This window comes from Kitasatospora sp. NPDC001547 (assembly GCF_042894165.1).
Classification (GTDB): Bacteria; Actinomycetota; Actinomycetes; order Streptomycetales; family Streptomycetaceae; genus Kitasatospora.
Genome location: NZ_JBIAVL010000005.1, coordinates 1 through 57,671 on the forward strand (window position 1 = coordinate 1; position 57,671 = coordinate 57,671).

Annotated in this window: 47 protein-coding genes and 1 pseudogene (1 of these 48 running past the window's edge); 26 read left to right on the forward strand and 22 right to left on the reverse strand. The window is 73.5% G+C overall.

What is annotated here, in order from left to right; all coding sequences use genetic code 11:
- Positions 1–152: 152 nt before the first annotated feature.
- The 7 genes from trxA to ACFY0X_RS10905 all read right to left on the reverse strand — a co-directional run bounded on the left by trxA (position 153) and on the right by ACFY0X_RS10905 (position 10,769).
- Complete coding sequence (gene trxA, locus ACFY0X_RS10875) at positions 153–479, reverse strand: thioredoxin (RefSeq protein WP_387751947.1); 327 nt, start codon at positions 477–479, stop codon at positions 153–155.
- A gap of 131 nt (positions 480–610) precedes the next feature.
- Complete coding sequence (gene trxB / locus ACFY0X_RS10880; RefSeq protein ID WP_387751949.1) at positions 611–1,576, reverse strand: thioredoxin-disulfide reductase; 966 nt, start codon at positions 1,574–1,576, stop codon at positions 611–613.
- A 173-nt stretch (positions 1,577–1,749) separates the two neighbouring features.
- Positions 1,750–2,706, reverse strand: a complete 957-nt coding sequence (locus tag ACFY0X_RS10885; protein ID WP_387751952.1) for a hypothetical protein — start codon at positions 2,704–2,706, stop codon at positions 1,750–1,752.
- Positions 2,703–3,407, reverse strand: coding sequence for an RNA polymerase sigma factor SigM (sigM, locus tag ACFY0X_RS10890; protein WP_387751955.1), 705 nt, complete (start codon positions 3,405–3,407; stop codon positions 2,703–2,705). Before sigM ends, ACFY0X_RS10885 begins: the two co-directional genes overlap by 4 nt.
- 41 nt (positions 3,408–3,448) lie before the next feature.
- The gene (locus tag ACFY0X_RS10895) at positions 3,449–5,395 is read right to left on the reverse strand and encodes a protein kinase family protein (protein WP_387751958.1); all 1,947 of its coding nucleotides are present in this window, start codon (positions 5,393–5,395) and stop codon (positions 3,449–3,451) included.
- A 303-nt stretch (positions 5,396–5,698) separates the two neighbouring features.
- Entirely contained in the window at positions 5,699–8,173 is a 2,475-nt protein-coding gene (murJ, locus tag ACFY0X_RS10900; protein ID WP_387751961.1) for a murein biosynthesis integral membrane protein MurJ, read from the reverse strand.
- 58 nt (positions 8,174–8,231) lie between these two features.
- The gene (locus tag ACFY0X_RS10905; protein ID WP_387751964.1) at positions 8,232–10,769 is read right to left on the reverse strand and encodes a DUF6049 family protein; all 2,538 of its coding nucleotides are present in this window, start codon (positions 10,767–10,769) and stop codon (positions 8,232–8,234) included.
- Positions 10,770–11,125: 356 nt separating this feature from the next.
- Here ACFY0X_RS10905 and ACFY0X_RS10910 point away from each other — a divergent pair, with 356 nt between their 5' ends.
- A complete protein-coding gene (locus tag ACFY0X_RS10910) occupies positions 11,126–12,550 on the forward strand; it encodes a CCA tRNA nucleotidyltransferase (RefSeq protein WP_387753155.1) in 1,425 nt (474 codons plus the stop codon).
- Between the two features lie 89 nt (positions 12,551–12,639).
- Here the strand turns inward: ACFY0X_RS10910 and ACFY0X_RS10915 are convergent, their stop codons facing one another.
- From ACFY0X_RS10915 to ACFY0X_RS10935, 5 genes are all read right to left on the reverse strand, one after another.
- Positions 12,640–13,692, reverse strand: coding sequence for a hypothetical protein (locus tag ACFY0X_RS10915; RefSeq protein ID WP_387751967.1), 1,053 nt, complete (start codon positions 13,690–13,692; stop codon positions 12,640–12,642).
- Between the two features lie 32 nt (positions 13,693–13,724).
- A complete protein-coding gene (locus tag ACFY0X_RS10920) occupies positions 13,725–14,405 on the reverse strand; it encodes a hypothetical protein (RefSeq protein ID WP_387751970.1) in 681 nt (226 codons plus the stop codon).
- A 109-nt stretch (positions 14,406–14,514) separates the two neighbouring features.
- The gene (locus ACFY0X_RS10925; protein WP_387753158.1) at positions 14,515–15,774 is read right to left on the reverse strand and encodes an MFS transporter; all 1,260 of its coding nucleotides are present in this window, start codon (positions 15,772–15,774) and stop codon (positions 14,515–14,517) included.
- A gap of 182 nt (positions 15,775–15,956) precedes the next feature.
- Complete coding sequence (locus tag ACFY0X_RS10930) at positions 15,957–17,039, reverse strand: inositol-3-phosphate synthase (RefSeq protein ID WP_387751973.1); 1,083 nt, start codon at positions 17,037–17,039, stop codon at positions 15,957–15,959.
- Between the two features lie 126 nt (positions 17,040–17,165).
- Entirely contained in the window at positions 17,166–17,867 is a 702-nt protein-coding gene (locus ACFY0X_RS10935; RefSeq protein WP_387751976.1) for a PadR family transcriptional regulator, read from the reverse strand.
- Between the two features lie 518 nt (positions 17,868–18,385).
- Here ACFY0X_RS10935 and ACFY0X_RS10940 point away from each other — a divergent pair.
- Entirely contained in the window at positions 18,386–20,857 is a 2,472-nt protein-coding gene (locus tag ACFY0X_RS10940; RefSeq protein ID WP_387751978.1) for a transglycosylase domain-containing protein, read from the forward strand.
- Between the two features lie 274 nt (positions 20,858–21,131).
- Complete coding sequence (locus ACFY0X_RS10945) at positions 21,132–22,709, forward strand: glycosyltransferase family 87 protein (RefSeq protein ID WP_387751981.1); 1,578 nt, start codon at positions 21,132–21,134, stop codon at positions 22,707–22,709.
- A 25-nt stretch (positions 22,710–22,734) separates the two neighbouring features.
- Here the strand turns inward: ACFY0X_RS10945 and ACFY0X_RS10950 are convergent, their stop codons facing one another.
- From ACFY0X_RS10950 to ACFY0X_RS10960, 3 genes are all read right to left on the reverse strand, one after another.
- Positions 22,735–23,769, reverse strand: coding sequence for an alanine racemase (locus ACFY0X_RS10950; RefSeq protein ID WP_387751983.1), 1,035 nt, complete (start codon positions 23,767–23,769; stop codon positions 22,735–22,737).
- A gap of 13 nt (positions 23,770–23,782) precedes the next feature.
- On the reverse strand, positions 23,783–24,901 hold the full coding sequence (locus tag ACFY0X_RS10955; protein WP_387751986.1) for a lipid II:glycine glycyltransferase FemX: 1,119 nt from the start codon (positions 24,899–24,901) through the stop codon (positions 23,783–23,785).
- A gap of 263 nt (positions 24,902–25,164) precedes the next feature.
- On the reverse strand, positions 25,165–25,464 hold the full coding sequence (locus tag ACFY0X_RS10960; protein ID WP_387751989.1) for a hypothetical protein: 300 nt from the start codon (positions 25,462–25,464) through the stop codon (positions 25,165–25,167).
- A gap of 322 nt (positions 25,465–25,786) precedes the next feature.
- Here ACFY0X_RS10960 and rpsF point away from each other — a divergent pair, with 322 nt between their 5' ends.
- The 4 genes from rpsF (at position 25,787) to rplI (ending at position 27,559) form a co-directional block, all read left to right on the forward strand.
- Positions 25,787–26,077: a 30S ribosomal protein S6 gene (rpsF, locus tag ACFY0X_RS10965; RefSeq protein WP_188298654.1), complete on the forward strand. Its 291-nt coding sequence runs from the start codon at positions 25,787–25,789 to the stop codon at positions 26,075–26,077.
- Between the two features lie 96 nt (positions 26,078–26,173).
- The gene (locus ACFY0X_RS10970; protein WP_387751991.1) at positions 26,174–26,779 is read left to right on the forward strand and encodes a single-stranded DNA-binding protein; all 606 of its coding nucleotides are present in this window, start codon (positions 26,174–26,176) and stop codon (positions 26,777–26,779) included.
- A gap of 79 nt (positions 26,780–26,858) precedes the next feature.
- Positions 26,859–27,095 (forward strand): 30S ribosomal protein S18, encoded by a 237-nt coding sequence (rpsR, locus tag ACFY0X_RS10975; RefSeq protein WP_030059640.1) that lies wholly within the window; start codon positions 26,859–26,861, stop codon positions 27,093–27,095.
- A 17-nt stretch (positions 27,096–27,112) separates the two neighbouring features.
- A complete protein-coding gene (rplI, locus tag ACFY0X_RS10980) occupies positions 27,113–27,559 on the forward strand; it encodes a 50S ribosomal protein L9 (protein WP_387751994.1) in 447 nt (148 codons plus the stop codon).
- A gap of 153 nt (positions 27,560–27,712) precedes the next feature.
- Here the strand turns inward: rplI and ACFY0X_RS10985 are convergent, their stop codons facing one another.
- Positions 27,713–29,059, reverse strand: coding sequence for an MATE family efflux transporter (locus ACFY0X_RS10985; RefSeq protein ID WP_387751997.1), 1,347 nt, complete (start codon positions 29,057–29,059; stop codon positions 27,713–27,715).
- Between the two features lie 577 nt (positions 29,060–29,636).
- Here ACFY0X_RS10985 and dnaB point away from each other — a divergent pair.
- Complete coding sequence (dnaB, locus tag ACFY0X_RS10990) at positions 29,637–31,112, forward strand: replicative DNA helicase (protein ID WP_387753161.1); 1,476 nt, start codon at positions 29,637–29,639, stop codon at positions 31,110–31,112.
- A gap of 30 nt (positions 31,113–31,142) precedes the next feature.
- Here the strand turns inward: dnaB and manA are convergent, their stop codons facing one another.
- Positions 31,143–32,348, reverse strand: a complete 1,206-nt coding sequence (manA, locus tag ACFY0X_RS10995; protein ID WP_387752000.1) for a mannose-6-phosphate isomerase, class I — start codon at positions 32,346–32,348, stop codon at positions 31,143–31,145.
- Between the two features lie 334 nt (positions 32,349–32,682).
- Here manA and ACFY0X_RS11000 point away from each other — a divergent pair, with 334 nt between their 5' ends.
- Positions 32,683–33,450 (forward strand): polyprenol monophosphomannose synthase, encoded by a 768-nt coding sequence (locus ACFY0X_RS11000; protein WP_387752003.1) that lies wholly within the window; start codon positions 32,683–32,685, stop codon positions 33,448–33,450.
- A 93-nt stretch (positions 33,451–33,543) separates the two neighbouring features.
- Here the strand turns inward: ACFY0X_RS11000 and ACFY0X_RS11005 are convergent, their stop codons facing one another.
- Positions 33,544–33,951: a winged helix-turn-helix transcriptional regulator gene (locus ACFY0X_RS11005; RefSeq protein WP_387752005.1), complete on the reverse strand. Its 408-nt coding sequence runs from the start codon at positions 33,949–33,951 to the stop codon at positions 33,544–33,546.
- A 107-nt stretch (positions 33,952–34,058) separates the two neighbouring features.
- On the opposite strand from ACFY0X_RS11005, the gene ACFY0X_RS11010 reads away from it, so the two are divergent.
- The 10 genes and pseudogenes from ACFY0X_RS11010 to ACFY0X_RS11055 all read left to right on the forward strand — a co-directional run bounded on the left by ACFY0X_RS11010 (position 34,059) and on the right by ACFY0X_RS11055 (position 45,366).
- Positions 34,059–34,706, forward strand: a complete 648-nt coding sequence (locus ACFY0X_RS11010; RefSeq protein ID WP_387752008.1) for an FMN-dependent NADH-azoreductase — start codon at positions 34,059–34,061, stop codon at positions 34,704–34,706.
- A 109-nt stretch (positions 34,707–34,815) separates the two neighbouring features.
- Positions 34,816–35,877: an MBL fold metallo-hydrolase gene (locus ACFY0X_RS11015; protein WP_387752011.1), complete on the forward strand. Its 1,062-nt coding sequence runs from the start codon at positions 34,816–34,818 to the stop codon at positions 35,875–35,877.
- Positions 35,878–35,893: 16 nt separating this feature from the next.
- A pseudogene (locus ACFY0X_RS11020) lies at positions 35,894–36,836 on the forward strand (NTP transferase domain-containing protein).
- On the forward strand, positions 36,833–38,041 hold the full coding sequence (locus ACFY0X_RS11025; RefSeq protein ID WP_387752014.1) for a molybdopterin molybdotransferase MoeA: 1,209 nt from the start codon (positions 36,833–36,835) through the stop codon (positions 38,039–38,041). The pseudogene ACFY0X_RS11020 and the gene ACFY0X_RS11025 overlap by 4 nt, the downstream one beginning before the upstream one ends.
- Positions 38,042–38,046: 5 nt before the next feature.
- Positions 38,047–39,099, forward strand: coding sequence for a potassium channel family protein (locus ACFY0X_RS11030; RefSeq protein WP_387753164.1), 1,053 nt, complete (start codon positions 38,047–38,049; stop codon positions 39,097–39,099).
- 42 nt (positions 39,100–39,141) lie between these two features.
- A complete protein-coding gene (locus tag ACFY0X_RS11035) occupies positions 39,142–40,119 on the forward strand; it encodes an NAD(P)H-quinone oxidoreductase (protein WP_387752017.1) in 978 nt (325 codons plus the stop codon).
- A gap of 175 nt (positions 40,120–40,294) precedes the next feature.
- Positions 40,295–41,023 carry a hypothetical protein gene (locus tag ACFY0X_RS11040; RefSeq protein WP_387752020.1) on the forward strand — a complete coding sequence of 243 codons (729 nt, stop codon included), beginning with the start codon at positions 40,295–40,297 and terminating at the stop codon, positions 41,021–41,023.
- Positions 41,024–41,244: 221 nt separating this feature from the next.
- Positions 41,245–41,859: a bacterial proteasome activator family protein gene (locus tag ACFY0X_RS11045; protein WP_387752023.1), complete on the forward strand. Its 615-nt coding sequence runs from the start codon at positions 41,245–41,247 to the stop codon at positions 41,857–41,859.
- A 311-nt stretch (positions 41,860–42,170) separates the two neighbouring features.
- Positions 42,171–43,571, forward strand: a complete 1,401-nt coding sequence (locus ACFY0X_RS11050) for a protein kinase (RefSeq protein WP_387752026.1) — start codon at positions 42,171–42,173, stop codon at positions 43,569–43,571.
- A 112-nt stretch (positions 43,572–43,683) separates the two neighbouring features.
- Positions 43,684–45,366, forward strand: coding sequence for a protein kinase (locus tag ACFY0X_RS11055; protein WP_387752029.1), 1,683 nt, complete (start codon positions 43,684–43,686; stop codon positions 45,364–45,366).
- 5 nt (positions 45,367–45,371) lie between these two features.
- On the opposite strand, the gene ACFY0X_RS11060 is transcribed toward ACFY0X_RS11055, so the two are convergent.
- Entirely contained in the window at positions 45,372–46,472 is a 1,101-nt protein-coding gene (locus ACFY0X_RS11060) for a phosphotransferase (RefSeq protein ID WP_387752032.1), read from the reverse strand.
- A gap of 64 nt (positions 46,473–46,536) precedes the next feature.
- Positions 46,537–47,196, reverse strand: a complete 660-nt coding sequence (locus ACFY0X_RS11065; RefSeq protein WP_387752035.1) for a response regulator — start codon at positions 47,194–47,196, stop codon at positions 46,537–46,539.
- 426 nt (positions 47,197–47,622) lie between these two features.
- Here ACFY0X_RS11065 and pdhA point away from each other — a divergent pair, with 426 nt between their 5' ends.
- Genes pdhA through ACFY0X_RS11080 form a run of 3 tightly spaced genes read left to right on the forward strand, consistent with a single transcriptional unit; the run spans position 47,623 to position 51,188 of the window.
- The gene (pdhA, locus tag ACFY0X_RS11070) at positions 47,623–48,777 is read left to right on the forward strand and encodes a pyruvate dehydrogenase (acetyl-transferring) E1 component subunit alpha (protein ID WP_387752038.1); all 1,155 of its coding nucleotides are present in this window, start codon (positions 47,623–47,625) and stop codon (positions 48,775–48,777) included.
- Positions 48,777–49,751, forward strand: a complete 975-nt coding sequence (locus ACFY0X_RS11075; RefSeq protein ID WP_387752040.1) for an alpha-ketoacid dehydrogenase subunit beta — start codon at positions 48,777–48,779, stop codon at positions 49,749–49,751. The genes pdhA and ACFY0X_RS11075 overlap by 1 nt, the downstream gene beginning before the upstream one ends.
- Positions 49,752–49,766: 15 nt before the next feature.
- Positions 49,767–51,188 carry a dihydrolipoamide acetyltransferase family protein gene (locus tag ACFY0X_RS11080; protein ID WP_387752042.1) on the forward strand — a complete coding sequence of 474 codons (1,422 nt, stop codon included), beginning with the start codon at positions 49,767–49,769 and terminating at the stop codon, positions 51,186–51,188.
- Between the two features lie 77 nt (positions 51,189–51,265).
- Here the strand turns inward: ACFY0X_RS11080 and ACFY0X_RS11085 are convergent, their stop codons facing one another.
- The gene (locus ACFY0X_RS11085; protein WP_387752045.1) at positions 51,266–52,222 is read right to left on the reverse strand and encodes a hypothetical protein; all 957 of its coding nucleotides are present in this window, start codon (positions 52,220–52,222) and stop codon (positions 51,266–51,268) included.
- A 209-nt stretch (positions 52,223–52,431) separates the two neighbouring features.
- On the opposite strand from ACFY0X_RS11085, the gene ACFY0X_RS11090 reads away from it, so the two are divergent.
- From ACFY0X_RS11090 to ACFY0X_RS11100, 3 genes are all read left to right on the forward strand, one after another.
- Positions 52,432–53,655, forward strand: coding sequence for a benzoate/H(+) symporter BenE family transporter (locus tag ACFY0X_RS11090; RefSeq protein ID WP_387752048.1), 1,224 nt, complete (start codon positions 52,432–52,434; stop codon positions 53,653–53,655).
- Positions 53,656–53,855: 200 nt separating this feature from the next.
- The gene (locus ACFY0X_RS11095; protein ID WP_387752050.1) at positions 53,856–55,052 is read left to right on the forward strand and encodes a M64 family metallopeptidase; all 1,197 of its coding nucleotides are present in this window, start codon (positions 53,856–53,858) and stop codon (positions 55,050–55,052) included.
- Positions 55,053–55,115: 63 nt separating this feature from the next.
- Complete coding sequence (locus tag ACFY0X_RS11100) at positions 55,116–56,477, forward strand: nitrate/nitrite transporter (protein ID WP_387752053.1); 1,362 nt, start codon at positions 55,116–55,118, stop codon at positions 56,475–56,477.
- Between the two features lie 42 nt (positions 56,478–56,519).
- Here ACFY0X_RS11100 and ACFY0X_RS11105 read toward each other — a convergent pair whose 3' ends face one another.
- Positions 56,520–57,341: a maleylpyruvate isomerase family mycothiol-dependent enzyme gene (locus ACFY0X_RS11105; RefSeq protein WP_387752056.1), complete on the reverse strand. Its 822-nt coding sequence runs from the start codon at positions 57,339–57,341 to the stop codon at positions 56,520–56,522.
- A gap of 172 nt (positions 57,342–57,513) precedes the next feature.
- On the opposite strand from ACFY0X_RS11105, the gene ACFY0X_RS11110 reads away from it, so the two are divergent.
- A protein-coding gene (locus ACFY0X_RS11110; RefSeq protein ID WP_387752059.1) for a carbon-nitrogen family hydrolase crosses the window boundary here: on the forward strand, positions 57,514–57,671 show its start. Its footprint extends 640 nt past the window's final position; only the first 158 of its 798 coding nucleotides appear in the window; it begins with the start codon at positions 57,514–57,516; its stop codon lies beyond the right edge, outside the window.

Sequence of the window (57,671 nt, forward strand, 5' to 3'; positions counted from 1 at the left end):
GGGCGTCGGGGGGGGGCCGCTGGCGGGGGTCGGGGGCGGGGGCCCCTGGTCCCCGCCGGCGCGCCCAATAAGGAACCCGCGAAACCCCCCGGGGGGGGGGGCCCCCCCCGGGTGGGGCCCCCCCGCCGCCGTGTGGTCGACGTCCGGAGCGCCTAGATGAACTCGGCCAGCTCGCGCAGCAGCGCGGCCTTCGGACGGGCACCGGTGATGGACTTCACCGGCTCGCCGTCCTTGTAGACGATCAGGGTCGGGATCGAGATGACGTTGTACTGCGCGGCGGTCTGCTGGTTGGCGTCCACGTCGAGCTTGGCGATGGTGATCTTGTCGCCGTGCTCGGCCGCGATGTCCTCCAGGACCGGGGCGACCTGGCGGCACGGGCCGCACCAGGTGGCCCAGAAGTCGACCAGTACGGGCTTCTCGCTCTTCAGGACGTCGTTCTCGAACGTCGCGTCGGTGACGGTGGTGGTGGCGCCGGCCACGGGAACTCCTCGGGATCGGACGGAGGGGGCTGCTGCCAGGAGAACAACGGATGGGCCCGTTCTGTTTCTGCCCGGCCGGGGCGGGGGTGTTTCACGTGGAACACCCCCGCGGGGTGGAGCGGGGAGGGGGCTCAGACCGCGACGGCGGCGGCCTTGGCCTCCAGGTCGTCGAGCGAGGCCAGGTAGCGCTCGGCGTCCAGGGCGGAGGAGCAGCCGGTGCCGGCGGCGGTGATGGCCTGGCGGTAGGTGTGGTCCACGACGTCGCCGGCGCCGAACACGCCGGGGATGTTGGTGCGGGTCGAGGGGGCCTCGACCTTGAGGTAGCCCTCGGCGTCCAGGTCCAGCTGGCCCTTGAAGAGCTCGGTGCGCGGGTCGTGGCCGATCGCGATGAACAGGCCGGTGACGGCCAGCTCGCGGGTCTCGCCGGTGGTGGTGTCGCGCAGGGTGACGCCGCTCAGCTTCGGGTCGCCGTGGATGGCCTCGACCGCGCTGTCCCACTCGAAGCGGATCTTCGGGTCGGCGAAGGCGCGCTCCTGCATCGCCTTGGAGGCGCGCAGGGTGTCCCGGCGGTGGATGATCGTGACGCTCTTGGCGAAGCGGGAGAGGAAGGTCGCCTCCTCCAGGGCGGTGTCGCCGCCGCCGACCACCGCGATGTCCTGGTCGCGGAAGAAGAAGCCGTCGCAGGTGGCGCACCAGGAGACGCCGCGGCCGGAGAGCTTGTCCTCGTTCGGCAGGCCGAGCTTGCGGTGCTGGGAGCCGGTGGTGACGATCACGGCGCGCGCCTTGTGCACGTTGCCCTCGGAGTCGGTGACGGTCTTGATGTCACCGGTGAGGTCGACCGCGACGATGTCGTCGGGGATCAGCTCGGCGCCGAAGCGCTCGGCCTGGGCCCGCATGTTGTCCATCAGCTCGGGGCCCATGATGCCGTCCCGGAAGCCCGGGAAGTTCTCGACCTCGGTGGTGTTCATCAGCGCACCACCGGCGGTGACGGCCCCCTCGAAGACCAGCGGCTTGAGGGAGGCACGGGCCGTGTAGAGCGCTGCCGTGTAGCCGGCGGGGCCGGAACCGATGATGATCACGTTACGGACGTCGCTCACTGCTTCTCCTGGTTCGCATCGCGACCCGCGTTTGCTGCGGGGAGGGCGGTCCTGCTCCGCCGCTCGGGACAACGACTGACCAGTGTCTCGCATTCCCAGGCGGATCAGTACCAGGCGCCCGAACTCCGGAAGCGGCGTGCCGCCGTCGGCGTGGATCGCATGGGAACCGTCGGTCAGTGGCTGGGAACGGCCTGGTGGAGGAGGACCGGACCGCAGCCGGGGGAGCGCAGGTAGACGTCGACGAGACCGGGCCGGCCGGGCAGCGGGTAGACCAGGACGTCGACCGGCGCGCCGTGGTAGCCGCCCCGGTCGGTGGCCAGCGGCGTGCCGGGGGCGGGGGCCGGGCAGTCCGATCCGGTCGGGGAGGGGGACTCGGGCTCCGGCCGGGCGCCGTCGGCGGGCAGGGCGCCCTCGGCCGTGGCGGGCCCGGTGGCCCACAGCCCGGGGGTGTTCTCCGAGCGGGCCAGCAACTGCTGGACCTGGGCCGCGAGCGCGTCCTCGCGGTAGTCGGTGCCGGCGACGGCGGTGTGCGGGGCGCGGGCGTCGTGGCTGTCGGAGGTGGTGGTCGGGGCACCGCCCGCGCTGGCCGTCACGGCGCCGGACCGGTCGTCGGGGTGCTGCAGCAGCAGTCCGCCGAGCCCGAGCGCGGCCAGGGCGGCGGCGGTGCCGAGCAGCAGGGCGAACCCCCGTCGGCGGGCGCGGGCGCGGCCGGGACCGGTCGCGGAGCCGGACCGGCCGGCGGGCCGGGCACCGACGCGGTCGGCGGGGCGGGAGGGGACGGCGGAGGGCGGCGTGGCGGGTGCCGTGGCGGCGGCTGCGGGCCGGGCCGGGGCCTCGGGCCGTCGGTCGGCCGCGGCGGCCTCCTGCGCCCGCTCGGCGGCCTCGGCCAGCGCGGCGTCCAGTCGGGCGGCGACGTCGGCCGGCATCGGCGGCGTCTCGACGTCGCCGAGCAGCGCCTGGACCTCGGCGAGCGCGTCGACCGTCTCCCGGCACTCGGCGCAGCCGTCCAGGTGCCGCCGCAGTACCCCGGCGGTCTCCGGGGAGTCGACCAGCCCCTCGGCGAGGTCGGCCAGGCGCTCGACCGGGGGGTGGTCGTCGGCGGGGTCGGGGAAGGAGGGGTGGGCGTTCATCGGGTGCTCGCGTCTCCTTCCAGGACCGTCCGACCGGTGCTCGTCCCTGTGACGGGGCCGGGGCGCTTCGGGTTCCCCGGGGCGTTCCGGCGTGGCGGGACCGCGCCGGGGGCGGGTGGTGTTTCACGTGGAACACCCGGCTCGCGCAGGTGGCGGACCAGCGGGAGGAGCCGGGCCCGGCCGCGTGCGCAGCGGCTCTTCACGGTGCCCACCGGGACGCCCAGCAGCTCGGCCGCCTCGGCCACCGGGTAGCCCTGCATGTCGACCAGCACCAGCGCGGCCCGCTGCTCGGCGGGCAGTTCGGCGAGCGCGGCGGTCACCTCGCGGTGCAGCTCGGCCCGGACCACCGGGGAGTCGGCCGGCTCGGCGGTGCCGACCAGGGTGTCCAGCCGCTGCGGGTCCTCGTCGAGCGGGGCGGTGCGGCGGGTGGCGGTGCGCCGGGCGCGGTCCAGGCAGGCGTTGACCACGATCCGGTGCAGCCAGGTGGTGACCGCGGAGCGGCCCTGGAAGCCGGCGGCGGCGCGGAAGGCGGAGACCAGGGCGTCCTGGAGGGCGTCGGCGGCCTCCTCGCGGTCGCCCAGGGTGCGCAGGGCGACCGCCCAGAGCCGGTCGCGGTGGCGGTCCACCAGCAGGCCGAAGGCCTCCGGGTCACCCGCGACGTGCCGGGCGAGCAGCGCCGCGTCGTCGTCCGTTCCTGTCACCCCTCGACCCCTCGCCGTCGTGCCGGGTCCGCCGGTGCCGGTCAGCCGGAGACCTTGACCTCCGCGACCTGGCCGACGTAGTGGCCGACGTTATCCTTCGGCAGGGCGGTGAGCCAGATCAAGAGGTAGCGCGTGGTGACCGGGGCGTCGAGGGCGTACTCGACGTTGGTCCCGGTCTGCTTGCCGACCACGGTGAAGCCCTCCGGCCGGGCCTGCGACGGGTTGGCGGCGGCGGCCGCGGTGGGCACCCGCAGTTCCGCGGTGTGCTCGCCGACGAACTGGACGGCCACCGAGGAGACCGTCTGCGACGAGCCGAGGTCGATGATCAGGCCGGTGCCCGACTTGAGGGCGGGCGGCTTGGTACCGAACTGGTCGTTGTACCACTGGGTGTTCCAGGTGGTGCTCGGGTCGTTGTCGACGGCCTTCGCGGCGTTCCCGTCGGACCCCTCGCCCAGCGGGTTGTACGACTGGGCGCCCTTGATCGTGATCGGCGCCGGGTTGTGGGTGCTGGCCTGCGGGCTGGGCGTGCTGCTGCTGCTGACCGACGGGAGCGGTGACGCGGTGGCCGACCCGGTGTGGCGCAGGCTGTCGACGAACTGCCAGGAGGCGACGCCGATGGCGCCCAGGGCGACCGTCCAGGCGGTGGCCTTGACCACCCGGCGCAGCCGCCGCCGGGCGCGCCGGGAGGAGGTCGGGCGGGACGAGGCGGGCAGCGGGGCGACGCTGGTGTCGGCCACCCGGGCCGGGTTGGGCGCGGTGGGCAGCGCGTGGGTGTTGTGCCGGGGCGGGGTCGGGAAGGCGGGCAGCTCCGGCTCGGGCTGGCGGATCCGGGGCATCCGGGCGATCACCCGGACCAGCTCCTCCGGCGTGGTGATCGGCTCGGCGTGGTGCGGCGGCTGGTCGAACAGGGCCCGTGCGGCGAGTTCGGACAGGCCCTTGTGGACGCCGGCGCGGACCTGGTCCGGCGCGGCGTTCTGGAGGCCCTTGGGCAGGCCCTGGAGGTCGTAGCGGTCCTCCGGGTACGGCCAGCGGTGGGTGAGCGCGGCGAACAGCAGTGCGCCGATCGCGCGGGTGTCGGCCCGCTGGGCGTCCTCGGCGTCCTCGGCGGGCAGCCCGCGCAGGGCGGCGTCCACCGCGATGCCGTTGATCCGGTACTGGCCGCTGTCGGTGCGCAGCACGCAGCGCGGGGTGAGCCGCAGGTGGGCCTGGCCGCGCCGGTGGGCGGCCGCGACGGCGTCGGCGACCTGGCGGACCATCTGGTACGCCTCGTGCGGCTCCATCGGGCCGTTCGCCAGCAGCCTGGCCAGGTCGGAGGAGTGCGGCAGCCACTCCCGCACGACGTAGACCAGCTCGCCCTCGTGGACGGCGTCCAGCACCTGGACGAAGCGCGGGTCGCCGAGCAGGGCGGCGGACTTGGCCGCGGCCAGCACCTTGCGGGCCCGCTGGTGGCCGGAGGCCATCAGGTGGACACCGACCGCCCGGCGCAGCTTCTCGTCGACGGCGCGCCAGCTGCTGAAGGTCTCGGTCTGGGAGATGCACTCCTCCAGCCGGTACCGGTGGCCGATCATGTCGCCGCTGCGGCGCTGCGGGGCGGGGAGGGTGCGCGGGAGGGTGGCGGTGTCGCGCGGGTCGACCGTGGGCTGCGGATCGGTGGGGCGGCGCGCGGGGCGGGCGGGTTCGGGGGCGGGCTTCTTCCGGGGGGAGCCGGCGGCCAGCTCGGCGCGGAGCTCCTGGACGGAGAGCGGGGCGGTGATCTCCGAGGTCTCCTCGCCGCCGGCGGACCCCTGGCCCGTGTCCGGGGCGCCGTCCTCCTCCTCGTCCGCCTCGGTGCGCCCGGGGGCGGTGGCGTCCTCGCGGGCGTCCGCGGGGGTGCTCCCGGCGGCGTCCTCCGAGCCCGCGAGCTCGTCGATCGCCGCGGCCAGCGCGGCCTCGTCCGTCGCCGCGTCAGCTGCTGACGTGTCGACGACCGCCTTGGTGCCATCAGCCACCGTGGTCCTGCCTCCCCTTGTGTCGCCCCGGCCTGAGAGAGTCGCTGGAGCCGTAGGGTCGGCGGCCCTGTGCTCCAGGACAATTGTGCCCACTCTTCTCCACCGGGTACGACCGCTGAGGCGTCCGCTCGGTTGCATACGGGTGGAGAGATGTGGTGCAGATCCGACACCGGGTCGCCATCCGGCGGTCGGGCGGACCCGAACCGACCGGTGCTCCAGCACTCGGCCGGACGAGCGGAGGAGCGCCGCGCTCCGGTTGACGCCCGGTCAGGGCGCCCGCTCGTCCGGCCGGTGGTCGGACGGTCAGCGGCCCAGTCGGCCGCGGACCATGCCCAGCATGGAGTTGAGCTCCTCGATCCGCAGGCGCTTCGCGACCAGCACGAAGACCGCCAGCTGGAGGCCGCCGGCCACGACCAGGGCGAGGACGTTCCCCGCCCAGCCGCCGAGCACCTGCTGGACGCCCAGGCTGGCGCCGAGGCCGACCAGGGCGGCCGGGACGCAGGCGGCGGCCAGTCGGCTGTACGTCCGGCCGATCCGCTTGGTGTCCAGCCCGCCGATCCGCTTCTTCAGCTTCGGCATCGCGACCATCACCCCGATGGCGTAGGCCAGGCCGTAGCCGAAGGCGATGCCGGTCACCGTCCACTCGGCGGGCAGCACCAGCCAGCACAGCAGCGCGAAGCCCGCCTGGCAGGCCGCGACCCAGACGGTGTTGGAGAACGGCGTGCGGGTGTCCTCGTAGGCGTAGAAGCCGCGGAGCATCACGTACTGGGCGGAGTACGGGATCAGGCCCAGCGCGAACGCGGAGAGCATCAGACCGATGTTGGTGGCGTCGTTCAGGACGGTGTCGTTGCCGCCGACCGCGTAGATCGACCGGCCGACCACCGGGCCGAGCGACAGGAACAGGAAGGCCGCCGGGACGACCGCCACCGCGGTGGTGCGCAGCCCGTGGGAGATGTCGTCGCGCACCGCGCCGGCGTCCTCGTCGGCCGCCGCCCGGGAGAGCCGGGGGAGCACCGCGCTCATGATCGAGACGGTGATCACGGCCTGCGGCAGCTGCCAGATCAGCAGCGCGTTGGAGAACGCGGCCAGGCCGACGCCGCCGTGGCCGGACGCCGACGCGGCGTCGCCCGCCTTGGTGGACAGCTGGGTGATCACCAGGTAGCCGGCCTGGTTGGCGAGCACGAAGAAGAACGTCCACTTGGCCAGCCGGGCGGCCTTGCCCAGGCCGTGTCCGCGCCAGTCGAAGCGGGGCCGGAAGCGGAACTCGGCGGCCCGCAGGTACGGGATCATCGCCAGCGACTGGACGACCAGCCCGATCAGGGTGCCGAGGCCGAGCAGCCGCACGCCCTCGGGGGAGATGCCCTCCGGGGTGACGTGGGTGGTGCCGAACCCGCCGTAGACCCAGATGTAGGCGGAGAAGGTGAAGATCACCACGATGTTGTTCAGGACCGGGGTCCACATCATCGCGCCGAAGCGGCCGCGGGCGTTGAGGATCTGGCCCATCACCACGTGGATGCCCATGAAGAAGATGGTCGGCAGGCAGTAGCGCGCCATCGCCACCGTGGTCTCGGCGCGCTCCGGGTTGGCCATCATCGGGTGGGCGATCAGCTGCACCAGCACGGGTGCGCCGAGCACGGCCAGGAAGACCACGCCGCCGAGCCCGACCATCACCAGGGTGAGCAGCCGGTTGGCGTACGCGGTGCCGCCGTCCTCGTCGTTCTTCATGCTGCGCACCAGCTGGGGCACGAAGACGGCGTTCAGCGCGCCGCCCCCGATCAGGATGTACAGCAGGGTCGGCAGGGTGTTCGCCGCGTTGTACGAGTCGCCCATCACGCCGACGCCGATGGCCGCGGTGATCACCATGGTCCGGACGAAGCCGGTGCCGCGGGAGACCAGCGTGCCGGCCGCCATGATCGCGCTGGAGTTCAGCAGGCTGGAGACCTTGCCGCCGCCGGCCGACTTGGCCGGCCCGGGCGCCTGCCCGGCCGCCCGCTCCTCGGCGGCGACGTCCGCGAGCGGCTCGACCGCCGGGGGCACCGCGACGGCGGCCACCTGCAGAGTGGCCTCCTCCTCGGAGAGCGGCGGGTCGAACTCGATCGGCGGCACGAAGTGGTGCTGCCCGCCCGGAGCGCCGCCGTGCTGCGGCTGCCCCGGGTAGCCGCCCGCCGCCGGGTACGGCGCGGGGCCGGCCCCAGGGGCGGCCGGCGGGCCCGGCTGGGGGGCCGGGGCGGGCGGCGGGACCGGCGGCTGGGCCGCGGCCTGCGCCGGAGCGCCGCCGAACAGCGCGTCCACCCCCACGTACTCGGTGGTCTCGGTGTCCCAGGCGGAGTGCGCCGGGCCCGGCTCCCACTGCGGCCGGGGCTGCTCGACGCCGCCCCAGTGGCCCCCGGCGGCCTGCGCGGGGGCCTGGCCCTGCGGCCAGGCGGCCGGCGCCGGGGTGTCCCAGCCGGGCTGCACCGGCGGCACCGGCGCGGCGAACTGCTCCGGGAACCGCTCCGGGGCCTGGTACGGGGCCGGCGGCACCGGCGTGGGGTAGCCGCCGCCCTGCGGCGGCAGCTGCGGCGGCACGTCGTACGCGGCGGCCGGCGGCTGGGGCGCGGCGGGCCGAGCGGCCCGCAGACCGTACGGGTCCTGGCCGTCCTGCGGGTGCCCGTACGCGTCCGCCGCGTACGGGTCCTGGGCGTAGGTGTCGGCCACGTACCAGTCGCCGGACGGCGACTCGGCACCCGGCCGGCTCTCACCGCGGCCCGGCGGCCGCTCCTCGCTGCGCCCGGTCATGTCACCTCTTCGCTGTCGTGGGGGGAGACCGGCCCGGCGGTGCTGGGGGTCGGCGGTGTCAAGGACCAACCTTCTCATCACTGGCGGCCCGATCCCGGCCATCCGGGCTGCTGCCGCGCGGTGTCTGCGCGGGACCGCCACCAGCGGTGTCGTCCGTCCCGCCGGTCCCGTCCGGTGCCGGGGCCCCGGCGGGATCCGCGGCGGACTCCTGCGCGGCGCCCCCCTCGGCACCGTCCGCCGCGGGCCGCGGAGCGCTCCCCGCCGCTCCGCCGTCGCCCGCCGCCGGGCCGTCGCCGACCGGCTGGTCGCCGTCCTCGTGCGGCTGCCCGCCGCGGCGCTTGCGCTGGCGCACGAAGCGCAGCGCGGCCAGCAGCAGCAGGAGGCCGGCGCCCGCGAAGACGTACAGCACGCCGTTGGTCACCGAGGTGACCTCCACCCGGAACTTCTGCGGCTCGCCGTACGGCCTGGAGTCGGGGCCGGTGGTCCACAGCTGGGCGGTCATCGCGACCGGCCCGTTGTTGTGCGCCTCGGCGTTGAAGCGGAGGGTCACGCTCTGCGAGGCCGGGAGGACCAGCTCCTCCTCCTTGCTCACCCGCAGCCTGTTCGGCTGGGCCGAGGTGAGCACCAGCTTCAGGTTGGTGACCGTCTGGGTCAGGTCGTTGCGCACGCTGACCTGGAGCAGACCGGTGTTGCCGGCCAGCGTGACCCTGTTCTTCTTCGGCACCTGGACGGCGTTGGTCAGTTCCTTCAGGTACCCCGTGACACCGGCGCGGTAGGCGCTCCCGGCCGGCGGCCGGCTGCGCCACTCGGTGGACAGCGAGCGGACCATCGCGGCGCTGAACGGGCCGCGCACCCGCTGCGGCAGGGTGAGCACCCGCATCAGGGTGTCCAGGTCGTGCTGGATGTCGTCGGTGCGGCTCAGGTCGGCCGCCGGCAGCTCCGAGGCGCGGGACTGGGTCGGGTAGTCGGTGGGCGCCGGGACGGCGGTGTTGGCCTTCGGGTCGGCCGCGGACTGCACCACCGTGTCCAGCTTGACCGAGGAGATCCACTTGCCGTCCGCCGTCTGCAGGGCGCTCGCCAGCGCCTTGGCGTTGGCGGCGCTCAGCTCCCGCGGCGGCAGCACCAGCAGCCCGCGCTGGTTCTGCGGCTGCTCGTGGGTGATCGCGAAGGTCTCGGCGAGGAAGCGCTGGGTGGCCCGGGTCTGCGCCTGGGGGCTGCTCAGGTCCTGGTAGAACAGCGCGGAGACGGTCTCGTCGGCCACCACGGCGCTCTGCCCGTTGCCGATCGGGCGGACCGCGGTCGGGGTGTAGTTGAGCGAGTCCGGCTCCGGCATGCTCCCGCCGTTGACCAGCACCAGCCCGCTGCCCGACTGCTGGGCGAGGGCCGCGATCTGCTGGTCCACGTGGCCCTGGTACGGCCAGGCGACGTCGGAGCGGGTGTCCACGGCGAGCCGGCCCTCGACGGTCAGCCGGCCGGCGGTGGCCGCCTTGCTCAGGGCGGTGGTCATCCCGGCCAGGTCGGAGCCGTTGTGCGCGATCGAGGCGAGGTCCGGGTCGGCGTACGGCAGCGCGACCACCTGGCTGCCCGGCTTGGCGACGGCGGCCCGCAGCTTGTCCAGCCAGGCGACGGCGGCGGGCGAGCCGCCCTGGACCTGGATGGTGTTGTCGTCCTTGGCGGACTTGCCCGACCCCTCGGTGCCCGGCTTCTGCACCCGGTAGGTCTTGGTCATCGCCAGCGCGGCGTCCAGCAGGTCCGGGTCGACCACCCAGGTCAGGCCGTTCAGCTTGGCGCCGGTGTCGACCAGCTCGTACAGCCGGCCGCCCGGGGCGAACTCGGTGGCCAGGCTGTCGTCGCGCAGCACCGGGACCGGCTGGTCGCTGTCGCTGCCGGCGACGGTCTGGGCGGCCAGCACCGGCGGGTGCACCAGCGGCCAGACCGTGGCGACCTTCGTCGGCTGCGCCTCGGCGGCCGGGTTGTACGGCAGGAAGGTCCGGGCGATGCCCAGGGCGCGGTCGCGCGGGTTGTCGGCCGTCCCGCCCCAGGCGTCCACCGCGAGCTCGTACGCGCCGCCGGCGGAGAGCCCGAGGTCGCTGACCGCGACGCTCAGGGTGTACGGCTGGCTCTGCCCCGGGTTCAGCTCGGGCAGGGCGTACTGCGGGCTGTCCAGCTCCACGCCGTCCTTGCTGTCCGGCGTGCCGCGGTCGGCCACGATGGCCAGGTCGTTGCGCCGGTCCAGCGGCTTGTACGGCTTGCGGACGGCCGCGTGGGCGCCCTTGACGGCCGACTTGCCGGCGTTGGTGACCTGCCCGGTGATGGTCACGATGCCGTTCGGGGTGGCCACCTGCGGGCTCAGTGTGTCGATGGTCATCACCACCGGGAACTCGGCCGTGCCGGAGGAGTCGGCGGCCGGGCGGACGTTGCCGCCGGCGGGCAGCGCACCGGCCGGGGCGGCGGTGAGGAGGGTCAGGGCGGCCGCGCATGCGGCGGCCAGGCGCAGGCCCGCGCGGCGCGCCCGATGGCGCCCCCCGGCGGGGCGCTCGGCCCGTCCAGGCTGTCGGTGCGCCCCCAGGCCCGAGTGCCGTGCCGGCTCGCTCACTCGCTTCGCCCTCGCCGTTCTCGATCGTTCGCTGCTGATGCTGTCCGTCCGGCGCGGTCCGCCCGACGCTCTTCGCTTGACCCTCTTGGAACCGTTCGTCCGGCACCGCCGCCGCCGGAGTTCCGCGGGTGGCGGCGGCACGCGGCACCGCATCCCCTGTCCGGTGCCCGAGACCCGTCCACCGGCATGGTAACGATGCGGCCCGCGGTGCAGTGTTGCGGGCTGTGGGGTGAGACGCCCAGAACGCGCGGGCGGTTGACCTGTCGGGGCACGTACCCTTGTGAGCCGTGTCCACTGCCAATGAGCCCACCGCGCGCACCGACCGTTCCAGCACCGCCGTCCAGGTCGTCCCAGGCCTGAGCGAGGCCCAGACGCTCGGCCTCCAAGAGCTGCTGCGGGTGTCACCGGTCGCCGACGAGATCGCCCGTCGGTTCCAGGCGGCCGGCCACCGGCTCGCGCTGGTCGGCGGCTCCGTCCGGGACGCGCTGCTCGGCCGGCTCGGCAACGACCTGGACTTCACCACCGACGCCCGCCCGCAGCAGGTGCTCAAGCTGGTCAAGGGCTGGGCGGACGCGGTCTGGGACGTCGGCATCGCCTTCGGCACGGTCGGCGCCCGCAAGGACACCCCCGAGGGCTCCTTCCTGATCGAGATCACCACCTACCGCTCCGAGGCGTACGACCGCACCTCGCGCAAGCCCGAGGTCAGCTACGGCGACACCATCGAGGAGGACCTGGTCCGCCGGGACTTCACGGTCAACGCGATGGCCGTCGACCTGCCCGGCCGCGGCTTCGTCGACCCGCACCACGGCCTGGACGACCTGGAGGCCCGGGTGCTGCGCACCCCCGCCACCCCCGAGGAGTCCTTCTCCGACGACCCGCTGCGGATGATGCGGGCCGCCCGCTTCGCCGCCCAGCTGGACTTCGACCCGGCGCCCGAGGTGGTCGCCGCGATGACCGCGATGGCCGAGCGGATCACCATCGTCTCCGCCGAGCGGATCCAGGCCGAGCTGAACAAGCTGCTGCTGGCCAAGCACCCGGTGAAGGGCCTGCGGCTGCTGGTCGACACCGGCCTGGGCGGGTACGTGCTGCCCGAGCTGCCCGCGCTGCGGCTGGAGCGGGACGAGCACCACCGGCACAAGGACGTCTACGAGCACTCGCTGACCGTCCTGGAGCAGGCCATCGACCTGGAGCAGGACGGCCCGGACCTCACCCTGCGGCTGGCCGCGCTGCTGCACGACATCGGCAAGCCGCGCACCCGCCGCTTCGAGCCGGACGGCCGGGTCTCCTTCCACCACCACGAGGTGGTCGGCGCCAAGATGACCCGCAAGCGGATGCGCGAGCTCAAGTACTCCAAGGAGCTCACCGAGGACGTCTCGCGCCTGGTCGAGCTGCACCTGCGCTTCCACGGCTACGGCGGCGGCGAGTGGACCGACTCCGCGGTGCGCCGCTACATCACCGACGCCGGGCCGCTGCTGGAGCGGCTGCACAAGCTGACCCGCTCGGACTGCACCACCCGCAACAAGAAGAAGGCGGCCGCGCTCTCCCGCACCTACGACGGTCTGGAGGCGCGGATCGGCGAGCTGAGGGCGCAGGAGGAGCTGGACGCCGTCCGCCCGGCGCTGGACGGCAACCAGATCATGGAGCTGCTCGGCCTCAGGCCCGGCCCGTTGGTCGGCAAGGCGTACAAGCACATGCTCGAACTCCGGCTGGAGCACGGGCCGATGGAGCACGACGAGGCGGTGGCGGCGCTGCGGGCCTGGTGGGCCGGGCAGCAGGGCTGAGCCCGGCTCCGGAGCCCTGGGGAGGGCTCCGGGGACGACGAAGGGGTGGCCCCGGCCGAGCGCCGGGGCCACCCCTCGTCCGTCCCGGGCTACTTGATCTGCTTGAGGCAGAGCACGTAGTCCAGGGCCGGGAAGTTGGGGTGCTTGCTGGTGTACCAGCTGTCCGACTTCGGCTGCTTCTCGCAGGACTTCTCGTCGGAGGTGGCGAGGTACTTGAAGACGATCTTGTACTGCGCCTTGGCGTCGGTGCAGGGCACCACGGTGATCTTCGGGTTGGTGTCCGTGGTCTCGCTGGTGCCGTTCGCGTTGCGCAGGCAGTCGCCGGGGCCGGCCGAGTCCACCTTGGTGTCCGAGTCGGTCGGGGTGGTGACCGGCGGGAGCGTGAGTGTCGGCACCGGCGCCGTGATGGTCGGCGAGGGGATGACCGGCGGCGTGTAGGTCGGCATCGGCAGCGGCGTGGGCGCGAAGGTCAGCACGGTGGGGGCCGGCTTCGGGTCGGCGACCGGGTCGCCCTTCTTCGGGCCGAGCACCCCGGTGGCGGCCAGGGTGAGGGCGACCGCCAGCGAGACCGGCACCAGCAGCATCGCGATGTGCGGCCGGCTGGTCAGCGGGACGCCCGGGTCGAGCTGCGGGCCGTGGCTGCCCGGGACGGGCGGCACCAGCCGCTTGAACCTGTTGTGCGGGACGAGGTTCAGCAGCAGCGTGATGGGCGTCAACAGCCAGGACACCGGGCTCCACCAGCCCTGGACCAGCGTCCGGGCCGACATGTCGCGCACCGTCGCCGTGCCGCAGGTGCGGCAGAACGGGCCGGTCATCCGCAGCATCCGGTACATGACGATCATGCCCTGGTGGCCGCGGACGGTGGCGTCCACCGCCGGGTACCCGCCGCAGAACCGGCAGGTGGTGCCGTCCGGCGGGGGCGTCGGGTACCCGTAGCCGTAGCCGCCGGGCGCGGGCTGGGCGCCGTACGGCTGCGCGGGCGCGGGCTGGGCGGCGTACGGCTGTGCGGGCGGCGGGGCGCTCGGGTAGCCGTACCCGGGGGGCGGCGGGGGCGGAGCGCCGTAGGAGCCGCCGGAGGCGTACGGGTTGCCGTCGCCCGGGGGAGGGCCGTACGGCATCTGGGGCGGAGGCGGAGCGGACAAGGAGGTCCCCCGGGAAGGAGAGGCGGAAGAGGTCAGGACTTCTTCACCGGCGGGACGCCGGTGGTGGTGGGCGCCAGCGGGCCGAGGCAGAGCACGTACCGCTTCTTGTTCCAGCGGCGGCCGCTCTTGCCCGAGACCACGCTCGTGGTCTGCGGCGTCTGCTTGCAGCGGGTCGTGTCCGTGGTGCCCTCGAACTTCGCGAGCACCCGGTAATTCGCCTTGCTGTCAGTGCACTTGACGATGTCGATGTCGCGGGAGCCGCTCGCCCGCACACAGTCGCCGGGCTTGGCGCTGCTGACGCTCGGCCCGGCCACGAAGTAGCCGACCGCCAGCGCCACGCAGCCGCCGACCACCCCGACGATCCGCAGCTTGGACCGCAGGCCGCGCTTCTTGGCGGCCGGCGCGGGCGGCATCGCCGGGGCCGGCTGCGGCTGGCCGTACGGCCCGGGCGGCGGCTGCTGCCCGTACGGCCCGGGGGCCGGCTGGCCGTAGCCCTGCTGTCCGTACGGCTGCTGCCCGTACTGCTGCGGGCCAGGCGGCTGCTGGCCGTAGCCGGGCGGCGGGCCGTAGCCGGGCGGGGCCTGCGGCGCGGGCTGCCCGTAGGCCGGCGGCGGGCCGTACGGCGCGGCCGGCGGCGGGACGGGCGCCCCGTACGGCGGCGCCGCGGGCGGGCCCATCGGTGCGGATCCGTACGGATTGGGTGGTGTGCTCATCAGTTCGTCCCCCGAGGCAGAGTTCTGTCGTTCCGACAGGTTCGAGTACCTTAGCGAGTCGCTCGGACGCCCTGAGCCCCGAGCCCCCGGGGTCTCCCGGGCGGCCTGGTCACCGGGGGAGCGGGCTCCGGCGGGCGGCGCCCAGGTAGAGGACCGCCGTCAGGGCGTACACCCCGGCGACCCCGAGCACCACCGCGACCGAGCGGCCGGACAGCGGCAGCACCAGCGCCGTGACCAGGGCGGCGGCCACGAAGGCGACGTTGAACAGCACGTCGTAGATGGCGAACACCCGGCCGCGGTACTCGTCCTCGACCGACTCCTGCACCACCGTGTCGGCGCAGATCTTGGTGCCCTGGGTGACCACCCCGAGCAGCAGGGCGGCGATCAGGCAGGGCACCAGGGCGAAGCTCAGGCCCAGCGCCGGGACGAACACCACCGGGGCGACCAGGCAGGCCGTCATCCACCCGGCCAGGCCGAGCCGGCGGGTGCACCAGGGGCTGACCAGCGCGGCGACGAAGAACCCGGCGGCGGACAGCCCGACCGCCTGGCCGAGGGTGACCAGCCCGGCCGCGCTGTCGGCCGGGTCGTTGAAGGTGTACCGGGCGAGCATCACCACGACCACGATCAGCACGCCGTAGCAGAACCGGGCCGCGGTGACGGCGGCCAGCGCGTGCACGGCCGGCCGGCAGTCCCGGACCAGGTGGCGCACCGCGGCGCCGAGTTCGAGGGCGGCCCGGACCAGCGCCTGGCCGAGCCCGGGGCGGTCCTCGTGCTGCTCGGGGCCGAGCAGGTCGCGGTCCATCCGCCGGGCGGCCAGCGCGGCCGACAGGTAGAGCAGCGCGGCCACCGTGACCAGGGCGGCGTCGGCCCTCGGTCCGGGGGCCATCAGCTGGTGCAGCAGGAAGCCGATGCCCCCGCCCGAGGCGGCGGCGACCGTCCCGAGGGTGGGGGAGAGGGCGTTGGCGGTGACCAGCCGGTCCTGCTCCACCACCCGGGGCAGCGCGGCGGACAGGCCGGCCAGGATGAACCGGTTGAGCGCGGTGACCAGCAGGGCGGAGGCGAAGAACAGCCAGGTCGGCGCCTCCACCAGCAGCAGCACCCCGGTGCCCAGGCCCAGCCCGAACCGGGCCAGGTTGCCGAAGTAGAGCACCTGGCGGCGGCGCCAGCGGTCCAGCAGCACACCGGCGAACGGGCCGATCACCGAGAACGGCAGCAGCATCACGGCCAGCACCGAGGCGATGTCGGCGGGGGAGGACTGCTTCTCGGGGGAGAAGACCACGTACGCGGCCAGCGAGACCTGGAAGACGCCGTCCGAGAGCTGGGAGAGCACCCGGGCGGTCAGCAGCCGCCGGAAGTCGCGGCCCTTCATCAGGTCGAGGACCGTGGCGCGGTGCGCGGACTGGTGGGTGCTGCCGTTCTCGGTGATCGCCACCCGCCCAGGGTGCCACGGAACCGGCCGCCGTTTCACGTGAAACATTGGCTGCGGGAACGTGAAGGGCCCACGATCCGCAGACCGTGGGCCCTTCCTACGCGCTACGAGCGGTCAGCTGCTCAGCGCTCGACCTCGCCGCGGATGAACTTCTCGACGTTCTCGCGGGCCTCGTCGTCGAAGTACTGCACCGGCGGGGACTTCATGAAGTACGAGGAGGCCGACAGGATCGGGCCACCGATGCCGCGGTCCTTGGCGATCTTCGCGGCGCGGACGGCGTCGATGATGACACCGGCGGAGTTCGGGGAGTCCCAGACCTCCAGCTTGTACTCCAGGTTCAGCGGGACGTCGCCGAAGGCCCTGCCCTCGAGGCGGACGTAGGCCCACTTGCGGTCGTCCAGCCAGGCCACGTAGTCCGAGGGGCCGATGTGGACGTTCTTGGAGCCCAGCTCGCGGTCGCGGATCTGCGAGGTGACGGCCTGGGTCTTGGAGATCTTCTTGGACTCCAGGCGCTCGCGCTCGAGCATGTTCTTGAAGTCCATGTTGCCGCCGACGTTCAGCTGCATGGTGCGCTCGAGGATGACACCGCGGTCCTCGAACAGCTTGGCCATCACGCGGTGCGTGATGGTCGCGCCGACCTGGGACTTGATGTCGTCACCGACGATCGGCACGCCGGCCTCGGTGAACTTGTCCGCCCACTCCTTGGTGCCCGCGATGAACACCGGCAGGGCGTTCACGAAGGCGACCTTGGCGTCGATGGCGCACTGGGCGTAGAACTTGGCCGCGTCCTCGGAACCGACGGGCAGGTAGCAGACCAGGACGTCGACCTGCTGGTCCTTGAGGACCTGGACGACGTCGACCGGGGCGTCGTCCGACTCCTCGATGGTCTCCAGGTAGTACTTGCCCAGGCCGTCGAGGGTGTGGCCGCGCTGGACGGTCACGCCGGTCGGCGGCACGTCGCAGATCTTGATGGTGTTGTTCTCGCTGTTGCCGATGGCGTCGGCCAGGTCGAAGCCGACCTTCTTGGCGTCGACGTCGAAGGCGGCGACGAACTCCACGTCACGGACGTGGTAGTCACCGAACTGGACGTGCATCAGGCCGGGGACCTTGCCGGCCGGGTCGGCGTCCTTGTAGTACTCGACACCCTGCACCAGCGACGCGGCGCAGTTGCCCACGCCCACGATGGCTACGCGAACCGAACCCATTCCGGTTGCTCCCTGTGATCTCATGAGGACCGCCGGGGTCGGCGGAACTCGTCCTGCTTCTTCGATGACTGCATGTGCGGGCGCGAGGCGCCCAGTCCTGCCGCGCGGCACAGGGCTGGCGCGGTGTCAGCGCTCCTGGTCGGAGCGCCCCGGGCGGTCGTACGGTTGCCCGGACGGGTCGGGGGACCCGGTCTCCTGGCCACGGCCGTCCGAAGTCCTGCGGGGGCCGGCGGCGGTGCTGCCGCCGGCGTCGGGGCCGGTCCGCCCGGTGCGGTTGGACCGCTCGGTCTCGATCAGCTCGTTGAGCCAGCGGACCTCGCGCTCCACCGACTCCAGTCCGTGCCGCTGCAGTTCGACGGTGTAGTCGTCGAACCGCTCGCGGGCGCGGGCCAGTGAGTTGCGCATCCGCTCCAGCCGCTCCTCCAGCCGGCTGCGGCGGCCCTCCAGGACGCGCATCCGCACGGCCCGGTCGGTCTGGCCGAAGAAGGCGAAGTGCACGCCGAAGTGCTCGTCCTCCCAGGCGTCCGGGCCGGAGTCGGCGAGCAGCTCCTCGAAGCGCTGCTTCCCCTCGGCGGAGAGCCGGTAGACGATCTTGGACCGCTTGCCGTTGAGCGCGGTGGCCGGGACGTACTCGACGTCCGGGTTGTCCTCGACCAGGAAGCCCTGGGCGACCAGGCTCTTCAGACACGGGTAGAGCGTCCCGTAGGAGAGCGCCCGGAACGTCCCGAGCAGGATGTTCAGCCGCTTGCGCAGCTCGTAACCGTGCATCGGGGCGTCGTGGAGCAGTCCGAGGACGGCGAACTCCAGCACTCCTGAGCGTCTGCCCACTGCCGTCGTCCTCCTCCCGCTCGGTGTCCGACCGGCCGCTGCATCCGGCGGTATTCCGCTTCGATGTATCGGCTCGATATATCGAGAACAGTAAACCCGACCCCCGGAACCGGCAAGGGGGGCACGCGTGAATGTGATCACAAGCCGACGCGCGGGTGGGGTTGGCAACGGGCGTGTAATGATCTGTCGGCGTTTTGTGGGTAGTTGCAACTGATGTCCGATTAGTTGGGTTTCCGTGCTGCGTACGCTGTCGCGTGTGCACGAGGACCACCTCCGGGATCAGGGCGGTTTGCGGGCATCGGACGTGAACCCTGCCTTCAGGCTGGAAACGCCTGGCGAGGAGTGGCTGGAAGATGAGCGAGCGACGGCGAAGGACGCCCAACCCGGGCGGTGAGGGGCAGCAGCCCCCGGGAGGCGGCGGCCGTCGGGGCGACGGGCCGGGGCCCGACGAGCTGCGCTCGGAAGGTGTCGGCCGACGCCGCCCGCCGGGGGTCAGGGAGACCGCACAACAGCCCCGGATGACCCGTGCGGAGATGCGCAAGGCCGCCCAGAAGAAGGGCAAGGGGGGCGGTCGGCGCGGTGCCGCCACGGCCTCCGCCTCCGCCGCGGCCGCCGGCCCCGGCAAGAAGCGCTTCATCGACTACCCGCGGTTCGGCAAGACCGGCGTGCGGCGCTGGCTGCCGTCCTGGCGGCAGTGGCTGAGCGGCTTCGTGCTGGTCTTCGGCTCCTTCGTGGGCCTGGTGTTCTACCTGTACCAGACCACCGAGGTCCCCGAGCTGAACCAGCTGGTGAACAACCAGAACACGATCTACTACTGGGCCGACAACACGGAGATGACCCGCAAGGGCCAGACCAACCGGCAGATCGTCGAGCTCAAGGACATCAGCCCCAACCTCCAGAACGCCGTCATCGCCGCGGAGAACAAGAGTTTCCGCACCGACAAGGGCATCGACCCCAAGGGCATGCTCCGCGCCGTCTACAACATGGCGAAGGGCGGTGAGACACAGGGCGCCTCGACGATCACCCAGCAGTACGTGAAGAACGCCTACCTGAGCCAGGAGCAGACCCTCAGCCGCAAGGTGAAGGAGTTCTTCATCACGCTGAAGATCAACCAGGACAAGGAGAAGGACGAGATCCTGACGGGCTACCTGAACACCAGCTGGTTCGGCCGCGGTGCGAACGGTGCCCAGGCGGCCGCCCAGGCGTACTACGGGGTGGACGCCAAGGACCTGAACGTCTGCCAGAGCGCCATGCTGGCCGGCCTGCTCAAGGGCGCGACGTACTACGACCCCACCAACCCGAACAACAAGGAACGGGCCCTGGGCCGGTGGAACTGGATCCTGGACCAGATGGTGGACACCAAGGCCATCACCCCGGACGAGCGCGCCAAGTGCACCGCCTTCCCGGACCCGGTCCCGCAGAAGCCCAGCTCCAACATGAACGGTGAGATCAGCTACCTGGTCGACACCGCCAACAAGTACGTGATGGCCACCGACAAGACGATCACCCAGCAGATGATCGACCGGGGCGGCCTGAAGATCTTCACCACCTTCGAGAAGGACAAGGTCGACGCCCTGAAGAAGGCCGTCGACGACGTCAAGGCGGAGAACCTCAACCCGCAGAAGCGGCCGGACAACGACACCAACATCCAGTTCGGCTCCGCCAGCATCCGCCCCGGCGACGGCGCCATCGTCGCCCTCTACGGCGGTGACGGCGTGGAGAACGGCCACTTCGACAACAACGCCGACGCCACCGGCGTCCAGGTCGGCTCGACCTTCAAGCCCTTCGTGCTGGCCACCGCGATGCAGGTCGGCGTGCAGACCGCGAAGGACGACAAGGGCAAGCCGAAGCGGATCAACGCCGACAGCCGCTACCTGGCCGACGACATGTCCGAGATCCGCAAGCCGGACGGCTCGCTGGTGATCGGCGACGACGGCAAGCCGTACCGGCAGAAGAACGAGGACTCCGGCAAGCGCGGCTACGTCTCGCTGCGGCAGTCCATGCAGTACTCGTACAACGTGCCCTTCGTCCAGCTCAACCAGGACGTCGGCGGCCAGAACGTGGCCGACATCGCGGTGCAGATGGGCATCAAGAGGGAGAGCCTCGCCGACCCGAAGACGGCGACCTTCCCGCTCGGCACCTCCACCATCAGCCCGATCCGGATGGCCACCGCCTACGGCACCCTGGCGGCCAGCGGCAAGGAGGCCGAGCCCTACTCGGTCACCAAGGTCGAGGTGAGCGGCGTGGAGCGCCCGGGCTTCGGCAAGAAGGAGGCCAAGGTCGCGCTGGAGCCGGCCGTCGCCGACAACGTCACCGACGTGCTGGTGAACGTGGCGGTGAACGGTACCGGCAAGAAGACGAAGGACCTGGGCCGCCCGGTGGCCGGCAAGACCGGTACCACCGACCAGAACAAGTCGGCCTGGTGGGTCGGCTACACCCCGCAGCTGGTGACCAGCGTCGCGATGTGGCGCGAGGACCCGGCCAAGCACGAGCGGCAGTCGCTCAACGGCACCGGCGGCAAGGAGTCCATCCACGGTGGCGACATCCCCACCGACGTCTTCACCCGGTACATGAAGGCCGCGCTGGCCAACGAGAAGAAGATGGACTTCCCGACCCCGCAGCCGGTCGGCACCGAGGTGGACTCCTCCGGCGCGCCCTCCACGGCCAGCCCGACGGCGGTCCCGACCGCGACCGACACCCCGACGGCCCCGGCGCAGACCCAGACGCAGGCGCCGCAGGCGCCGGTGCAGCCGCAGCCCACCCAGACCTGCGTGCCCGGCGTGGACTGCCCCGGTGACCAGCCGACCAGCACGCCGACCAAGAACCCGCGCCCGTCCAACAGCTGCCTGCCGGTGTTCGGCTGCCCGACACAGCCGCCGGGGCCGACGGACAGCGCGTCGCCCGGCGGTGGCGGCAAGCCGGGTGGCGGTGGCGGCAAGCCGTCGCCGACCAGCACCGGTGGTCTGCAGGGCGGGGCGACCACGCCGTAGCCCGCAGCCCGCGGCCCGGCCCGGCGGAACCCGGAACGGCGGTGGCGGTCCTCCTCGGAGGGCCGCCACCGCCGTTCTCGTGCCAGGAGGGCCGCCACCGCCGTTCCGGTCCGGGGAACGCCACCACCGTTCCCGCCCGGCCCGCCGCGGCCCCGTCACGGCCGCTCCGGGCGGCCGTTTCGCCGTGATCGGCGAGCCCGGCCGCCGTGCGGGGGCACGGACCGTTGCGGGGTCCTCCTCGTCCCGGCGGGATCGGTGCGGCAGGATGTCCGGCATGACGTCGAGCGATCGTGACGAAACCGCCGGCCCGGTCGGGGCCGGCGCCGCCGCAGGGCCCCTCCCGGCAGCCGTCGCCACGGCCGCGCCGCCGGCCAACACCGTGGTCGTCCCGGCCGACGAGGACCCGGTGGCGGCGGCCGGCAGCGAGGTGATCGGCGGGCCCCCGGGCCGCCGGGCGCTGCTCGGCGTCTCCTGGTGGATCCCGGCGCGCTTCCTGGCGCTCGCGGTGATCGTGGTGTCGGTGCTCGGCATGGTGCAGAAGCTGCCCTGCTACGAGCAGGCCTGGTTCCAGCCGGGCTCCCCGCAGTACGTCCACGCCTGTTACAGCGACGTCCCGCACCTGTTCTCCGGACGCGGCTTCGCGGCCGGGCTGCACCCGTACGTGGACCGCATCCCGGGTTCTTCGGGGGACCTCCAGTACCTGGAGTACCCGGTGCTGACCGGCCTGTTCATGCAGGTCGCGGCCTGGCTGACGCCCGGCGGCGGGGACCAGCAGAGCCAGGAGCAGTGGTTCTGGGCGATCAACGCCGGGATGCTGATGGCCTGCGCGGTGGTCGCCGTGGTGGCGCTCTCGCGCACCCACCGGCGCCGCCCGTGGGACGCGCTGCTGTTCGCGCTCGCCCCCGTCCTGCTGCTCAACGGCACCGTCAACTGGGACCTGCTCGCGGTCGCCCTGGCCGCCGTGGCGATGGCCTGGTGGTCCGGCGCCCGGCCCGGCTGGGCCGGTGTGTTCATCGGCCTGGCCACCGCGGCCAAGCTCTATCCGCTCCTGCTGATCGGCCCGCTGCTGGTGCTCTGCTGGCGGGCCGGCAGGTGGCGCGACTTCCGGGTGATGCTGGGCGGCGCGGTCGGCTCCTGGCTGCTGGTCAACCTGCCGATCATGCTGGCCAACTGGCGGGGCTGGTCGACCTTCTACGTGTTCAGCAAGCACCGCGGCGAGGACTACGGCTCGTTCTGGCTGATCCTGATGCAGCGCCGCGGCGCCGGGCTGGCCGACCTCGACGTCTACATCGGCGTGCTGATGGTGCTGGGCTGCCTGGCCGTGGCGTGGCTCGGCCTCTCGGCCCCGCGCCGGCCGCGCCTCGCCCAGCTGGCCTTCCTGGTGGTCGCGCTGTTCGTGCTGGTCAACAAGGTGTACTCGCCCCAGTACGCGCTCTGGCTGCTGCCGCTCGCGGTACTGGCCCGGCCGCGCTGGCGGGACTTCCTGGTCTGGCAGGCCTGCGAGGTGCTCTACACCCTGGGCATCTGGTCCCACCTGGGCCTGGTCACCGGCTCCAAGCAGCAGGGGCTCGGCGAGGGCTGGTACCACTTCGCGATCGGGCTGCACCTGCTGGGCACGCTCTACCTGGTCGCCCTGGTGGTCCGGGACGTCCTCCACCCGGACCGCGACCCGGTCCGCTGGGACGGCAGCGACGACCCCTCCGGCGGGGTGCTGGACCACGCCCCGGACGTGTTCGTGCTGGGGACCGCCCGCCGGCTGCGCGAGGAGGAGAGCTACGCCGCGTACGCGCCGGCCGGCCCCGAGCAGTGGCTGGACGAGCCCGATCTGCCGGAGCCGGCCGAGAAGCCGTAGGGCCGCGAGCCGAGCGCCGGAACGCTCAGCGGTCCACCACGCGGTCGAAGTGCGTGGTGGTGTGCCGGACCTGGAGACCGAGCTCCTCGCCGATCGCCGGGGGCTTGGTCTCCCCGTCCAGGAACAGCAGCGAGACCTGCATGTGCGGCGGCTCGGCGAACCACAGCTGCTTGCCGGCCCAGTGGAACGGCGACTTGGTCTTGTTGACGGTCGCCAGGCCGGCCCGGGCGATGCCCTTGGCCCGCGCCCCCATGCTCGCCACGTACTTCGGCGCCTCCAGGCCGATGCCGTGCGCGGTGCCGCCGGCGACCACCAGGATGTGGCCGTCGGAGGGCGCCGGGTGCTGGCGGTAGCCGTAGCGGTCGCCCTTCTGCAGCGGGGTGACGTCCAGGACGGTGGCCCGGACCTCCAGCGCGGCGTGGTCGCCCAGCCAGAGCCGGGTGCCGATCCGGGCCCGGAAGACCGTCCGCGGGTAGCGCTGGGCCAGCTGGTCCATGCCGGCCGCGCCGAGGTGGCTGACGAACACGGTGTGCACCGGGATGCCGGCGGCCTGGGCGGTGTCCACCCAGTACGCGACCTCCTCGACCGGGCTGGAGCCGTCCGGCCGGTCCATCGGCAGGTGCAGCGCCAGGCCCTCGAAGCTGACGCCCTCCAGCTCGGCGGCGGCGGCGCGCAGGTCCGCCGCGCTCACGCCGTGCCGGCGCATGGTGGTCATGCACTCCAGCACCACCCGGGTGCCGTGCAGCGCGCGCAGCGCGTCCACGCCGGCCACCGTCCGGATCACCCGGGCGTGCGGCAGCGGGAGCACCTCCTCGCCGACCCGGTAGGGGGTGAGCACCAGCAGCTCGCCGCCGTACCACTCGGCGGCGTCGGCCGCCTCGTACGCGGTACCGACGGCGAGCACCCCGGTGCCCAGCAGCGTCGCCTCCTCGGCCAGCCGGTGGTTGCCCAGGCCGTAGCCGTTCCCCTTGGCGACCGGCACCAGGCCGGGGAACTCGGCGAGGACGGAGCGCTGGTGGGTGCGCCAGCGTTCGGTGTCGAGGTAGAGCGACAGCGTCATCGGGTCAGCCTCCTCAGCGGCGGGACATGTAGAGGTCGAGGGCCTTGTGCAGCAGCTTGTTGAGCGGGAAGTCCCACTCGCCGAGGTACTCGGCCGCCTGGCCACCGGTGCCGACCTTGAACTGGATCAGCCCGAACAGGTGGTCGTCCTCGTCCAGGGTGTCACTGATGCCGCGCAGGTCGTACACCCCGCCGCCGAGGGCGTAGGAGTCGCGCATCATCCGCCACTGGATGGCGTTGGACGGCTTGACCTCGCGCTTGTGGTTGGCCGAGGCGCCGTAGGAGTACCAGACGTGCTCGCCGACCACCAGCATCGTGGTGGCGGCCAGCGGCTCGCCCTCGTGGTAGGCGATGTAGAGCCGCATGCGGTTCGGGTCCTCGGCGACGAGGGCCTTCCACATCCGCTGGAAGTAGGCCAGCGGGCGCGGGGTGAACTTGTCGCGCTCGGCGGTGACCAGGTAGAGCTGGTGGAAGATCGGCAGCTCGTCGTAGCCGCCCTGGATCACCTCGACGCCGCTCTTCTCGGCCTTCTTGATGTTGCGGCGCCAGAGCTGGTTGAAGCCCTTCTGGATGTCGTCCAGCGAGCGGTTGGCCAGCGGAACCTGGAAGACGTAGCGGGGCTGGACGTCACCGAAGCCGGCGCCGCCGTCCTCGCCCTGGAGCCAGCCGGCCTTGCGCAGCCGGTCGGCCACCTCGAAGGCGCGGGCCTCGTACCAGTCGGCCTCGACGTCGCGCAGCCGCTTGGCCTGCTTGGCGGCGATGGCCTCCTTGATGGTGGGGGCGTTCCAGCGGCGGATGACCACCGGCGGGCCCATCTTCACCGAGAACGCGCCCTGCGACTTGAGGTGCGCCAGCATCGGGGAGAGCCAGCGGTCGAGGTCGCGGTCGAACCAGTCGATGACCGGGCCCTCGGGCAGGTAGGCGAGGTAGCGCTTGAGCTTGGGCAGCTGGCGGTAGAGGACCAGGCCGGCGCCGACGAGCTGGTTGGCGTCGTCGAACCAGCCGATCGACTCCGACCGCCACTCGGCCTTCACGTCGCCCCACGACGGCACCTGCATGTGGCTGGCCGAGGCGCGGCTCCTGATGAAGGCGAGGTGCTCCTCGCGGGTGATCGTCCTCAGGCGCAGGCTCATTGCTCGGTGCTCCTCGTCGGTCGGGCTGCGGTGGCCCCAGGTTCTCGGGCTGACCCTATCGTCCGGGGCCCGGGCGCCCGTCGCGGCGGGCACGGCGGCGCCCCCGTCGGGTACCTGTCTCCTCCTGCAGATACGCGACGGGGGCGGCGAGGGTTCCGGGCGGCCCCTGTGGGCTCGGTCCCAGCGGGCCGGCGGGAGCCGGTCGGGGGTCGGCGCGGGCGGTGGTGGGGCGGTCGGGGACGGTGCGGACGACCGGGGGCGGGTCAGCCCCAGAGGCCGCCGCGGGCGATGCCGAGGTAGAAGCCGAGCGCGGCCGCGCCGAGCGTGACCATCAGGACGAAGCGCTCGGCGGTGGTGACCGACACGAACATGCCCCACAGGCCCGTGACGATGCCGAACAGGCCGGTCCACGAGGTCAGCAGGTGCAGGTTGTGGAAGAACGAGGTGGTGAAGGCGATCACGCCCAGGAGGGCGGTGATGCCCACCAGGGTGTTCTCGCGGGGGTGCGGGTGGCCGTCGGTGTTCAGCGTGAGGGCGGGCATGCGGTGGACGGACTGGGCCATGGGTCCCACCTCCTGGCGTGGAGACGAACGGGCAGGGATCCCGTTCCGTCCAGATTGCGGTGCTTGGGTCGCTCTCACAACCCCTATGCGTTTTGTTCGGCCGTCCGGGTGCAGGTAGGCTGTGCCGTCTGCACTGGTGTAGTTGTGCCCCCTCTGTGTCCTCTTCCGGATGACGTCCCGCCTTCGGGCGGAGCGGGGGCCGACTGTCCGACCCGGCCGTTACGGTGGGCCGGAGTCGTCACCGCACCGGTGCCGACGCTACGCACAACCCTCCTGCCACGGAGAGACCGTGGCCGCTGAGTCCAAAGGAGGTGGGTTACTCATGCGTCACTACGAGCTGATGGTCATCCTCGACCCCTCGGTCGAGGAGCGCGCTGTCTCCCCCCTGATCGAGAGCTTCCTCGCTGTCGTCCGCAACGCCGGCGGCAAGGTGGAGAAGGTCGACACCTGGGGTCGTCGCCGTCTGGCTTACGAGATCAACAAGCAGTCCGAGGGCATCTACTCGGTCATCGACCTCAAGGCCACGCCTGAGGTCGTCAAGGAGCTCGACCGCCAGCTGGGCCTGAGCGAGTCGGTTCTGCGGACCAAGGTCCTGCGCCCGGACACCCACTGAGCCACCTCTGAGGCCTTCGGGTCTCGGGTAGCTCGCGTCCGTTGTTTCACGTGAAACAGCGGTGAACGGACATCTTCCCGAGAGGTCATCACCACCATGGCAGGCGAGACCGTCATCACCCTCGTCGGCAATCTCGTCGACGACCCCGAGCTGCGCTTCACCCCGTCGGGTGCGGCGGTCGCGAAGTTCCGCATCGCGTCCACCCCCCGCACCTTCGACCGTCAGACGAACGAGTGGAAGGACGGCGAGAGCCTCTTCCTCACGTGCAACGTCTGGCGGCAGCCGGCGGAGAACGTGGCCGAGTCGCTGCAGCGCGGCATGCGCGTCATCGTGCAGGGCCGACTGCGCCAGCGGTCTTACGAGACCAAGGAAGGCGAGAAGCGGACGGTCTTCGAGGTCGAGGTCGACGAGGTCGGCCCGAGCCTGCGCTCGGCGACCGCCAAGGTCACCCGGGCCAACCGGTCCGGCGGCCCCGGTGGCGGGTTCGGCGGCCAGCAGGGCGGCGGCCAGGGCGGTGCCGGCTGGGGCGGCGGCGGTGGCGGCCAGCAGGGCGGCGGCAACTGGGGTGGAAACTCCGGTGGCGGCCAGTCCGGCCCCTCCGACGACCCCTGGGCCTCCAGCGCCCCGTCCGGTGGAAACCAGGGCGGCGGCTGGGGTGCCCCGTCCGGTGGCAGCGGCTACTCGGAAGAGCCCCCGTTCTAAGAGCTGACAGATTTCGTGCGGCCCGGCGGCCGGCGTCTCCGGACGCCCGCCGGGCCGTGAACCCCAAATGGAGCACACAATGGCGAAGCCGCCTGCTCGCAAGCCGAAGAAGAAGGTTTGCGTCTTCTGCAAGGACAAGGTCAACTACGTTGACTACAAGGACACGAACCTGCTGCGGAAGTACATCTCCGACCGCGGCAAGATCCGTGCCCGTCGGGTGACCGGCAACTGCACCCAGCACCAGCGCGACGTCGCCACGGCCGTGAAGAACAGCCGTGAGATGGCGCTGCTGCCCTACACCAGCACCGCGCGCTAAGAGAGGGTGACCAAGTAATGAAGATCATCCTCACGCACGAGGTGCCGGGTCTCGGCTCCGCCGGCGAGGTCGTCGAGGTCAAGGACGGCTACGCCCGCAACTACCTGGTCCCGCGTGGCTACGCCATCCGCTGGACCAAGGGCGGTCAGAAGGACGTCGACGCCATCCGTCGCGCCCGCAAGATCCACGAGATCCAGACCCTCGAGGCCGCCAACGAGGTCAAGGGTCAGCTCGAGGGCGTCCAGGTCAAGCTGGCCGTCCGCTCGGGCGAGGCCGGCCGTCTGTTCGGCTCGGTGACCCAGGCCGACGTCGTCGAGGCCATCAAGGCCGCCGGCGGCCCGGCGGTGGACAAGCGCGCCGTCGCGATCGCCTCGCCGATCAAGACCGTGGGCTCCCACAAGGTCTCGGTCAAGCTGCACTCGGACGTCGTGGCCAAGCTCGACGTCGCCGTCGTGGCTGCCTGAGTTCCGTAGCACGGCCCGAGGGCCGGACTCCTCCGGGAGTCCGGCCCTCGGTCTTTTCCGCGCCGGGCGTTCCCGCGCCGGGCGTTGTCTGATCGGCGCGTCCCGAGCCGGCGACCTCCGGGCCGGTCCCTTCCGGACCGGCCCGGAAACGTTTCAGCCGCGCACCGCTCCGGTGACCAGCCACTTGCCGCCGCGGGCGCGCCAGGCCAGGAAGCCGGCCCGCACCAGCATGAACAGGTTCATCGCCCACCACAGCCCGGCCAGACCGGCGCCGGTGGCCGGCACCGCCAGCGCCACCGGGACGAACACCGCCAGGGTCGCCAGCCCGGCCCAGGCCAGGTAGGGGCCGTCCCCGGCGCCCATCAGCACGCCGTCCAGCACGAAGACGAGCCCGGCCACCGGCTGGGTGAGCGCGAGCAGCAGCAGGGCGGTGCCCAGCTGGGCCCGGACGGCCGGATCGGGCGTGAACAGCGGGACGTACAGCGGGCGGGCGACCACCACCAGCAGGCCGAGCACCAGCCCGGAGACGATGCCCCACTCGACCATCCGCCGGGTGGCGGCCCGGGCGCCGGGCGCGTCCGAGGCGCCCAGGTAGCGGCCGATGATGGCCTGGCCGGCGATCGCGATGGCGTCCAGCGCGAAGGCCAGGAAGTTGAACACCGCCATGGTGATCTGGTGGGCGGCCACCTGGTCGTCGCCGAGCCGGGCGGCCACCGCGGTGGCGGTCATCAGCACCGCGCGCAGGCTGATCGTCCGGACCAGCAGCGGGCCGCCGGCCCTGGCGCCGGCCCGGATGCCCGCCGCGTCCGGCCGCAGCGAGGCGTGTTCCCGGCGGGCGCCGCGGACCACCACGACCAGGTAGGCGGCGGCCATCCCGTTCTGCGCGAGCACGGTGCCCCAGGCCGAGCCGGCCACCCCGAGCCCGGCGCCGTACACCAGGCCGGCGTTCAGGCCGATGTTGGCGGCGAAGCCCGCGACGGCCACCACCAGCGGCGTCCGGGTGTCCTGGAGGCCGCGCAGCACCCCGGTGGCGGCCAGCACCATGAGCATCGCCGGGATGCCCAGGGAGCTGATCCGCAGGTACGTCACCGCGTGCGGCGCGGCGGTCGCCGAGGCGCCCAGCGCGTCGGCCGCCCAGGGCGCCAGCAGCAGGGTGAGCAGGACCACCGGGACGGCCAGGCCCAGGGCGAGCCAGATGCCGTCGATGCCCTGCTGCACGGCGCCCCGGCGGTCCCCGGCGCCGATCCGGCGGGCGACCGCCGCGGTGGTGGCGTAGGCGAGGAAGACGAACACGCCGGTCGCGGTGGAGAGCGCCGCGGAGGCGACGCCCACCCCGGCCAGCTGGGGGGTGCCGAGGTGGCCGACGATCGCCGAGTCGGCCATCAGGAAGAGCGGTTCGGCGACGAGCGCGCCGAAGGCCGGGACGGCCAGGGCGAGGATCTCCCGGTCGTGCCGGCGTCGAGGGGGCACCGGGGCCGGGGTCGGGGGCGAGGCGGTCATGGGGTCCAGGCTACTCATCCACAGGTAATGGACGTAAGTGGCCTTTGCCTATTACTCGAAATCTTGAGCGTCGCTGTTCGCCCGCTCTGTGCCCACAGCCGTTCGGAGGTGTGTGAAGAATTTCTCATGCACAGGCCCGGGAAGAGGTAATCCCAGGTCAACCGGTTGACGGTGGATCGATCGTCCGGTTATCCACAGGAGCGTCCACAGGGGTGTCCACAGCTTTGCGGCAGTTCTCCACAGGACGGGGCGCTTCATCCACACCCCCTGTGGATAACCGCCTTGGCGCAACGGCGTCCGGCGCCTTAGCGTGGGCCCTCCGCCCGACATTCCCGCCGCCCCGGCGTCCGATTTGTCGGAGCTGTGGCGTACAAAGAGGAGCGGATCCGCTCCATCCAGCCACCGGCAAGCCCGCTCCAACTTCGCACCACTCGCTGATCGGGGAACACGCGTGACCGGCCCCCAGTACGACGACCACGACGCCCCGCCGCCGGAGGAGGACTGGCAGCACGCCGAGGACCCGTTCCCGGCCGGCGCCTTCGACGACGCGCCCTTCCCGGACGGCCCCGGCGACCGGCTGCCGGTCTCGCGCGCCCGCGGCGAGGGGCGCCAGGGCGGTGGCCGCGACGGCTTCCAGAAGGACGGCTTCCAGAAGGGCGGCAAGGGCGGCCGGCCGGAGGGCGGCTGGCCGCGCCGGGGCGAGGGCGACGGCGGGGGCGGCGTGGACGGCTTCGAGCGCGTCCCGCCGCAGGACCTGGACGCCGAGAAGTCCGTCCTCGGCGGCATGCTGCTGTCCAAGGACGCCATCGCCGACGTGGTCGAGGTGCTCAAGCCGGCCGACTACTACCGGCCCGCGCACGAGATGGTGCACGGCGCGATCCTCGACCTCTACGCCCGCGGCGAGCCGGCCGACCCGATCACCGTGGCCGGTGAGCTGACCAAGCGCGGCGAGCTCCAGCGGGTCGGCGGCGCCTCCTACCTGCACACCCTGGTCAACTCCGTCCCGACCGCGGCCAACGCCGAGTACTACGCCCAGATCGTCCACGAGCGCGCGGTGCTGCGCCGGCTGGTCGAGGCGGGCACCCGAATCGCCGGCATGGGCTACGCGGCCGAGGGCGACGTGGACGAGATCGTCAACGCGGCCCAGGCGGAGATCTACGCCGTCACCGAGCAGCGCACCAACGAGGACTACGCGCCGCTCGCCGACATCATGGAGGGCGCCCTCGACGAGATCGAGGCGATCGGCTCCCGGCAGGGCCAGATGTCCGGCGTGCCGACCGGCTTCGCCGACTTCGACCAGCTCACCAACGGGCTGCACCCCGGCCAGATGATCGTCATCGCGGCCCGCCCCGCGATGGGCAAGTCCACCCTCGCGCTGGACTTCGCGCGGGCCTGCTCGATCCACCACAAGCTGCCGAGCGTGATCTTCTCGCTCGAAATGGGCCGCAACGAGATCGCCATGCGCCTGCTCTCCGCCGAGGCCCGGGTCGCGCTGCACCACATGCGCTCCGGGAACATGACGGACGACGACTGGACCCGGGTCGCCCGCCGGATGCCCGACGTCAGCGAGGCGCCGCTGTTCATCGACGACTCGCCGAACCTGTCGATGATGGAGATCCGCGCCAAGTGCCGCCGGCTGAAGCAGCGCAACGACATCAAGCTGATCGTCATCGACTACCTCCAGCTGATGCAGTCCGGCGGCTCCCGGCGGGCCGAGAACCGCCAGCAGGAGGTCTCGGACATGTCCCGTAACCTCAAGCTGCTGGCCAAGGAGCTGGAGGTCCCGGTCATCGCGCTCTCCCAGCTGAACCGTGGTCCCGAGCAGCGCACCGACAAGCGGCCGATGGTCTCCGACCTCCGCGAGTCCGGCTCGATCGAGCAGGACGCCGACATGGTCATCCTGCTGCACCGCGAGGACGCCTACGAGAAGGAGTCCCCGCGCGCGGGCGAGGCCGACCTGATCGTCGCCAAGCACCGTAACGGCCCGACCGCGACCATCACGGTGGCGTTCCAGGGCCACTACTCGCGCTTCGTCGACATGACCCGGGACTGAGGCCCGGCCCTGACGTCCCCGCCGGGGGCGTCAGACGGTGACGGTGGCGCGGAAGAGCGTGCCGCCGCTGCCGGAGAGGCGGGTCGGGGTGCCCGTGGCGGGGAGGAAGGCGGACTGGCCGCGGGCCAGGTCCAGGACGGTGCCGTCGGCGGCGGTCAGCCGGGCCGTGCCCTCGGTGCAGAGCAGGATCTGCGGGGTGCGGCCGTCGATCTCGCGCCCGGTGCCGTCCAGCACGAAGCGGGAGAGCCGGAACTCGTCGATCGGGACGGGGTAGAGCTCCTCGCCCGGGGTGTCCCGGACCGGGACCGGCTCCAGCACCTCGGGGGCGCCGGCCGCGAAGACCACGACCTTCAGCAGCTCCGGCACGTCGATGTGCTTCGGGGTGAGACCGGCCCGCAGCACGTTGTCGGAGTTGGCCTGGAGCTCGACGCAGGCGCCGGACAGGTAGGCGTGCGGCACCCCGGCGCCCAGGTAGAGCGCCTGGCCGGCACGCAGCCGGACGTGGTGGAGCAGCATGCCGGCGATCACGCCGCGGTCGTCCGGGAAGTCCTCGGCGATCCGGGCGTACGGGCCGTACTCCCCGTCGGGGTCGGTCGCCGCCAGCGCCTCGACGGTCCGCCGGACGGTCTCCCCGTCCAGGGCGAGGGCGGCGGTCAGGGCGCCGCGCAGCGCCGCGGACTCCCCCCCGTCCTCCGGCCGGGAGGTGCCCCCGCCGGCGGCCAGCCGCTCGATCACCGGGGCGAGCCCGGGCACCGCGAGTCCGGCCAGCAGCCGGGCCGCCCCGGCGGGCGGGCGGAAGCCGCACAGGCCTTCGAAGTCGCCCAGCGCGCAGATCATTTCGGGCTTGTGGTTGGCGTCCCGGTAGCTGCGCTCGGGGGCGTCCAGGGGGATGCCGAGGGCGTTCTCGGCGGCGAAGCCGGCCCGGGCCTGGTCCAGCGTGGGGTGGGCCTGGATGGACAGTGGGATGCCCGCGGCCAGGACCTTGAAGAGGAACGGCAGGGTCGGGCCGAACCTGGCCACGCTCGCGGCGCCCAGTTCGCCCTCGGGGTCGGCCGCGATCAGCTCGTCCAGTCGGCGCGGGCCCCCGCCGCGGTCGGCGCGCGACGGGGCGCCGGGGTGGGCGCCCATCCACAGCTCGGCCTGCGGCTCCCCGGTCGGCTGCTGCCCGAGCAGCTCGGGCAGGGCGGTGAGCGACCCCCAGGCGTACGGGCGGACGGTGTTGACGAGCCTGTCCATGCGCGCGGTCCTACTCCTTCGCAGTCTGGGCGGCCCCGGACGTCCCGAGTCCGGATCGCCGGGGGCCCGGCGGTGCGGGCGGCCCGGGCACGGGCAAGGGAAACGACCCTAGCCGAACGGCGTCACCCAGGGGGAAACGGTGGTCATCGGGTGGGAGTGCCACGGCCGGACCGGTGGTTCCCGGCGCGGTAGTAGGATGCCAGGACGCAGTAGCCTCCGCCCTGCGCGCAGTTCGCCACCGAGGTCCTCCCCGGCGGGCTGCCGGCGGAGCCGCGTTCCAGAGTGCGGGCGCCGGTGTTCCGAGACCCCCCGCCATCGGCCGAGAGGTTTGCACGTGACCGTCAACCAGCAGAGTTTTGCTGATCTCGGCAAGGTCCTGGTGATCATCCCGACCTACAACGAGGCGGAGAACGTCGAGCGGATCGTCGGCCGGGTGCGTGCCGCCGTGCCCGAGGCGCACGTGCTGGTCGCCGACGACAACAGCCCCGACGGCACCGGCGAGCTGGCCGACAAGCTGGCCGTCGCGGACGAGCACGTCCACGTCATGCACCGCAAGGGCAAGGAGGGCCTGGGCGCCGCCTACCTCGCGGGCTTCCGCTGGGGCATCGACCACGGCTACGACGTCCTGGTCGAGATGGACGCGGACGGCTCGCACCAGCCCGAGGAGCTGGACCGGCTGCTGGGCGCGCTGCGCGGCGCCGACCTGGTGCTGGGCTCGCGCTGGGTGCCGGGCGGCCGGGTGGTGAACTGGCCGAAGTCGCGGCTGCTGCTCTCCCGCGGCGGCTCGACCTACTCGCGGCTGATGCTGGGCGTGCCGATCCGGGACGTCACCGGCGGCTACCGGGCGTTCCGCAAGGAGACCCTGCTGGGCCTGGGCATGGACGAGGTCGCCTCGGCCGGGTACTGCTTCCAGGTCGACCTGGCCTGGCGCACGGTGAAGGCCGGGTTCAAGGTCGCCGAGGTGCCGATCACCTTCGTCGAGCGCGAGCTGGGGGCGTCCAAGATGAACCGCGGCATCGTGGTCGAGGCGCTGTGGCGGGTGACCACCTGGGGCGTCACCGACCGGCTGGCCCGGCTGCGCGGGGGCGCCGCCAAGCGCTGACCGTCCGAACTCCTGTCGGCCGAAAGGGCCCGTCCGCCGGAACCGGCGGACGGGCCCTTTCGCATGTCCGGAAGTCCGGAGGCCGCGGGCGGCTCAGCAGCCGTTCCTCAGCGCGGCCTCCGGCAGGTAGCGGTCGGCCCAGACGGCCAGTTCGGTGAGCGCGGGCCGGAGCGCGGCGCCGCCCTCGGTGAGCCGGTAGCTGACCCGCAGCGGCGGGCCGGCGTCGACCTCGCGGACGACCAGCCCGGCCTCGGCCAGCTCGGTCAGCCGGTCGGAGAGCATCCGCTCGCTGATGCCCGGGACGGTGCGGCGCAGCTCGGAGAAGTACGCGGGGCCGCCGGTGTTGAGCACGCCCAGCAGCATGCCGGTCCAGCGCTTGCCGAGCAGGGTGAACACCCGGTTGAGGGCCAGGTCGATGTTCCCGCAGGGGCCCGGGTCCGCCGCGGCGCAGGAGTCGGTGGCGATCGGAACTCCGTCGGTCACTGCCTCGTGCTCGGCCATGGGACAAGCCTACTCGACCGATCCCTAGTGACTGCAGAAAAGTAAGCTGCTACGGTATTCGCAGTTGCAGCGAAATAGGCAGCTACTAATCCCTTGGAGGCCCTGCCATGCCCACTCTCCTGCACCTCGACTCCTCCGCGGTCCACGACGGCTCCGTCTCCCGCGAGGTCACCGCCGCCTTCCGCGCCGCCTGGCAGGCCGAGCACCCCGACGGCACGGTGATCTACCGGGACCTCGCCCTCGACCCGGTCCCGCACCTGGACGCGCACGGCATCAGCGCCGGATTCGCCCCCGCCGAGACCCACAGCGCCGAGCAGGCCGCCGCCTACGCGCTGCGCGAGGAGCTGATGGCCGAGCTGGAGCGGGCCGACGCCGTGCTGATCGGCAGCCCGATGTACAACTTCACGATCCCGTCGAGCCTCAAGGCCTGGCTGGACCAGGTGATCCTGATGGGCCGCACCGCCGGCGAGACGCCGTCCGCCAAGGGCACCCCGGTCACCGTGGTCGCCTCGCGCGGCGGCTCGTACGCGCCCGGCGCCCCGCGCGAGCCGTACGAGTTCGTCACCACCTACCTGGAGAAGGTGCTGACCGGCATGCTGGGGCTGGAGGTCGACTTCATCGTCCCGGAGTTCACCCTGGCGAGCGTCGTCCCGGCGATGGCCGAGTTCGTCCCGAACGCCGCCGAGTCCAAGGCCCGGGCGCTGGAGGAGGCCGCCCGCCGGGCCAAGGAACTGGCCGTCCGAGCCGCGGTGTGACGTGCGCCGGAGGCGTGCCCCGCCGGGCGCGCCTTCCGCGCATTCGGCCGCCGGTGCTCCCATGCTGTAGGGCGCAGGGAATCCGACCGCCGACCAGAGGGAGCAGCCCGTGACGACGTCCCCGTCCGAGGAGAGCGCCGGCGCGGAGCGTGCCCAGGCCGGGCCGGCCGTCCCCGGCGGGCCCGGCGAGGCCCCCGGGCCGGGCGCGGGCGCCGAGCCGCCGGAGCCCGGGCAGCCGGCCCGGCCGCTGGAGGTCGCCGTCTTCACCGGCCCCGAGTCGGCCTTCTTCGCCACCTCCACGCTGATCCTCGGCGAGCGGACCGCGATCCTGGTGGACGCCCAGCTGACCCGCAGTGCCGGGCGCGAGCTGGCCGAGTGGGTCGCGGGCAAGGGCAGACGGCTGCTCGCCGTCGTGGTCACCCACCAGCACCCGGACCACTATTTCGGGGCCGAGGAGGTGCTGCGGCTCTTCCCGGACGCGCAGCTGCTGGCCGCCCCGGCCGTGGTCGAGGGCATCCGGCGCACCGTCGCCGCCAAGGTCGCCCAGTGGAAGCCGGTGTACGGCGACGACATCCCGGACCACCCGCTGGTCCCCTCCCCGCTGCTGCCCCAGCCGCTGATGCTGGACCGCCAGGTGATCCCCGTGCTGCTGCTCGGCCAGGCCGACTGCGGGGACTCCACGGTCGTCCACGTGCCGAGCGTGCGCACCGTGATCGCCGGGGACTTCGTCCACAACGGCACCCACGTCTGGACCGCCGACACCACCCCGGCCCAGCGCGTCACCTGGGGGCACAACCTCGGCCGGATCGCCGACCTCGGCGTGGAGCGGGTGATCGCCGGGCACCGGGCCCCGGGCCAGGGCGACGACGCGGCCCGGGTGCTGGCCTTTACCGGCGAGTACCTCCAGGACTTCGACCGGCTGCTGGCCGCGCACCCGGACGACCCGGAGGCGCTGGTCACGGCGATGAACGAGCGGTACGGGGAGCTGACCCTGCCGTCCTTCCTGGCACTGGGCGCGGAAGCCAACACCGCCCGCGCGGCCCGGCCCGACGCGGCGGTCGAGGACGGGCCGGAGCCCGCCGGGAACGGGCGGGGCCCCGCGGAGAACGGGCCGGAGCCTGCCGAGGACGGCCCGGAGCCCGCGGAGAACGGCGGGAGCGCGCCGGAGTAGGCCGGATACTGGCCGTATGACGCCGTACGACGTGATCGTCCCGGCGGGCGGGGCCGCCCGGCGCCTCGGCGGCGCCGACAAACCCGGCCTGACGGTGGGCGAGACCACCCTGCTCGACCGGGTGCTCGCCGCCTGCGCGGGCGCCCGCACCGCCGTCGTGGTCGGCCCGGCCCGGCCGACCGCGCACGGCGGCGTCCGCTGGACCAGGGAGCAGCCGCCCGGCGGCGGACCGGTGGCCGCCGTCGCGGCCGGGCTCGACCTGGTCACCGCGGACACCGTGCTGCTGCTCGCCGCCGACCTGCCCTTCCTGGACCGGCGGACGGTGGAACGGCTGGTCACCGCCCTCGACCGGGCCGGGGCGCGGGCGGACGCCGCCGTACTGGTCGACGCGGGCGGGCGCGAGCAGCCGCTCGCCGCCGCCTACCGCACCGCCCCGCTGCGCGCCGCGCTGGCCGCCCTCGGCGACCCGGCCGGCCGGCCGCTGCGCCGTCTGGTCGGCGGGCTGACCCGGCTGCGGGTGGCCGACACCGACGACGTCGCCCACGACTGCGACACCTGGGAGGACCTGGAGCGGGCCCGCGAGCGCGACCGGGCCTGAACCTCACCGCTGCCGTCACCTGGGTGTGAGCGAAACGACGCGCCCCGCACACGGGGCGAACACCCCGGGGAAACCGCCGATCGGGCAGCATGGGCGCATGGAGCGCACGCTGGATGACTGGATCGCCGAGGTCAAGGCCGACCTGGGCATCGACCTGGACGTCGACGTCCGTGGTCTGCTCGACACGGCCCGGGTGGTCGCGCACGGGGTGGACCGGCCGGCCGCGCCGCTGACCGCCTTCCTGATCGGCTACGCGGCCGCCCAGCGGGGCGGCGGGGCGGAGGCCGTCGCGGAGGCGGCCCGGCGGGCCGAGGCCCTCGTCGAGGGCTGGGGCGCCGCCGCCCGGCCGGGCGAGTCGTGAGTGCGGTCGGACAGACCGTCGTGGCCGCACCGTCCACCGGTCCCGGCGTGCTGAGCTGGTCCCGGGCCCGCGAGACCGCGCGCCGGGCCGGGGCGCGCCCGCTGCCCGGGGTCCCCGTCCCGCTGGCCGAGGCGCTCGGCCGCACCCTCGCCGAGCCGCTCGGCGCGCTCACCGACCTGCCCGCCTTCGACACCTCCGCGATGGACGGCTGGGCGGTCGCCGGCCCCGGCCCGTGGCGGGTGGCCGGCCGGGTGCTGGCCGGACGGACGGCGCCGGCGCCGCTGGCCGACGGCACCGCCGTGGAGATCGCCACCGGCGCCCAACTGCCGTCCGGTGCCACCGCCGTCCTGCGCCGTGAGCACGGGCGGACGGACGGCGCGCTGCTGCACGACTGCGGGCCGCAGCCGCTGACCACCGGCCAGGACGTCCGCCCGCGCGGCCAGGAGTGCCGCCGGGGCGAGGAGTTGCTGCCGTCCGGTACGCCGGTGGGGCCGGCCGTGCTCGGCCTGGCCGCCGCCTGCGGCCACGACCGGCTGCCGGTCCACCGCCGTCCCGAGGTCCAGCTGCTGGTGCTGGGCGACGAGTTGCTCACCGCCGGGGTGCCCGGGCCGGGCCTGGTCCGGGACGCGCTGGGGCCGCTGCTGCCGCCCTGGCTGCGGGCCGCCGGCGCCGATCCGGCCGAAGCCGGGTACGTCCGGGACGACTTCGGGCTGCTCCGGGACGCACTGCGGCACTCCACCGCCGATCTCGTGGTCACCACCGGCGGAACGGCCGCCGGACCGGTCGACTTCCTGCACCGGGCGCTCGCCGAGACCGGTGCCCGGCTGCTGGTGGACGGTGTCGCCGTCCGGCCCGGGCACCCGATGCTGCTGGCCGAACTCCCCGGCGGCCGCCACCTGGTGGGCCTGCCGGGCAACCCGCTGGCGGCCGTCGCCGGGATGGTCACCCTGGCGCTGCCGCTGCTCCACGCGCGCAGCGGGCGGACCGTCGGCGCCCCCGCGCTCGCCCCCGCCGCGGCCGCCCTGCCCGGACACGGCACGGACACCCGGCTCCAGCCGGTTCGGCGGACCGCCGGGGGCGTGCTGCCGCTGGCCTTCGACGGACCGGCGATGCTGCGCGGGCTCGCCCGGGCCGAGGCGCTGGCCGTGGTGCCGCCCGGCGGGGCGGCGGCGGGGGAGCCGGTCGAACTCCTGGAGGTGCCGTGAACCGGATCCGACGCAATCCGGCGCCAGGCACCGAGCCGTGGGCGGACGCCGGGGTCGTGCTGCCCGCCCGACGGGCCGCGCCCGCCGTCCGGCAGGTCGGCTCCCGGCTGCTGCTGGCGCTCGCCGTCCTGGTCGCCACCACGTTCATCGTCTACGTCGACCGGGCGGGTTACAACGACAACGCGGGCGGCGGGCTCAGCTTCCTGGACGCGGCGTACTACGCCACCGTGACGCTCTCCACCACCGGGTACGGCGACATCACCCCGTTCAGCGACAGCGCCCGGCTCACCAACATCCTCGTGATCACCCCGCTGCGGGTGCTGTTCCTGATCATCCTGGTCGGCACCACGCTGGAGGTGCTCACCGAACGGACCCGCCTGCAATGGCGGTTGAACCGCTGGAGGTCCACCGTGCGCGAGCACACCGTCGTCATCGGCTACGGGACGAAGGGCCGCAGCGCCGTCGACACCCTGCTCGGGCAGGGGGTGAAGAAGGAGGAGATCGTCGTCGTCGACCCGCAGCGCAAGGTGATCGACCAGGCCGCCCAGCACGGCCTGGTCGGGGTGGTCGGCGACGCCACCCGCACCGACACCCTGGTGCGCGCCGCACTGCCCACCGCCGCGCGGGTGGTGGTCGCGCCGGAGCGGGACGACACCGCCGTACTGATCACACTGACGGCCCGCCAGCTGAACAAGGCCGCCACCGTGGTGGCCGCCGTCCGGGAGGACGAGAACGCGCCGCTGCTGCGGCAGAGCGGCGCCGACGTCGTGGTGACCAGCTCCAGTTCGGCCGGGCGGCTGCTCGGGCTGTCGATGCTCAGCCCGCACGCCGGGGCGGTGATGGAGGACCTGCTGACGTACGGCAACGGGCTGGACGTGGTGGAGCGCCCGGTCACCCGGGCCGAGGCCGGGCACAGCCCGCGCGAGTGTGAGGAGCTGGTGGTCGCGGTGGTGCGCGGCCGACGGGTGCTCAACTACACCGAGCCGGAGGCCGCCGTGCTCCAGCTCACCGACCGGGTGATCGTCATCAGGTCCAGCGGAGTCGCGCCGACCGGCTGAGCCGCGCCGCGCAACCGCCCCGGCCCGCAGTAGGTTCGGGGCATGCATGCGATGACGATTCCCGTACCCGGCGGTCCCGAGGCACTGGTCTGGGCCGAGGTGCCCGACCCGGTGCCCGCGGAGGGCGAGGTCCTGGTCGAGGTGGCGGCCACCGCCGTCAACCGTGCCGACCTGCTCCAGCGGCAGGGCTTCTACAACCCGCCGCCCGGCGCCTCGCCCTACCCGGGGCTGGAGTGCGCCGGGCGGATCGTCGCGCTCGGGCCCGGGGTGGCCGGCTGGGCGGTCGGCGACGAGGTGTGCGCGCTGCTGGCCGGCGGCGGCTACGCGCAGCGGGTCGCGGTGCCGACCGGGCAGCTGCTGCCGTTGCCCGCGGGGCTGTCCGTCGAGCAGGCCGCGGCGCTGCCCGAGGTCGCCTGCACGGTGTGGTCCAACGTCTTCCTCACCGCGCACCTGCGGCCCGGCGAGACGGTGCTGCTGCACGGCGGCGCGAGCGGGATCGGGACGATGGCGATCCAGCTGGCCAAGGCGGTCGGCGCCCGGGTCGCGGTCACCGCGGGCAGCCCGGAGAAGCTGGCGCGGTGCGCCGAGCTGGGCGCGGACATCCTGATCGACTACCGCGAGCAGGACTTCGTGGAGGCGCTCCGGGAGGCCACCGGCGGGGCCGGGGCGGACGTGATCCTCGACATCATGGGCGCCAAGTACCTCCAGCGGAACGTGGACGCGCTGGCGGTCAACGGGCGGCTGGTGATCATCGGACTCCAGGGCGGGGTGAAGGGCGAGCTCGACCTCAACGCGCTGCTGCGCAAGCGCGGGGCGGTGATCGCCACCAACCTGCGCGGGCGGCCGCTGGCGGAGAAGGCGGCGATCGTGGCGGCGGTGCGGGAGCACGTCTGGCCGCTGGTGGAGTCCGGCGTGGTGAAGCCGGTGGTGGACCGGGTGCTGCCGCTGGCCGACGTGGCCGAGGCGCACCGGGCGCTGGAGCGCGGGGAGCAGGTCGGGAAGATCGTCCTGCGGGCCTGAGCCGGGGGACCGGGCGGCGGGCGACGAGGCGTGACGTCGGGTGGCGGTGGGCGACGGCGGGAGGGCGTGAACCGCCCGAAGTGCCGCAACGGCCGGGGCGTGCGAATCTGGTCCGGAGCTGTCCCGCCGCCGATCCCGCCCCCGGGCGCCGTCGGCCGTCGGAAGGACTCCGACCGTGGCCGCATCACCGCACGTCTCCCTCGGGCCGCTGCCCGTCGCGCCGCACCACCGTCGTGCTTCCCGCCCGTCCCCGGGCCGCCGATCGCCGGGCCGCGCCCAGCGACTGTTCGCGGCGGCCGTGCTGGGGCTCACGCTCCCGCTGGCCGCCGCCTCGGCGGCGGTGGCGCTGCCCTCGTCGGCGGGGACGCCCCCGTCGGGGGCGGAGTCCAAGGCCTGGTCGGGTGCCGGCGCCGACGTCCTGCCGGGCGCCGCCAGGCCGGCGGCCGCGCCGCCCTGGCGGCCGGTGCCGCGTCCGCACCAGGGCGGCGGCTTCCCGCAGGTCCACCGGCACCACCCGGCCTCGCTGCCCGAGCGCCCGGACGCCGCCGTGGAACAGGCCCCCGACCAGGTGCCGGAGCAGGCCTCGGAGCAGGCGCTGGAGCAGTCCGTCGAGCAGGCTCCCGAGCAGGTGCCGGAGCAGGCCCCGGAGCAGGGCGTCGAGGCCGAGCCGTCGGAGAGCGACGGAGACGGCGCGCAGGCCGGTGCCCCCGGCGACGCCGCGGGCCCGGCCGCGCCGGACACCGTCACGGCCGCCGGCCGGCCGGTCGCGGCCGTCGCCGCGGTGCCCGCGATCCTCCCGGCCCGCTGGCGGGACGCCTCCACCACCCAGCTCCCGCTGGGCGTCGGCCTGGGCCTGATCGGCTGCGGCCTCGGCCTGGTCGGCCTGCGGCTGCGCAAGGGCTGAGACCGCGCAGGGGCCGAGGCGAAGGGGCCGAGGCGTCGGGCCGGCGCGCAGGGGCCCAGGCACGCCCACGGCCGGCGCGCGGGGCGCGGGGCGCGGGAACTGAGTATCCGTACGGATACCCGTGCGGCGCCCGGGGGCGTACCTTCGTCGTGGGTGGCGCAGGACGGCGGGACGACCGGGGGCTTCCGCCCGACCAACCCCAGTGAGAGAGAATGTTGTTCATGACGAATCCGATGAACGAGCGCCCGTCGCAGGAGCCCTTCCGGGCCGCCGGCGGGCAGTCGCAGGACGGCCAGAAGGTGCTGATCGTCGGACCGGACGGCCTGCCCGTGGGCCAGGGGTTCGCCGGCGCGGCCGGTGACGGGGACGACGAGGGCGACATGCCGCGCGAGCTCCCGGTGACCGAGATGGTCGAGCAGCCCGCCAAGGTCATGCGCATCGGCAGCATGATCAAGCAGCTGCTGGAGGAGGTCCGGGCGGCTCCCCTCGACGAGGCGAGCCGGGTCCGCCTGAAGGACATCCACGCGAGCTCGATCAAGGAGCTCGAACTGGGGCTGGCCCCGGAGCTGGTCGCCGAGCTGGAGCGGCTGTCGCTGCCGTTCACCGACGACACCATCCCGACCGAGGCCGAGCTGCGGATCGCCCAGGCCCAGCTGGTCGGCTGGCTGGAGGGCCTGTTCCACGGCATCCAGACCGCCCTGTTCGCGCAGCAGATGGCGGCGCGGGCCCAGCTGGAGCAGATGCGGCGGGCGCTGCCGCCCGGTCTGAACAGCGGTGAGCCGGACGAGGACGAGCCGGGCCAGAGCCGCGGCATCCGCTCCGGCCCGTACCTGTAGCCGCACCGGAGCACACCTGGCAGTACCCGCCGGTAGGGGCGTCCGGTCCGTCCCGACCGCCGACGGACCGGACGTACCGCGACGATCCTCCCCGCCCCGGGCCACCGGGTCCGCAGGGCCGCCGGCCCGGGGCCCGTCCCGGCCCTGGGCCGATCACCGTCGGCGGGAGCCGATACCCTGACCCCTGTCGCCGGCCGGTGGAACCGCCGCGGCAGGGGCCCGCCAGGCCAGCGGGCCGGGCCCACCACGCACGGACGAGACCGAACGTCAGGCTGCGGCAGCACGGCCGCGCCGAGGGGGAGCAGAGGACCATGAGCGAGCACGGCAACGCGGTCGAGGGCTTCTCCCTGGGCAACGGCCGCTATGTGCTGCAGCGGCTGCTGGGCGAGGGCGGCATGGCCTCCGTGCACCTCGCCTACGACAGCGTGCTCGACCGGCAGGTCGCACTGAAGAGCATGCACAGCGAGCTGGGCCGGGACGACTCCTTCAAGGAGCGGTTCCGCCGCGAGGCCCAGGCCGTGGCCCGGCTGGAGCACCCGAACATCGTCACGGTGTACGACAGCGGCGAGGACGTCGCCCCGGACGGCTCCAGCACGCCGTACATCGTCATGCAGCTGATCGACGGCAAGGGCCTGCGCGAGGCGATCAACGAGGCGATCGGCCAGTACGGCGCGATGCCGGCCGAGGAGGCCCTGAAGGTCACCATCGGCGTGCTGAACGCGCTGGAGGCCTCGCACGACATGGGCCTGGTGCACCGCGACATCAAGCCCGGCAACGTCATGTTCGACCGCAAGGGCAACGTCAAGGTCATGGACTTCGGCATCGCCCGCGCGCTGGAGTCCGGCGTCACGTCGATGACCCAGACCGGCATGGTGGTCGGCACCCCCCAGTACCTCTCGCCCGAGCAGGCGCTCGGCAAGCCGGTGGACGCCCGCTCCGACCTGTACTCGGTCGGCGTGATGCTCTTCGAGATGATCACCGGGCAGCTGGTCTTCGACGGCGACTCGGCGTTCTCGATCGCCTACAAGCACGTCCAGGAGGAGCCGCCGGCCCCCTCCACCCTCAACCGCTCGATCACCCCCGAGGTGGACGCCTTCGTCGCCCAGGCGCTGCGCAAGGACCCGGCGCACCGGTTCCAGAGCGCGGCGGCGATGCGGGACGAGGCGGAGCGGCTGATCGAGGCCGCCAAGGGCGGCGCCAACGGGCAGCGGCTGCAGGCCAGCACCCCGCTGGTGATCAACGAGGGCCCGCGCTCGGTGCACGCCGCCCCGCCGGCGCCGCAGGCCCCGCAGACGCCGCAGCCCTTCCAGCCGCAGCCGCCGCAGCAGTACCGGACGCCGCCGCCGGCCTACCAGGCGCCGCAGACCCCGCACCCCTTCCCGCAGCAGCAGTACCAGACCCCGCCGCCGGCCTTCCAGGCCCCGCGGCCGCAGGCGCCGCACACCCCGCACCCCTTCCCGCAGGCGCACACCCCGCCGCCGCAGCCGATGCCGCCGTACCAGCAGCCGAAGGCGCCCACCAGCGGCGGCGGCTGCTCGACGGCCGTGGTCGTGATCGGGATCATCGTCGGCGTGCTGGTGCTCGCGGGCATCATCATCGCGATCGTGGTCAACAAGGCGAACGAGAAGACCGGCGGCAAGTTCAGCACCTCGGAGCGCCCCGCCCACGTCCTGGTCCTCGACCTCCCCGCCGACCGCAATGGCCTGCTCTGACGGGTTCCGGCCGGTTCGGGGGTATCACGGTCGTCCGCCGGAGGCGGTAGCGTTCGGGGATACGTAAGCGACAGGGCACCGCGATCCGAGCGAACGCCCGGGGCGAGGAGCGATGGCACAGACGCAGCAGCCGGACGACGACGCGGGTGTCCGAGCGGTCGGCCGGACCGGCGGAACGCCGAGGGTCCCCGAGCCCGGCGGCCCGCAGACCCCGGGCCGCGGCACCGCCGTGCCGCTGAGCACCGTCGGCGACGGCCGCTACCGGCTGACCCACCGGCTCGGGCGCGGCGGCATGGCCGAGGTGTTCGCCGCCGAGGACGTGCGGCTCGGCCGCACCGTGGCGGTCAAGCTGCTGCGCGGAGAGCTGGCCCAGGACGACGTAGCCCGGCTGCGCTTCACCCGCGAGGCACACGCCGTCGCGGCGCTCAACCACCACTCGATCGTCGCGGTCTACGACACCGGCGAGGAGTACGTCGGGGACGAGTCCACGCCGTACATCGTGATGGAGCTGGTCGAGGGCCGCACCGTCCGCGAGCTGCTGGCGGACGAGGAGGCGCCGCCGGTCGACCAGGCGCTGATCATCATCGCCGGGGTGCTGGAGGCGCTCGCCTACAGCCACCGCAACGGCATCGTCCACCGCGACATCAAGCCCGCCAACGTGATCATCACCAACACCGGCGCGGTCAAGGTGATGGACTTCGGCATCGCCCGGGCGCTGACCGGCGGGGCCACCACGATGACCCAGACCGGCATGGTCATGGGCACCCCGCAGTACCTCTCGCCCGAGCAGGCGCTCGGCAAGCCGGTCGACCACCGCTCCGACCTGTACGCGGCCGGCTGCATGCTCTACGAGCTGCTCACGCTGCGCCCGCCGTTCACCGGCGACACCCCGCTCTCGGTGGTCTACCAGCACGTCCAGGACCCGCCGGTGCCGCCCTCGCAGGCCAACGGCCGGGTGCCGGTCGGCCTCGACCCGCTGGTGCTGCGCTCGCTCGCCAAGAACCCGGACGACCGCTTCCAGGACGCCGACGAGTTCCGCGCCCACGTGCAGCACGCGCTGCGCGAGATGCACGGCGCGGCCGGGCCCGGCTGGGGCGGCGCCGCGGCCGGCGACACCGGCGCGACCCAGGTGATCCGGCCGGACCGGATCGCGGCCACCACGGCCTTCGGAACGGTGGGCCCCGGCGACCAGACCTCCGTGCTGCCGTACCCGACGGGCGGCGCGCACTCCTCCGCCGCGCCCTACCCGGGGGCCGGCGGCCCGTACGGCGGTGACGGCGCGGACGAGGACGGCGACGGCTCCGGCCGGCGGCGCGGGCCGTGGGCCTGGGTGGCCGGCGCGGTCGCCGTGCTGGTCGCGGCCGGTGCGGGCATCGCGTTCGCGCTCAGCGGCGGCGACCACCCCGACTCCAAGGTGCCCCCGACGCAGGCCCCGGTGGTCACCAGCACCGAGACGACCGCGCCGGTCCCGAGCGGTCCGACGACGGCGCCGCCCTCGTCCTCCGGCAGCAAGAAGCCGCAGCAGCCGACCGACCCCGGCACCAACACCGGGAACAGCACCGGGAACAACACCGGGAACAGCGGCAACAACATGTCGCCGTCGCCGAACACCGGCAAGCACACCCAGGCCCCGACGCCGACCGGGGGCCCGACCCGCACGCCGACGGGGACGTCGTCGGCGACGAACGCGCCGACGACGGCACCGACCGGCGGCGGCTCGGGGCAGCCGGTGCCTCCCCAGACGCCCAAGCCGTCGCTGCCGGTCACCGCACCGGCCACGCCCGGCGGCAACTGACCGGGTCAGTTGGCGAAGGCGTCCAGGACCTGCTCGTACTCCTGGCACCACCACGCCAGCTGCCCCGCGGAGGCGGGGTAGAGCGGGTCGGCCCGGTGGTCGGCCCGCTGGTAGCGCCACTGCAGCATCCAGAAGTCGTTCAGCCGCTCCCACCAGACCCGGTGGACGGCGGCGGCCAGGTGCTCGGCGGTGGCGGCGCCGGAGGCCCGGTAGGCCTGGGAGTAGCGGCGGACCCGGACCAGGTCGAGGACGCCGGACGAGCGGTCGTTGAAGAGCAGCGTGGCGGCCCGGACGGCCTCCTCGGCGCGTGGTTGCGGGCCGAGCTTGTCCCAGTCCAGGACGGCCGCGACCCGGCCGCCCTCCGGGCCGTCGCCGTACAGCAGGTTGAGGCCGTGGAAGTCGCCGTGGGTCCAGCCGGTGGGCGGCGCGACCTCCGGGGCGGGGCGGCGGTGGGCGTGCTCGGCGAGCAGTTCCAGCCTTTCCGTGAGCCGTTCGACCACCAGTGCGTCCAGTTCCCCGGCCGGGTGGTGCGTGCGGGCGCGGCGCCGCAGGTCGCGGGCGAGCGCGGCGCTGTCGACGGGGTCGGCGCTCCGGTAGCCGGCGGGTTGGACGAGGGGGGCGCAGACGTCGTCGAGCGCGCCGTGCAGCTGGCCGAGCAGCGTGCCGAGCGCGTCGCACTGCGACGGGTCGAGCTCGCCGCCGTGCCGGTGCCGGCCGTCGACCCAGGGGAACAGCGCGAACAGCCGGCCGCCCCAGGCGGCCACCGTGCCGGACCGTTCGGCGCAGCTCAGCGGGGGTGCGACGGGCAGCCCGAGGGTGTTCAGCGCGGCCATCGCGCGGTGGTGGGCGAGGATCTTCGGACGGCTGGCGGTGGCGGAGTCGACGTAGCACTTCAGGAAGTACGGACCGGCCTCGGTGGTGACCAGGTACCCCCGGTTCAGCAGGCCCTCGGCGACCGGTTCGGCGGTCAGCAGCCGTCCTGTCCGGTAGCGGGTCAGGACCTCGGCGAGCGCTCCCAGTGGGACGGGTGGACTGAGGGTCCCCATCGGCGGTGCGGAGAGGTCGGGGCGGGCCGGTGCGCAGGCGAGGGTCTGGCTGAAAGTCACGTGAAGAGGTTATGGCCCCCTTGCGGGGGCCCTTGACAAACCGTCAGTTCTGTGAATCCGTCCGTCAGTACTGGTGGTCGACCTGGTGCCGCGCCACGAAGGCGGCCGCCTGGGTGCGCCGCTCCATGCCCATCTTGGCGAGCAGACTGGAGACGTAGTTCTTCACCGTCTTCTCGGCCAGGTGCAACTCGTTGCCGATCTGACGGTTCGTCATCCCCTCGCCGATCAGGTCGAGGATCCGCCGCTCCTGCTTGGTGAGTTGGGCGAGCCGCTCGTCCTCCTTCTCGCCGCCGTCGCGCAGCCGGGCGAGCACCCTGCTGGTGGCGACCGGGTCGAGCAGCGAGCGCCCGGCCGCGACGTCGCGGACGGCGGTGATCAGGTCGCTGCCGCGGATCGCCTTCAGCACGTAGCCGGAGGCGCCGGCCATGATCGAGTCGAACAGCGCCTCGTCGTCCGAGAACGAGGTCAGCATCAGGCACTTGATCTCCGGCAGCCCGGACCGGATCTCGCGGCAGACCTCGACCCCGTTGCCGTCCGGCAGCCGGACGTCGAGCACCGCCACGTCCGGGTGGACCGCCGGGATCCGGGTGAGTGCCTCGGCGGCCGTGCCGGCCTCGCCGACCACCTCGATGTCGCCCTCGACCGAGAGCAGATCGTGCACGCCCCGCCGGACGACCTCGTGGTCGTCGAGCAGGAATACCCTGATTTGTCCGTTATCAGTCACGTCCAAAGCCTCCCATATCACCGTACGAAAGACCTATCACCCGGACCTCTGCAACGACGTGATCCGGCCAGGACCGTCCGAAACCGATACCGAGAACCCCCTTACGTACGGGCGTCCGCCCGGATAACGTGCGCTGGTGTCCTGAAGGCGCTCGAATTGAGAGCTGCGTCACGCCGTCCGTCACCCCCACCCTTCCGACGGCGAGCCGAGCGCGGCACCCTCGGGGTTGTAGACCCTGAACAAGTAGGACGTCCTAGCGCAAGCGCGTCGAGGGCGGACGCTGGGTAACGTTCTCGTGAGGGACGCCGTCGGAACAGGATCACCACCTGCCCCGTAGGGGAAGCGCACACCCACGCGCGCCCCGCGAGGCGGTGACCGGACCGGTCACCGGCGACCCCGGGCGGCCGGACAGACCGAGGAGTGAACGTGACCGTCAAAAGCACGGCGAGGGCCCGCAAGAAGGCGGCCCCCGGCGTCCCTGACACCCTCCGCGCCAAGGGCGAGAACGCCCAGCCGGAGCTCGTCCAGCTGCTCACGCCGGAAGGCGAGCGGGTCGAGCACCCGGACTACCCCCTCACCACCACTCCCGAGGAGCTGCGCGCCCTCTATCGCGACCTGGTGCTGGTGCGCCGGTTCGACAGCGAGGCCACCTCGCTGCAGCGCCAGGGCGAGCTCGGCCTGTGGGCCTCGCTGCTCGGCCAGGAGGCCGCCCAGGTCGGCTCCGGCCGCGCCATGCGCCCCGGCGACTACGCCTTCCCCACGTACCGCGAGCACGGCGTGGCCTGGTGCCGCGACGTCGACCCGCTGAACCTGCTCGGCATGTTCCGCGGCGTGAACCACGGCGGCTGGGACCCGAACGAGAAGAACTTCCACCTGTACACCATCGTGATCGGCGCGCAGGCCCTGCACGCCACCGGCTACGCGATGGGCATCAGCAAGGACGGCGCGGACGACGCGGTGATCGCGTACTTCGGTGACGGCGCCTCCAGCCAGGGCGACGTCAACGAGGCCTTCACCTTCGCCTCGGTCTACAACTCGCCGGTGGTGTTCTTCTGCCAGAACAACCAGTGGGCGATCTCCGAGCCCACCACCACCCAGACCAGGATCCCGCTGTACCGCCGCGCCTCCGGCTTCGGCTTCCCGGGCGTCCGGGTCGACGGCAACGACGTGCTGGCCTGCCTGGCGGTCACCCGCTGGGCGCTCGACCACGCCCGCAGCGGCAACGGCCCGGTGCTGATCGAGGCGTTCACCTACCGGATGGGTGCCCACACCACCTCCGACGACCCCACCCGCTACCGGCACACCGAGGAGACCGAGGCCTGGAAGGCCAAGGACCCGATCAGCCGGCTCCGCGCCCACCTGGAGAAGGAGGGCCTGGCCGACGAGGAGTTCTTCGCCTCCGTCGAAGCCGAGAGCGAGCAGCTGGGGCTGCGGGTGCGCGAGGGCGTGCGCGGCATGCCGGACCCGGACCCGACCCTGATCTTCGACCACGTGTACAGCGAGCCGCACACGCTGGTCGATGAGGAACGGGCCGAGTACATCGAGTACGCGGCCTCCTTCGAGGCGGGGGAGACCCACTGATGGCCGGTCAGCTGAGCATCGCCAAGGCGCTGAACGGAGCGCTGCGCAAGTCGCTGGAGAACGACCCGAAGACCGTCCTGATGGGCGAGGACATCGGCAAGCTCGGCGGCGTCTTCCGGATCACCGACGGCCTGCAGAAGGACTTCGGCGAGGACCGGGTGATCGACACCCCGCTCGCCGAGTCCGGCATCATGGGCACCGCGATCGGCCTCGCGCTGCGCGGCTACCGCCCCGTCGTGGAGATCCAGTTCGACGGCTTCGTCTACCCGGCCTTCGACCAGATCGTCTCCCAGCTGGCCAAGATGCACGCCCGTGCGCTGGGCCACGTCAAGCTGCCGGTCACCGTGCGCATCCCCTACGCGGGTGGCATCGGCGCGGTCGAGCACCACAGCGAGTCGCACGAGGCGTACTTCGCCCACACCGCCGGCCTGCGGGTGGTCACCCCGGCCAGCGCGCACGACGCCCACTGGATGCTGCGGCAGTCGATCGAGTCCGACGACCCGGTCATCTTCCTGGAGCCCAAGCGCCGTTACTGGGACAAGGGCGAGGTCGGCGACGCCGCCGACCTGGGCCTGCACGACGCCCGGATCGTCCGGCCCGGCACCGACGCGACGCTGATCGCGTACGGCCCGATGGTCAAGGTCTGCCTGGAGGCCGCCGCGGCCGCCGAGGAGGACGGCCGCCGGCTGGAGGTCGTCGACCTGCGCTCGCTCTCCCCGGTGGACTTCGCCGCCCTGGAGGAGTCGGTCAGGCGCACCGGCCGCGCCGTGGTGGTGCACGAGGCACCCGTCTTCCTGGGTATGGGCGCCGAGTTGGCCGCCCGGCTCACCGAGAAGTGCTTCTACCACCTGGAGGCGCCGGTCCTGCGGGTCGGCGGCTACCACGCGCCGTACCCGCCGTCCCGCGTCGAGGAGGCATTCCTCCCCGACCTTGACCGCGTGCTCGACGCCGTCGACCGCGCGCTCGCGTACTGATCCAGGGGAGCGAAGATGACCACCGAAGTTCGCTCGCTCCGCGAGTTCAAGATGCCCGACGTGGGCGAGGGCCTCACCGAGGCCGAGATCCTCAGCTGGTACGTCAAGCCCGGTGACACCGTCACCGACGGGCAGGTCGTCTGCGAGGTGGAGACCGCCAAGGCGGCAGTGGAGCTGCCCATCCCGTTCAACGGGGTGGTCGAGAACCTGCACTTCCCCGAGGGCGCGACGGTCGACGTCGGCACCGTGATCATCTCGGTCGCGGTCGCCGGGGAAGCGGGGGCCGCGGCTCCGGCCGCCCCCGCCGCGGCGCCGGCCCAGGTTCCGGCCCCGGCGTCCGACGCGGAGTCCGAGCCCGAGCGGCGCGAGGTGCTGGTCGGGTACGGCCCGCGCACCGGCGCCGCCCAGCGCCGGGCGCGGCGGACGACCACGACCAAGGTCGCCGCCGCCGCTCCGGCCCCGGCCGCCGCGCCGGCGCCCGCGGCTCCCGCGCCGGTGGCCGAAGCACCCGGCGGGGAACGGCCGTTGGCCAAGCCGCCGGTGCGCAAGCTGGCCAAGGACCTCGGCGTCGACCTGCGCGCGGTCACCCCGACCGGCCGGGACGGCGTGGTCACCCGCGAGGACGTGCACGCCCACGCCGCCGCCCAGGCCGCTCCGGCGGCCGCCCCGGCGGTCGCGGTGGCCGAGGCCGCCGTGGCCGAGCCGGCCGCGCCGCAGGCGCCGGTGCCCACCACGGGCGACGTCCGGGTGCCGATCAAGGGCGTCCGCAAGGCGACCGCCCAGGCGATGGTGGCCTCGGCCTTCACCGCCCCGCACGTCACCGAGTTCGTGCAGGTCGACGTGACCCGCACGATGAAGTTCGTCCGCCGGCTCAAGGAGAGCGGCGAGCTGGGCCGGGACGTCCGGGTCAGCCCGCTGCTGATCGTCGCCAAGGCGCTGCTCACCGCGATCAAGCGGCACCCCGGGATCAACGCCCAGTGGGACGAGGCGGCCCAGGAGATCGTCCTCAAGGGCCAGGTGAACCTCGGCATCGCCGCGGCCACCCCGCGCGGCCTGATCGTCCCGAACATCAAGGACGCCGGGTCCAAGACCCTCGCGGGGCTGGCCACTTCGCTCGGCGAGCTGGTCGAGACCGCCCGTCAGGGCAAGACCTCGCCGGCCGACATGCAGGGCGGGACGGTCACCATCACCAACGTCGGCGTCTTCGGCGTCGACACCGGCACCCCGATCCTCAACCCGGGCGAGGCCGCCATCCTGGCCTTCGGCGCGGTCCGGGAACTGCCGTGGGTGCACAAGGGCAAGGTCGTCCCGCGGCAGGTGACCACGCTCGCGCTCTCCTTCGACCACCGCCTGGTGGACGGGGAACTGGGCTCCAGGGTGCTGGCCGACGTGGCCGCCCTGCTGGAGCGCCCGAAGCGCCTGATCACCTGGGGCTGACGGTCCGGCAGCACGTAGAAGGGGCCCTCCCGCGCACCGTGCGCGGGAGGGCCCCTTCGTCATGACCGCCCGATCGACTACCGCCGGGGCCGGAGCCGACGGACGGCGACCAGGACGCCCGCGCCGAGGGCGAGCAGGAAGGCGGAGCCTGCGGCGAGCAGGGTGTTGGTGGCGGAGGAGCCGGTCCGGGCCAGCTCGGGGGTGCCGGCCGGCGCGGTGGTGGCCGGGGCGGCGGACGGGGCCGACGCCTTCGGGGCCTCGGCGGCCGGGGCGGCCGTCTGGCTCCGGTCGGTCGCGGGCTCGGCGGCCTCGGCGGGCGCCTCCTTGGCGGGTGCGGCCTTGGTCGGGGCGGGCTTGGGCTTGGCCGCGGCGGTCGGGGCGGCCGGCTTGGCGGTGGCGGTGCCGGCGTCCTGGGGGTGGGTCACCTTGACCGGCTTGAAGCCCGAGTCGCCGGGCCCCTGGGAGCCGGCCATCTCGGTCGAGGCCAGCAGGTTGATCGAGGTCACCCCGGCCGGGGTGCTGGGGGCCAGCGCGTACCGGAACTTGAAGGTCATCGTGCTGTGGGCGGCCATCCGCTGGCGCTGGGAGCCGGTGACGTCGAGGACGCGGGTGCAGCCGTCCCGCAGCTGGAGGTTCTTCCAGGCGCCGGTGTGGTCCTGGAACTGCACCCTGACGTCCTTGCCGCGGGCCGCGGCGCCCGGGCCCGGGGTGACCAGGCCGAGTACGGGCTCCATGCCGTGGGCGTCCTCGGCGGCCCTGTTGGTGACCTTGAGGGAGACCTCGTTCCAGCTGCCGTCCGCGGCCACCGTGGACCCGGCGGAGACGATGGCGGTGTCGGGAGAGAGGCCGGGCGCGCCGGCCGGGGCCTTGTACGCGCCGGTGACCCGGTAGTCCCCGCAGGCCCAGGCGGTGTCGGTGGCGAGGACCTGCACGCCGCCGGCGAGGACCACGGTGGCGGCGACGGTGGCGATGCGGCGGCGGCCGGAGAGCGCGCGGTCGTTCTTCGTGAATCGGGTGATAACGGACGTACGCATGGCGTGACTCCCCAGGGCCGTGTGACTGACGGTGTGGTGTGAAGGCGACCGGCCTGCTCCGCTCCTGGTGAGCGGAAGCGCCCCCCGGCTCCGCCGGTCTCGCTCTCCGTGCCTTCATCCGTATAGACGCGCGTCCCCGGCGGGGGTTGCAGTCGGGGCCGGAAGTTTTTTCGGGCGCTTCCGAGGCGCCGCTTCGGGATACTGCCGGGATGACGGATGAGCTGACGGTCAGACCGGAAACGACGCCGACCGGGAGCGGGGAGCGTCGGTCGCTGCGGCGGGACGCGTCGGGGCCGGCGCTGCTGGCGGGGCTGGTGTGCGTCGCGGTGTCCTTCTCGGGACCGCTGGTGGTGGTGCTCGCGGCGGCGGCCGCCGGACGGTTGGGCGCCGCGCACACGGCGTCCTGGATCTGGGCGGTGGCGATCGGCAGCGGGGTGAGCGGCTTCGCGTTGAGCTGGTGGACCCGCACGCCGGTGATCACCGCCTGGTCCACCCCGGGCGCCGCCTTGCTGGTGACCAGTCTGGGCGACTACCCGTACCGGGAGGCGGTCGGGGCGTTCCTGGTGAGCGCGGCGGTGGTGGCGCTGTTCGGGGTGACCGGCTGGTTCGGCCGGCTGATCGCGGCGGTGCCGGTCGGGATCGTGAACGCGATGCTCGCGGGCATCCTGTTCTCCTTCGGCGCCGGGATCTTCGGCGCGGTGCACAGCGCGCCGGTGCTGGTGCTGGGCAGCTTCGCGGCCTTCCTGCTGGCCAAGCGCCTCGCACCGCGGTACGCCGTGCCGGTCGCGCTGCTGGTCGGCGGGGCGCTGGCGGCGCTGACCGTCGGACTGCCGCTGCACCTGGGCCCGGGCGGGCCGACCGTGCCGGTGCTGACGGTGCCGGCGTTCTCCGGGGCGGCCCTGGTGGGGCTGGCGCTGCCGCTCACGATCGTCGCGCTGGCCTCGCAGAACGCGCCGGGCCTCGGGGTGATGCGGGCGTTCGGCTACCGGGCGGACGACCGGCTGCTGATCGGCTCGACCGGCGCGGTGTCGATGCTGATGGCGCCGTTCGGCTCGCCCGGGGTGAACCTGGCGGCGATCACGGCGGCGATCTGCTCGGGCCCGGAGGCCCATCCGGACCCGCGCCGCCGGTACGTCGCCGGGATGTCCTCGGGCGCGCTGTACGTGCTGGTGGGCAGCTTCGGCGGAGTGCTGGTGAGCCTGTTCACCGGGCTGTCGAAGGAGCTGATCGCGGTGATCGCCGGGGTCGCGCTGCTGGCCTCGCTGCAGGGCAGCCTGGCGGCCGCGGTCGCGGAGGAGCGGGGACGGGACGCGGCGGTGGTGACCTTCCTGGCGAGCGCCTCGGGAATGAGCCTGTTCGGGATCGGCTCGGCCTTCTGGGGGCTGCTCTTCGGGCTCGGCACCCACCTGGTGCTGGGCTTCCGGAGGGGCTGAGCGGCGGTGTGGTTGGTATGACCCGTATGACAGGGGGGATGTGGATCGTTCGGCCAGGTCGGTGACATTTTCGCGCCCGGATAGGCGGACCCCACCCGTCCGGGTACGTCTCCGCTCCACCACCCGGGCGACGCCGGGTGCCGGAGCCCGGAGGACGCACCCGTATGCCGCCTGGCAACCCTGGCCGTCTCGTGCGGAGCATGGCCGCACTCGTGCTGGTGTCCGCCGCCGCCCTCCCGGCCGCCCTGGAGCTGGCCGGCCCCTCGCCGTTCGGCGTGATCGGGCCGGGGGCCCCGGCCGACCGTGCGGTGCCGCCGCACACGGCGCTCCGCGCCGACCAGCGGATATCCGAGGTCGCCCCGACCGTCGACATACGCCGCACCGGCGAACCGGCCAACCGGATCACCCTGGTGCTGCTCGGCGACGGCTACACGGCCGACGAGCAGGACCTCTTCCGGCTGCAGGCGGACAAGGCCTGGCGCGCCCTGATGGACATCGAGCCCTTCCGCACCTACCAGGCCTTCTTCAACATCAGGCGGGTGGAGGTGGTCTCCCCGGTCTCCGGGATCGCCGAGTCCGAGAAGCACGGCCGCAGGACCGCCACCCCGCTCGGCATGCACTTCTGGTGCGAGGGCACCGCCCGGCTGCTCTGCGCCGACGAGGCCGCCACCGCCCGGTACGCGGGGGACGGCGCCGGCCCGCAGTACCTGATCGCGCTGGCCAACTCCACCGAGTACGGCGGCGCCGGCGGCACCGGAGTGACCACCCTGGCGGGCGGCAACCCGGACGCCGGGCGGATCCTCCAGCACGAGATCGGGCACACCGTGGGGGACCTCGGCGACGAGTACGACAGCGCCCCGGACGACGCCGACTACCCGAACCTCGCCACCCTCAACGCCGACGAGATGCGCCGGAAGCAGCTCAAGTGGTGGCGCTGGCTGGGCGCCGAGTCCCCGGACGGGGCCGGCGTGATCGGGGCGTACCGCAGCGCCAACGGCCTCTACCGGCCCACGCCGGACTCGGTGATGCGCACCCTGGGCAGCGCGTACAACCTCCCCTCGCGGGAGGCGATCATCGAGGAGCTGTACCGCAGGGTCCGGCCGACCGACGCCCCGGTGCCGGCCCCCGGCGAGGTGGCCGGTCGGCCCCGGCTCGACGTCCGGCCGCTGCCGCTGACCGGCCCGCGGCGGCTGCAGGTGGAGTGGAAGGTGGACGGCGTCCCGGTGACGCCGCAGTCCCCCGACGGCTCCTGGCTGGACACCGCCGGGCTGGAACTGGCCCCGGGCCGGACGGCCACCGTGACGGCGACCGTCCGGGACACCACCGACTGGGTGCGGGACGAGGCCTTCCGGGACCGCTACATGACCCGCTCGGTGTCCTGGACGCTGACCGGCTGAGGCCCCGGTCCGCGCACCCCGGCTCCGGGCATCCGATCATGGGATGACTAATCTGGTCGGACTATGACCGTGGAGCCCGCCCGTCCAGCCCCGTCCCCGTCCGTCCCCGCTCCCCGGTCCACCGCCGAGCCCGTCCCCGTACTGCTGTCCGCGCCCGCGCCCGCCGCGCCGCCCGGTGGCCGGGCGGCCTGGCTGGCGTGGTCCGTCGGGGTGAGCGTCTACGTCCTGGCCGTCATCCACCGCACCAGCCTCGGCGTGGCCGGACTGGACGCCGCCGACCGCTTCGGCATCGGCGCCTCGGCCCTCTCCACCTTCTCGATCCTCCAGGTGCTGGTCTACGCGGCCATGCAGATCCCGGTCGGCCTGCTGGTCGACCGGTTCGGGCCGCGCCGGGTGCTGATGCTCGGCATCGTGCTGCTGAGCACCGGTCAGCTGGCCTTCGCGTTCAGCGCCGACTTCGGCCCCGCGCTGGCCTCCCGCGCGGTGCTCGGCTGCGGTGACGCGATGACCTTCATCAGCGTGCTGCGGATCGCCGCCCGGTGGTTCCCGGCGGCCCGCAACCCCTTCGTGGCCCAGCTGACCGGCCTGGTCGGGATGGGCGGCAACCTGGTCACCACCGTGGTGCTCGCCCGGGCGCTGCACAGCGAGGGCTGGACGCCCACCTTCACCGCGATCGCGCTGCTCGGCGCGGGGGTGTTCGTGCCGGTCGCGTTCCTGCTCCGGGACGCGCCGCCCCGGCAGGAGGCCGGCGCCCGGCCGGAGCCGGTCGGGGCGCGGCCGAAGGTCGGCCGGCAGGTCCTCGCCTGCTGGCGGGAGCCGGGCACCCGGCTCGGGCTCTGGATCCACTTCACCACCCAGTTCCCCGGCAACGCCTTCGGCCTGCTCTGGGGCCTGCCCTACCTGGTGCAGGCGCAGGGCATGTCCCGGGCCGGGGCCGGCGGGCTGCTGACCCTGCTGGTGCTCAGCAACATGACCTTCGGCTTCGTCTTCGGCCGGCTGCTCTCCGCCACGGCCCGGGCCCGGATGCCGATCGTCCTGACCGTCGTGGTGACCACCGCGCTCGGCTGGGCGCTGGTGCTGGCCTGGCCCGGCGGCCACCCGCCGGCCTGGCTGCTGGTCGGGATCATCCTGGTGATGGGCAGCAACGGCCCGGCCTCGCTGGTCGGCCTCGACTACGCGCGCGCCCGCAACCCCGTGGAGCGGCTCGGCACCGCCTCCGGGATCGTCAACATGGGCGGCTTCATCGGCACGATGATCACCCTGTTCGGCATCGGCGTGCTGCTGGACCTGCTCTCCCCGGACGGCGCCGGGTCCTACTCGGCCGCCGCCTTCCGCTGGGCGTTCTGCTGGCAGTACGTCCCGCTGGCGGTGGGCACGGCGATGATCCTGCGGCTACGCCGGAAGGTCGCGGCGCAGCCGGGCTGAGCCCCGGGCCCGTGCGGGGCCCGGGGCGGCGGGCGCCGGCCGTCAGATGGTCACCGAGAAGTTGGCCAGCACCCGCTCGGCCAGCTCCTGGTCGCCCTCGACGGAGACCGGGCCGGGCCGGCCGCGCCCGCAGGCGAGCCGCAGGTAGGTCTCCCAGCCCATGGTGAGCTGGACGTCGGGGGCCAGGCTGATCGACTCGTCCACGGTGCAGCGGCCGGCGGCGTCCACCCGGACGGTGCGCAGGAACTCCACCGGGCCGGTGACGTCCAGCACCAGGGCCGTCCCGGCCGGTGCCCCGGCCTTGTCGGCGACGGCCTTGGGCAGCAGCTCCAGCAGCAGGTCCCGGGTGATCAGGGCGGCCGGGGCGTCCAGGTTGCCCGGAGCCTCCAGGGCCCGGCGCAGGTCCTGCTCGTGCACCCAGACGTCGAAGGCCCGCATCCGCAGCAGCTCGTGGTACGGGACGTCCCTGGCCAGCGGTCCGGCCGGCCAGCGCACCGGCTCCTCGGGCGCCTGCTTGGCGTTCCGCAGCGCCCGGGAGCGGCGGATGATCGTGTACTCCAGCTCGCTGGTCATCTCCAGCGCGGTGTGGCAGCGGCGCTTGTCGACCGGGAGTTCGACGTAACGGGCGAACTCCGTGGTGACGTGACGGAGGTCACGCGGCAGCGAGTGGATCGGGCGGGGGTCGCCGAGCAGGTCGGACTCGACCGCGATCACGTGGGACACGACGTCCCGGACGGACCAGCCGGGGCACTCGGTGGCCCGGTTCCAGGAGTCCTCGGGGAGGGGGGCGACCAGCTCCGATATGGACTCGATGGTCTGGGTCCACGCCTCGGTGTAAGCCTGCACGGTCTGGTTGTCCGTCACGGGAATCTCCGGCCCTCCGTCAGCTTCCTTGCCTCTGCGGCCCCGCCGTCACGCCGACCGGGATGGTCCGGCTTCCGGGCGCACACGCTAACCGCACGTTACGCTGCCGGGAGACAGCTGGGCAGCGCTTTCGGGTGACGATCGTAGGTCTCTTGCCGTGGACGGTGGTACTGTGCGCGCTTCATTGATCCAACTCGCGGTCTCCGACGCGGAGCCGCCCGCCGAGCGGAGGGCTCGGGCGGCGTCCCTGGTGCGGGCGCAGCAGGGCGCCGACCTGGTGGTGCTCCCGGAGCTGTGGCCGCTCGGCGGCTTCGCCCACGACCTCTGGTC

Coding starts and splice junctions, on each gene's coding strand:
- ACFY0X_RS10960 (WP_387751989.1), bottom strand. CDS start 25,464: ATGGCCCAGTCCGTCCACCGCATGCCCGCCCTCACGCTGAACACCGAC.
- ACFY0X_RS11005 (WP_387752005.1), bottom strand. CDS start 33,951: ATGGCCGAGCACGAGGCAGTGACCGACGGAGTTCCGATCGCCACCGAC.
- ACFY0X_RS11080 (WP_387752042.1), top strand. CDS start 49,767: ATGACCACCGAAGTTCGCTCGCTCCGCGAGTTCAAGATGCCCGACGTG.
- ACFY0X_RS10955 (WP_387751986.1), bottom strand. CDS start 24,901: ATGAGCCTGCGCCTGAGGACGATCACCCGCGAGGAGCACCTCGCCTTC.
- ACFY0X_RS11100 (WP_387752053.1), top strand. CDS start 55,116: ATGACCGTGGAGCCCGCCCGTCCAGCCCCGTCCCCGTCCGTCCCCGCT.
- ACFY0X_RS11075 (WP_387752040.1), top strand. CDS start 48,777: ATGGCCGGTCAGCTGAGCATCGCCAAGGCGCTGAACGGAGCGCTGCGC.
- ACFY0X_RS11085 (WP_387752045.1), bottom strand. CDS start 52,222: ATGCGTACGTCCGTTATCACCCGATTCACGAAGAACGACCGCGCGCTC.
- ACFY0X_RS10930 (WP_387751973.1), bottom strand. CDS start 17,039: ATGGGTTCGGTTCGCGTAGCCATCGTGGGCGTGGGCAACTGCGCCGCG.
- ACFY0X_RS11035 (WP_387752017.1), top strand. CDS start 39,142: ATGCATGCGATGACGATTCCCGTACCCGGCGGTCCCGAGGCACTGGTC.
- ACFY0X_RS10940 (WP_387751978.1), top strand. CDS start 18,386: ATGACCCGTGCGGAGATGCGCAAGGCCGCCCAGAAGAAGGGCAAGGGG.
- ACFY0X_RS11050 (WP_387752026.1), top strand. CDS start 42,171: ATGAGCGAGCACGGCAACGCGGTCGAGGGCTTCTCCCTGGGCAACGGC.
- murJ (WP_387751961.1), bottom strand. CDS start 8,173: ATGACCGGGCGCAGCGAGGAGCGGCCGCCGGGCCGCGGTGAGAGCCGG.
- ACFY0X_RS11010 (WP_387752008.1), top strand. CDS start 34,059: ATGCCCACTCTCCTGCACCTCGACTCCTCCGCGGTCCACGACGGCTCC.
- ACFY0X_RS10925 (WP_387753158.1), bottom strand. CDS start 15,774: ATGAAGGGCCGCGACTTCCGGCGGCTGCTGACCGCCCGGGTGCTCTCC.
- rplI (WP_387751994.1), top strand. CDS start 27,113: ATGAAGATCATCCTCACGCACGAGGTGCCGGGTCTCGGCTCCGCCGGC.
- ACFY0X_RS11045 (WP_387752023.1), top strand. CDS start 41,245: ATGACGAATCCGATGAACGAGCGCCCGTCGCAGGAGCCCTTCCGGGCC.
- ACFY0X_RS11055 (WP_387752029.1), top strand. CDS start 43,684: ATGGCACAGACGCAGCAGCCGGACGACGACGCGGGTGTCCGAGCGGTC.
- rpsF (WP_188298654.1), top strand. CDS start 25,787: ATGCGTCACTACGAGCTGATGGTCATCCTCGACCCCTCGGTCGAGGAG.
- ACFY0X_RS10950 (WP_387751983.1), bottom strand. CDS start 23,769: ATGACGCTGTCGCTCTACCTCGACACCGAACGCTGGCGCACCCACCAG.
- ACFY0X_RS11095 (WP_387752050.1), top strand. CDS start 53,856: ATGGCCGCACTCGTGCTGGTGTCCGCCGCCGCCCTCCCGGCCGCCCTG.
- ACFY0X_RS10945 (WP_387751981.1), top strand. CDS start 21,132: ATGACGTCGAGCGATCGTGACGAAACCGCCGGCCCGGTCGGGGCCGGC.
- ACFY0X_RS10985 (WP_387751997.1), bottom strand. CDS start 29,059: ATGACCGCCTCGCCCCCGACCCCGGCCCCGGTGCCCCCTCGACGCCGG.
- manA (WP_387752000.1), bottom strand. CDS start 32,348: ATGGACAGGCTCGTCAACACCGTCCGCCCGTACGCCTGGGGGTCGCTC.
- ACFY0X_RS11090 (WP_387752048.1), top strand. CDS start 52,432: ATGACGGATGAGCTGACGGTCAGACCGGAAACGACGCCGACCGGGAGC.
- rpsR (WP_030059640.1), top strand. CDS start 26,859: ATGGCGAAGCCGCCTGCTCGCAAGCCGAAGAAGAAGGTTTGCGTCTTC.
- ACFY0X_RS10920 (WP_387751970.1), bottom strand. CDS start 14,405: ATGAGCACACCACCCAATCCGTACGGATCCGCACCGATGGGCCCGCCC.
- ACFY0X_RS10885 (WP_387751952.1), bottom strand. CDS start 2,706: ATGAACGCCCACCCCTCCTTCCCCGACCCCGCCGACGACCACCCCCCG.
- ACFY0X_RS10970 (WP_387751991.1), top strand. CDS start 26,174: ATGGCAGGCGAGACCGTCATCACCCTCGTCGGCAATCTCGTCGACGAC.